Origin of the sequence: Burkholderia sp. 4NA327C6 (genome assembly GCF_005502655.1) — a bacterium.
GTDB lineage: Bacteria > Pseudomonadota > Gammaproteobacteria > Burkholderiales > Burkholderiaceae > Burkholderia > Burkholderia contaminans.
Genome location: NZ_SCNZ01000061.1, coordinates 1 through 43,466 on the forward strand (window position 1 = coordinate 1; position 43,466 = coordinate 43,466).

At 63.6% G+C, this 43,466-nt stretch carries 35 protein-coding genes and 1 pseudogene; 28 read left to right on the forward strand and 8 right to left on the reverse strand.

Features of this window, described 5'->3' with window-relative positions:
• Positions 1-384: 384 nt before the first annotated feature.
• Together groES and groL are read left to right on the forward strand one after the other, a co-directional pair.
• On the forward strand, positions 385-678 hold the full coding sequence (gene groES, locus FFS49_RS36830) for a co-chaperone GroES (RefSeq protein WP_039361157.1): 294 nt from the start codon (positions 385-387) through the stop codon (positions 676-678).
• A gap of 46 nt (positions 679-724) precedes the next feature.
• Positions 725-2,365 carry a chaperonin GroEL gene (groL, locus tag FFS49_RS36835; RefSeq protein WP_039361154.1) on the forward strand — a complete coding sequence of 547 codons (1,641 nt, stop codon included), beginning with the start codon at positions 725-727 and terminating at the stop codon, positions 2,363-2,365.
• A gap of 184 nt (positions 2,366-2,549) precedes the next feature.
• Here the strand turns inward: groL and FFS49_RS36840 are convergent, their stop codons facing one another.
• Positions 2,550-3,416 (reverse strand): hydroxymethylpyrimidine/phosphomethylpyrimidine kinase, encoded by an 867-nt coding sequence (locus FFS49_RS36840; RefSeq protein ID WP_039361143.1) that lies wholly within the window; start codon positions 3,414-3,416, stop codon positions 2,550-2,552.
• A 254-nt stretch (positions 3,417-3,670) separates the two neighbouring features.
• Between FFS49_RS36840 and FFS49_RS36845 the strand changes: the two genes are divergently transcribed.
• From FFS49_RS36845 to FFS49_RS36880, 8 genes are all read left to right on the forward strand, one after another.
• On the forward strand, positions 3,671-3,841 hold the full coding sequence (locus FFS49_RS36845; RefSeq protein WP_004186709.1) for a rubredoxin: 171 nt from the start codon (positions 3,671-3,673) through the stop codon (positions 3,839-3,841).
• Between the two features lie 104 nt (positions 3,842-3,945).
• Complete coding sequence (locus FFS49_RS36850) at positions 3,946-5,247, forward strand: hypothetical protein (protein ID WP_105816047.1); 1,302 nt, start codon at positions 3,946-3,948, stop codon at positions 5,245-5,247.
• Between the two features lie 182 nt (positions 5,248-5,429).
• A complete protein-coding gene (locus FFS49_RS36855; protein WP_011351143.1) occupies positions 5,430-6,008 on the forward strand; it encodes a YqgE/AlgH family protein in 579 nt (192 codons plus the stop codon).
• A complete protein-coding gene (gene ruvX / locus FFS49_RS36860; RefSeq protein WP_039361135.1) occupies positions 6,005-6,454 on the forward strand; it encodes a Holliday junction resolvase RuvX in 450 nt (149 codons plus the stop codon). The genes FFS49_RS36855 and ruvX overlap by 4 nt, the downstream gene beginning before the upstream one ends.
• Positions 6,441-6,953 carry a bifunctional pyr operon transcriptional regulator/uracil phosphoribosyltransferase PyrR gene (gene pyrR / locus FFS49_RS36865; RefSeq protein ID WP_039361132.1) on the forward strand — a complete coding sequence of 171 codons (513 nt, stop codon included), beginning with the start codon at positions 6,441-6,443 and terminating at the stop codon, positions 6,951-6,953. Before ruvX ends, pyrR begins: the two co-directional genes overlap by 14 nt.
• A gap of 73 nt (positions 6,954-7,026) precedes the next feature.
• Positions 7,027-8,058: an aspartate carbamoyltransferase catalytic subunit gene (locus tag FFS49_RS36870; protein WP_006476735.1), complete on the forward strand. Its 1,032-nt coding sequence runs from the start codon at positions 7,027-7,029 to the stop codon at positions 8,056-8,058.
• A 60-nt stretch (positions 8,059-8,118) separates the two neighbouring features.
• Positions 8,119-9,399 (forward strand): dihydroorotase, encoded by a 1,281-nt coding sequence (locus FFS49_RS36875; RefSeq protein ID WP_071334028.1) that lies wholly within the window; start codon positions 8,119-8,121, stop codon positions 9,397-9,399.
• Positions 9,400-9,418: 19 nt separating this feature from the next.
• Positions 9,419-10,276, forward strand: coding sequence for a lysophospholipid acyltransferase family protein (locus FFS49_RS36880; RefSeq protein ID WP_105816048.1), 858 nt, complete (start codon positions 9,419-9,421; stop codon positions 10,274-10,276).
• Positions 10,277-10,315: 39 nt separating this feature from the next.
• Here the strand turns inward: FFS49_RS36880 and FFS49_RS36885 are convergent, their stop codons facing one another.
• Positions 10,316-11,155 (reverse strand): symmetrical bis(5'-nucleosyl)-tetraphosphatase, encoded by an 840-nt coding sequence (locus FFS49_RS36885; protein ID WP_105816049.1) that lies wholly within the window; start codon positions 11,153-11,155, stop codon positions 10,316-10,318.
• 343 nt (positions 11,156-11,498) lie between these two features.
• Here FFS49_RS36885 and rfbB point away from each other — a divergent pair, with 343 nt between their 5' ends.
• The 5 genes from rfbB to FFS49_RS36910 are packed head-to-tail and all read left to right on the forward strand — an operon-like array spanning position 11,499 to position 15,824.
• The gene (gene rfbB / locus FFS49_RS36890) at positions 11,499-12,560 is read left to right on the forward strand and encodes a dTDP-glucose 4,6-dehydratase (protein ID WP_105816050.1); all 1,062 of its coding nucleotides are present in this window, start codon (positions 11,499-11,501) and stop codon (positions 12,558-12,560) included.
• Positions 12,561-12,571: 11 nt separating this feature from the next.
• Complete coding sequence (gene rfbA / locus FFS49_RS36895) at positions 12,572-13,465, forward strand: glucose-1-phosphate thymidylyltransferase RfbA (protein WP_105816051.1); 894 nt, start codon at positions 12,572-12,574, stop codon at positions 13,463-13,465.
• On the forward strand, positions 13,450-14,001 hold the full coding sequence (rfbC, locus tag FFS49_RS36900; RefSeq protein WP_105816052.1) for a dTDP-4-dehydrorhamnose 3,5-epimerase: 552 nt from the start codon (positions 13,450-13,452) through the stop codon (positions 13,999-14,001). Before rfbA ends, rfbC begins: the two co-directional genes overlap by 16 nt.
• A gap of 21 nt (positions 14,002-14,022) precedes the next feature.
• Positions 14,023-14,928 carry a dTDP-4-dehydrorhamnose reductase gene (gene rfbD / locus FFS49_RS36905; RefSeq protein WP_105816080.1) on the forward strand — a complete coding sequence of 302 codons (906 nt, stop codon included), beginning with the start codon at positions 14,023-14,025 and terminating at the stop codon, positions 14,926-14,928.
• A complete protein-coding gene (locus tag FFS49_RS36910; protein ID WP_105816053.1) occupies positions 14,922-15,824 on the forward strand; it encodes a glycosyltransferase family 2 protein in 903 nt (300 codons plus the stop codon). The genes rfbD and FFS49_RS36910 overlap by 7 nt, the downstream gene beginning before the upstream one ends.
• Before the next feature lie 35 nt (positions 15,825-15,859).
• On the opposite strand, the gene FFS49_RS36915 is transcribed toward FFS49_RS36910, so the two are convergent.
• Positions 15,860-18,025 carry a glycosyltransferase family 2 protein gene (locus FFS49_RS36915; protein ID WP_224755747.1) on the reverse strand — a complete coding sequence of 722 codons (2,166 nt, stop codon included), beginning with the start codon at positions 18,023-18,025 and terminating at the stop codon, positions 15,860-15,862.
• 440 nt (positions 18,026-18,465) lie between these two features.
• Between FFS49_RS36915 and FFS49_RS36920 the strand changes: the two genes are divergently transcribed.
• From FFS49_RS36920 to FFS49_RS36975, 12 genes are all read left to right on the forward strand, one after another.
• Positions 18,466-19,233 carry an ABC transporter permease gene (locus tag FFS49_RS36920; RefSeq protein WP_224755748.1) on the forward strand — a complete coding sequence of 256 codons (768 nt, stop codon included), beginning with the start codon at positions 18,466-18,468 and terminating at the stop codon, positions 19,231-19,233.
• Positions 19,234-19,236: 3 nt separating this feature from the next.
• Complete coding sequence (locus FFS49_RS36925; protein WP_105816056.1) at positions 19,237-19,950, forward strand: ABC transporter ATP-binding protein; 714 nt, start codon at positions 19,237-19,239, stop codon at positions 19,948-19,950.
• Positions 19,951-20,130: 180 nt separating this feature from the next.
• Positions 20,131-22,353 carry a glycosyltransferase gene (locus tag FFS49_RS36930; RefSeq protein WP_105816081.1) on the forward strand — a complete coding sequence of 741 codons (2,223 nt, stop codon included), beginning with the start codon at positions 20,131-20,133 and terminating at the stop codon, positions 22,351-22,353.
• Between the two features lie 12 nt (positions 22,354-22,365).
• Positions 22,366-24,420: a class I SAM-dependent methyltransferase gene (locus FFS49_RS36935; protein WP_105816057.1), complete on the forward strand. Its 2,055-nt coding sequence runs from the start codon at positions 22,366-22,368 to the stop codon at positions 24,418-24,420.
• 13 nt (positions 24,421-24,433) lie between these two features.
• Positions 24,434-26,608: a glycosyltransferase gene (locus tag FFS49_RS36940; protein WP_105816058.1), complete on the forward strand. Its 2,175-nt coding sequence runs from the start codon at positions 24,434-24,436 to the stop codon at positions 26,606-26,608.
• A 618-nt stretch (positions 26,609-27,226) separates the two neighbouring features.
• Positions 27,227-28,522 carry an NAD-dependent epimerase/dehydratase family protein gene (locus FFS49_RS43025; protein WP_105816059.1) on the forward strand — a complete coding sequence of 432 codons (1,296 nt, stop codon included), beginning with the start codon at positions 27,227-27,229 and terminating at the stop codon, positions 28,520-28,522.
• 18 nt (positions 28,523-28,540) lie between these two features.
• Positions 28,541-31,708 (forward strand): glycosyltransferase, encoded by a 3,168-nt coding sequence (locus FFS49_RS36950; RefSeq protein ID WP_105816060.1) that lies wholly within the window; start codon positions 28,541-28,543, stop codon positions 31,706-31,708.
• 2 nt (positions 31,709-31,710) lie between these two features.
• Positions 31,711-32,484 carry a glycosyltransferase family A protein gene (locus tag FFS49_RS36955; protein WP_105816061.1) on the forward strand — a complete coding sequence of 258 codons (774 nt, stop codon included), beginning with the start codon at positions 31,711-31,713 and terminating at the stop codon, positions 32,482-32,484.
• Between the two features lie 113 nt (positions 32,485-32,597).
• Positions 32,598-33,443: a glycosyltransferase gene (locus FFS49_RS36960; protein WP_137910217.1), complete on the forward strand. Its 846-nt coding sequence runs from the start codon at positions 32,598-32,600 to the stop codon at positions 33,441-33,443.
• On the forward strand, positions 33,440-34,405 hold the full coding sequence (locus tag FFS49_RS36965; RefSeq protein WP_105816063.1) for an SDR family oxidoreductase: 966 nt from the start codon (positions 33,440-33,442) through the stop codon (positions 34,403-34,405). Before FFS49_RS36960 ends, FFS49_RS36965 begins: the two co-directional genes overlap by 4 nt.
• A 5-nt stretch (positions 34,406-34,410) precedes the next feature.
• Complete coding sequence (locus FFS49_RS36970; protein WP_224755749.1) at positions 34,411-35,427, forward strand: glycosyltransferase family 4 protein; 1,017 nt, start codon at positions 34,411-34,413, stop codon at positions 35,425-35,427.
• A gap of 12 nt (positions 35,428-35,439) precedes the next feature.
• Complete coding sequence (locus FFS49_RS36975; protein ID WP_105816065.1) at positions 35,440-37,314, forward strand: nucleoside-diphosphate sugar epimerase/dehydratase; 1,875 nt, start codon at positions 35,440-35,442, stop codon at positions 37,312-37,314.
• 98 nt (positions 37,315-37,412) lie between these two features.
• Here the strand turns inward: FFS49_RS36975 and FFS49_RS36980 are convergent, their stop codons facing one another.
• The 5 genes from FFS49_RS36980 to FFS49_RS37000 are packed head-to-tail and all read right to left on the reverse strand — an operon-like array spanning position 37,413 to position 42,850.
• Positions 37,413-38,519, reverse strand: a complete 1,107-nt coding sequence (locus FFS49_RS36980) for a glycosyltransferase (RefSeq protein WP_105816066.1) — start codon at positions 38,517-38,519, stop codon at positions 37,413-37,415.
• Between the two features lie 27 nt (positions 38,520-38,546).
• Positions 38,547-39,569, reverse strand: coding sequence for a UDP-glucose 4-epimerase GalE (gene galE, locus FFS49_RS36985; protein WP_105816067.1), 1,023 nt, complete (start codon positions 39,567-39,569; stop codon positions 38,547-38,549).
• 15 nt (positions 39,570-39,584) lie between these two features.
• Positions 39,585-40,721 carry a glycosyltransferase family 4 protein gene (locus tag FFS49_RS36990; protein ID WP_105816068.1) on the reverse strand — a complete coding sequence of 379 codons (1,137 nt, stop codon included), beginning with the start codon at positions 40,719-40,721 and terminating at the stop codon, positions 39,585-39,587.
• Between the two features lie 51 nt (positions 40,722-40,772).
• The gene (locus FFS49_RS36995) at positions 40,773-41,597 is read right to left on the reverse strand and encodes a glycosyltransferase (protein ID WP_105816069.1); all 825 of its coding nucleotides are present in this window, start codon (positions 41,595-41,597) and stop codon (positions 40,773-40,775) included.
• On the reverse strand, positions 41,594-42,850 hold the full coding sequence (locus tag FFS49_RS37000) for an oligosaccharide flippase family protein (RefSeq protein WP_105816070.1): 1,257 nt from the start codon (positions 42,848-42,850) through the stop codon (positions 41,594-41,596). Before FFS49_RS37000 ends, FFS49_RS36995 begins: the two co-directional genes overlap by 4 nt.
• Positions 42,851-43,086: 236 nt before the next feature.
• On the opposite strand from FFS49_RS37000, the pseudogene FFS49_RS37010 reads away from it, so the two are divergent.
• A pseudogene (locus FFS49_RS37010) lies at positions 43,087-43,466 on the forward strand (phosphomannomutase/phosphoglucomutase); the annotation flags it as partial.

The window sequence follows — 43,466 nt, forward strand, 5'->3', positions numbered from 1 at the left end:
CCCGGCGGGCGTCGGATGGCGCGTGCCGGCAGACGGAATCGACGCCGCCACGGAATTTATCGGGATGACGCCGCCGATCGCGGGAACTCCGTGCTTTCCCGGTGTCCAAACGGGGCGCGATGAGATTCCGGGGCCGCGCGGGCCGGCCGGCAAGGCTGGGCGATTCTTTTAGGTATTTGTTTTTAATGGGTTTTTGTTGGATTCGTATGCTTTTTTCGTCCCGTCCTCGCCCCGAAAATTCCTCCGGTTTCCCTTCTTGAATTTGTCAAAACCCGTCCATATAATTAGCACTCGCTGCACGAGAGTGCTAACAATTCTCTGCCGGGCGATAAGCCGGGCAGATTCCCTAAGCGTTCTTCAATCTCAGTCAAGAGAGGAGTGAATATGAACCTTCGTCCTTTGCACGATCGCGTGATCGTCAAGCGCCTGGATCAGGAAACCAAGACCGCCTCGGGCATCGTGATCCCCGACGCCGCTGCTGAAAAGCCGGACCAGGGCGAAGTCCTGGCCGTCGGCCCGGGCAAGCGCGACGACAAGGGCGCTCCGATCGCGCTCGACGTGAAGGTCGGCGATCGCGTCCTGTTCGGCAAGTACGCAGGCCAGACCGTGAAGGTCGACGGCAGCGAACTGCTGGTCATGCGCGAAGAAGACATCATGGCCGTGGTCAACGCGAAGTAAGCGTCCACTGACGGTACATATTCCCAAGAATTCAAGGAGTTAGAAGATGGCAGCTAAAGACGTCGTATTCGGCGATTCCGCCCGTTCGAAGATGGTCGAAGGCGTGAACATTCTCGCCAACGCAGTCAAGGTCACGCTGGGTCCGAAGGGCCGCAACGTGGTGCTCGAGCGCAGCTTCGGCGGCCCGACGGTCACCAAGGACGGTGTGTCGGTCGCGAAGGAAATCGAGCTGAAGGACAAGCTCCAGAACATGGGCGCGCAAATGGTCAAGGAAGTTGCTTCCAAGACCAGCGACAACGCAGGCGACGGCACGACGACGGCAACCGTCCTCGCGCAATCGATCGTCCGCGAAGGCATGAAGTACGTCGCATCGGGCATGAACCCGATGGACCTGAAGCGCGGCATCGACAAGGCAGTCGCAGCGGCTGTCGAAGAGCTGAAGAAGATCAGCAAGCCGTGCACGACGAACAAGGAAATCGCACAGGTCGGCTCGATCTCGGCGAACAGCGACACGTCGATCGGCGATCGCATCGCTGAAGCGATGGACAAGGTCGGCAAGGAAGGCGTCATCACCGTCGAAGACGGCAAGTCGCTGGCAGACGAACTCGACGTCGTCGAAGGCATGCAATTCGACCGCGGCTACCTGTCGCCGTACTTCATCAACAATCCGGAAAAGCAAGTCGCTGTCCTCGACAACCCGTTCGTGCTGCTGCACGACAAGAAGGTGTCGAACATCCGTGATCTGCTGCCGGTACTCGAGCAAGTCGCGAAGGCTGGCCGTCCGCTGCTGATCATCGCTGAAGACATCGAAGGCGAAGCGCTCGCAACGCTGGTCGTCAACAACATCCGCGGCATCCTGAAGACCGTTGCGGTCAAGGCACCGGGCTTCGGCGATCGTCGCAAGGCGATGCTGGAAGACATCGCGATCCTGACCGGCGGCCAGGTGATCGCGGAAGAAACCGGCCTGACGCTCGAGAAGGCAACGCTGGCAGAACTGGGCCAGGCGAAGCGCATCGAAGTGGGCAAGGAAAACACGACGATCATCGACGGCGCAGGCGAAGCCGTGAACATCGAAGCACGCGTGAAGCAAGTGCGCGCGCAAATCGAAGAAGCGACGTCGGACTACGACCGTGAAAAGCTGCAAGAGCGCGTGGCCAAGCTGGCCGGCGGTGTTGCAGTGATCAAGGTCGGCGCTGCGACCGAAGTCGAAATGAAGGAAAAGAAGGCACGTGTCGAAGACGCACTGCACGCAACGCGCGCAGCTGTGGAAGAAGGCATCGTGGCAGGTGGCGGCGTTGCGCTGATCCGCGCTCGCACCGCGATCGCAGGCCTGACCGGCGCTAACGCCGATCAAAACGCCGGCATCAAGATCGTGCTGCGCGCAATGGAAGAGCCGCTGCGCCAGATCGTCACGAACGGCGGCGAAGAAGCCAGCGTCGTGGTGGCGGCAGTTGCTGCAGGCCAGGGCAACTACGGCTACAACGCAGCGACGGGCGAGTACGTCGACATGGTCGAAGCCGGTGTCGTCGACCCGACCAAGGTCACGCGTACCGCACTGCAGAACGCAGCTTCGGTTGCGGGCCTGCTGCTGACGACGGACGCAGCTGTTGCCGAACTGCCGAAGGAAGACGCACCGATGCCGGGCGGCATGCCGGGCGGCATGGGCGGCATGGGCATGGACATGTAATCGACTTCGGTCGATGGTGTCCGGAGCGCGCAGCGATGCGTGTTCCAGCCAAAGAAAAAGACCCGCAGCGATGCGGGTCTTTTTTTATGTGCGCGCGGATTTCGGTGCGTGTGCAGGACGGCCGGATATGTCGCGCCCAAAGGGCGCGGCATGTACGACGGCGGGGGATGGCCCCGCGTCCACCTCAATGCCGGTGCGACGTCCTCGGCGCCGGGTCGGCCTTGACGGCCGGCGGCGTATCCGAGTCTTCGTTGCTGCGCGCCCAGAAGAACCGGTCGGGCAGGTACGCACCCATGCCGGGCCGGAACGCGTCACGCACGGCCTGGTACAGGTATTCCTGCGCTTCGCGAACCGCTTCGGGCGGCTCCTGGCCGTTCGCGAGCAGCGCCGCGATGGCCGCGCCCAGCGTGTCGGTGATGCCCATCAGCCGGTGCGGCGAGCGATCCCACATGTCCTCGCGGAGCTGGCCTTCCTCGCCGTATAGCGTGTTGACGAGCCGGTGCGAGCCCGTCTCGGACGACAGGATGTACTCGCAGCCTTGCGACAGCAGGTGCGAGACGGCCGCGTCGAGATTCGGCGCCTCGGCGTCGCCGTCCGGCTGCGCGAGCGCGATCAGCGTCGCGTAGTCGGCGACCAGCAGCGTGGTTTGAGGCGCCAGCAGGTCGGCGATCGATTCGCGCAGGTCGTCGGCTGCGAGCACGTGCTCGTCGTCGAGCGTGAAGTCGGGCGCGAGCACGAGCGGCACGCCGTCGTAGTCGGCGACCACCTCGGCGATCGCGCTCACGACTTCCGCGCGCGTCGCCGCGCCGATCTTGAACGCCGCAACCGGCATGTCTTCGAGCAGCATGCGCGCCTGGGCGGCGACCACGTCGGGATCGAGGCCGGTCACTTCGTCGCAGGCGGCCGAGTCGCGCACGGTGTAGCCCGTCATGACGGACACGCCATGACAGCCCATGCTCGCCAGGGTCAACAGATCGGCTTGAATGCCAGAGCCGCCGGTGGGGTCGGACAGGCCAAAGGTGAGGACGATCGGAGGGGCGTTGCTGGACATGTAAAAATGGGGCAAGAGAAAAACGGGAAAGCGACGGGCATGCGGACGGCGAGGCGAAATGGGCGTTTTCGGCCCTGTGTTGCCCGGCAGGCCGCACTTTTCAGCCATTATGCGGCGGAATCCGGCCCGCACGACGGATTTTTTAGCGCAGCGCAACGTAGTCGCGTTACTCCAGCGCGATTGCTAGGCAGTCCGGCCCCGACACGGTACCATCATGGCTCCCGAATTTACCGACTTTCCCGACGCGGCTTAAGATGGAATACAAGAGCTGGATGTGCCTGATTTGTGGCTGGATTTACGACGAAGAAGCCGGGCTGCCGGAAGAGGGCATTGCCCCGGGCACGCGCTGGGAAGACGTCCCGATCAACTGGACGTGTCCTGAATGCGGCGCCCGCAAGGAAGACTTCGAGATGGTCCAGATCTGACCGGACCCTTGGCCCACGGACACACCGCTCAGGCCTCGCATCGGCCCGGCGCTCGCGCGCCGGGGCTTGCGCGAGCGAGTTGACGATGACAGGCGCGCGTGTCCATGAGGCCCGAACCGGCGAACGTTCCCCACCCTGACGCACTGCCCAACCCGCGCGGCGGAGCCGTGCGTGCGGCCGACGCATGGCTTGCGGCGGCCGCCGACGCTTTCGAGCATCGCGACGACGCGGCCGCACCGCTGTCCGCTGCGGCGGCCGTGCTGGCGGAAGCCGGCTGGCTGCCGGCCGCGCGTTTCGCGGGGCAGTTGTCGGCGGCCGTGCCGCTCGTCGCCACCGAGCCGACTTCGGCCGGCTGGCGTGCCGCGCTGCGCGATTTCCGCGCGGCAGTCGCACGCCACAACCTGCGCGAGCTTGCCTGCTCGCCCGTTCTCTTCGAACACTTCAGTGCCTTGCGTGCGCAAAGCGCTGCCGACCTGCGCGCGCATGCGCCGCTCGACGCTCTCGCGCTCGTTGGCCGCGCGGTGCCGCCAGCCGCGCTGCGCGTGCTGCCAGACGCGTTCGCGACCCGGATTCGTGCACGCTACGAACAGGCGTTGCTCGGCGTGCTGCGCGCGCAACACGGCGCGCCCGATGCGGCACTCGACGAACTCGATGCGATGCTGGCCGCGCTCGCCGGCGACGATCCATACGATTTCTGGCGGCTCGCGGCCGCATGCGTGCGTGCGCTGCGTGCCAGCGGCGCGCCCGAACTGAAGCGATTTCTCGCGCGGACGAACCTGCTGCTCGGCGAGCACGCGCAGGGCCGGCGCAATGCGCCGCCCGCACTCGTGCGCGAGACGGTGGCGCTGCTGTGGCGCGATTTCGCGCTGTTCGGCGCCGCGGCCGAGGATGTCGCGCTCGTCGACGTGCTGCACGACTACGGGCTGACGGTCGACTGGCACGTCGCGGGCACGCCCGCGTCCGAAGCGCTGTGGGAGGCCGATGCCGCCCGGGCCGAGCACGACGCGGTTGCCGCCGCGCCGACTCGCGCACTCGGCGTCGTGACGGTCAACGCGCATGCCTATGAGGATTTCCTGCAGACGGCCGACGCGTCGATGGCCGACCTTGCTACCGATCCGGCGAGAGCCGACGCGGGGGCCGCATGGCATGCGGCCGGCGCCGCCTACCGGGTCGGCACGGCCGCGTGCGCGCTCGGGCTCGGTCACGCGGCGCTCCTGGCCGACACGCTCGGCCTCGCGTGGCGGCGTGCGGCGCACGGCGTGCCGCTCGCCGACGGCGGCCTCGATGCGCACGGCCACGCGTCCGACATGCTGCGCGCGGCGCTGCTGAAGATTGCAGCAGGCGTTGCGCCGCCGGACCTCACGGCGGCGTCCGGCGCGCTCGGCGCGGCGCTCGGCCGGGCCTGACGAACAAGGGGACGAACACGTGCCGGCGGCCCTTGCCGCGCGGGCCCGCAACACGCTGCCGACAGCGCCCGCGCGCGTGTTAGAGTGCCGTGTGATCCGTGCGCGCCGTTGCCAGCGCGGTGCGGCGTTGCTTGTTGATCGCGGCCCGGTCAGGCCGCGGCGTCTTTGCTAAAATTCAAACCATGTCAAAGCCTTCCGATCGCATCAATCTCACCAACCAGTTCCTGATCGCCATGCCGAACATGGCCGATCCGACGTTCTCGGGAACGGTGGTCTATCTTTGCGATCACAGCGAGCGCGGTGCGCTCGGCCTCGTCATCAATCGTCCTACCGACATCGACCTCGAATCGCTGTTCAACCGCATCGACCTGAAGCTCGACATCGAGCCGCTGCTGCACATCCCTGTGTACTTCGGCGGCCCGGTGCAGACCGAGCGCGGTTTCGTGCTGCACGAGCCGGTGGAGGGCGCGAGCTACAACTCGTCGATGTCTGTCGAGGGCGGGCTGGAGATGACCACGTCGAAGGACGTGCTCGAGGCGGTCGCGACGGGCACCGGCCCGAAGCGCTTCCTGCTGACGCTCGGCCATGCCGGCTGGGGTGCCGGGCAGCTCGAGGAAGAAATTTCCCGCAACGGCTGGCTGACGGTCGCCGCCGATCCGCGCATCGTGTTCGACACGCCGGCCGAAGAGCGCTTCGAAGCCGCGCTCGGCCTGCTCGGCGTCAGCTCGTCGATGCTGTCCGGCGAAGCAGGGCACGCATGAGTGGCGCGAGCGCGCGCGATGCGACGCTCCTGGCGTTCGACTACGGCGAAAAACGTATCGGCGTCGCGGTCGGCAACGCGCTGACGCGCTCGGCCCGTGCGCTCGTCGTGATCCAGAACCTGAACCGCGAACACCGTTTCAAGGCGGTTGGCGACCTGCTGGCCGAATGGCGGCCGGACGCGCTCGTCGTCGGCCTGCCGATGCATCCGGACGGCACGCCGCACGACATGACGCAGCAGGCGAAGCGCTTCGGCAACCAGCTGAACGGCCGCTTCGGGCTGCCCGTCACGTGGGTCGACGAGCGCTATTCGTCGGTGGAGGCCGAGGCCGGGCTGCGCGAGCGCAACGTGCGCGGCCGCGCCCTGGCCGACATGCTCGATGCCGAGGCCGCGCGCGTCATCCTTCAACAGTATCTCGATCAATTGTCCGACCATGAGCACCATTGACGCCGAGGCGCTTTACCGCGTCCTGCTCGACCAGATCCGCGCCGCATACGGCACGGCTTTCGCCGAACCGGGCGGCCCGCGGCTCGCCGGCATTCACAGCGGCGGCGCATGGCTTGCCGAGCGCCTCGCGCGCGATCTCGGCGCGCCGGCGTTCGGTGTCGTGAACGTCGCGCTGCACCGCGACGATTACGCGAAGAAGGGGCTGCACAGCCAGGCCAGCCCGACGTCGCTGCCGTTCGAGATCGACGGCGCGCGCATCGTGCTCGTCGACGACGTGTTGTTTACCGGGCGCACCGTGCGCGCGGCACTCAACGAGCTGTTCGACTACGGCCGTCCGGCCGCGGTCGAGCTCGCGGTGCTCGCCGATCGCGGCGGCCGCGAGCTGCCGGTTGCCGCGCGCTTCGCGGGCGGCGCGCTCGACGTGCCGGCCGGCGCGACGCTCGTGCTCGCACGCGACGATGCGCAGTTCACGCTGCGCGTCGAGGCGCACGGCGCCTGAACGACACGCGAACCGTATCCCGGGCCGCTGGTTTTCACCGCGGCCCGTTTGCATAGTTGGAATCACGCACACCATGACCACCGACACCACTGGCCGCACCGGCAATCCCGCTGCGGCCGCGAGCCCCGACCGGTTCCGCTACGGCTTCCTGAAGGGCAACCCGCAGCTCACGAAAAACGGCGAGCTGAAGCACCTGCTGTCGATCGAGGGCCTGCCGCGCTCGATCGTCAACCACATTCTCGATACGGCCGAGCAGTTCGTCAGCGTGACGGACCGTGAAGTGAAGAAGGTGCCGCTGCTGCGCGGCAAGTCCGTGTTCAACCTGTTCTTCGAGAACTCGACGCGCACGCGCACGACCTTCGAGATCGCCGCGACGCGCCTGTCGGCCGACGTGCTGAACCTGAACATCAATGCATCGTCGACGAGCAAGGGCGAATCCCTGCTCGACACGATCAACAACCTGTCGGCGATGCATGCCGACCTGTTCGTCGTGCGCCACGCGTCGAGCGGCGCGCCGTACCTGATCGCCGAGCACTGCGCGCCGCACGTGCACGTGATCAACGCCGGCGACGGCCGCCATGCGCACCCGACGCAGGGCCTGCTCGACATGTACACGATCCGTCACTACAAGCGCGACTTCACGAAGCTGCGCGTGGCGATCGTCGGCGACATCCTGCATTCGCGCGTCGCGCGCTCCGACATCCATGCACTCACTACGCTCGGCGTGCCGGAAGTGCGCGCGATCGGCCCGCGCACGCTGCTGCCCGGCGGTCTCGAGCAGATGGGCGTGAAGGTGTTCCACAACCTCGACGAAGGGCTGAAGGGCGTCGACGTGATCATCATGCTGCGCCTGCAGAACGAGCGGATGAGCGGCGCGCTGCTGCCTTCCGCGCAGGAGTACTTCAAGACCTGGGGCCTGACGCCCGAGCGCCTCGCGCTCGCCGCGCCCGACGCGATCGTGATGCACCCGGGGCCGATGAACCGCGGCGTCGAGATCGATTCGCAGGTCGCCGATGGCCCGCAGTCGGTGATCCTCAACCAGGTCACCTTCGGCATCGCCGTGCGGATGGCGGTGATGGGCATCGTCGCCGGCAACAGCGACTGAGCCCGTTTCGCGCATCCTTCATCAGGCATTCAACGCATTCAACGTATTCACAGACAGCGCATGAAGATTCATATCAAAGGCGGCACGCTGGTCGACCCGGTCGCCGGCACCGAGCAGCAGGCCGACGTATTCGTCGCGGACGGCACGATCGCCGCGCTCGGCACGGCGGCGCCGGCCGGTTTCAACGCGGACAAGACGATCGACGCGGCGGGCCTGATCGTCGCGCCCGGCCTCGTCGACCTGTGCGCGCGGCTGCGCGAGCCCGGCTACGAGCACAAGGCGACGCTCGCGTCCGAGATGGCCGCGGCCGTCGCGGGCGGTGTCACGACCCTCGTGTGCCCGCCGGATACCGACCCCGTGCTCGACGAGCCGGGCCTCGTCGAGATGCTCAAGTTCCGCGCGCGCAACCTGCGCCAGGCGAACGTGCATCCGCTCGGCGCGCTGACGGTCGGCCTCAAGGGTGAGGTGATCACCGAGATGGTCGCGCTGACCGAGTCCGGTTGCGTCGGCTTCACGCATGCCAACGTGCCGGTGCGCGACACGCAGGTGCTGCTGCGCGCGCTGCAGTACGCGAGCACTTACGACTACACCACGTGGCTGCGCCCGCAAGACGCATTCATCGGCCGCGGCGGTGTCGCCGCGAGCGGTGCGCTGGCGTCGCGGCTCGGGCTGTCCGGCGTGCCGGTCGCGGCCGAGACGATCGCGTTGCACACGATTTTCGAACTGATGCGCGTGACGGGCGCGCGCGTGCATCTCGCGCGGTTGTCGTCCGCCGCCGGCCTCGCGCTCGTGCGCGAGGCGAAGGCCGAGGGGCTGCCCGTGACCTGTGACGTCGGTGTCAATCACGTGCACCTGATCGACGTCGACATCGGCTATTTCGATTCGCAGTTCCGGCTGGATCCGCCGCTGCGCAGCGAGCGCGATCGCGAAGCGATTCGCGTGGCGCTCGCCGACGGCACGATCGATGCGATCTGCTCCGACCACACGCCGGTCGACGACGACGAGAAGCTGCTGCCGTTCGGCGAAGCGACGCCGGGCGCGACGGGGCTCGAGCTGCTGCTGTCGCTGACGCTGAAGTGGGCCGACGAGACGCGCACACCGCTCGCGCAGGCGCTGCGCCGCATCACGTCCGCGCCGGCCGATGTGCTGAAGCTGCCGGCCGGCCGCCTCACCGAAGGCGGCGCGGCCGACCTGTGCGTGTTCGACCCGCGTGCACACTGGCGTGTCGAGCCGCGGGCGCTGAAGAGCCAGGGCCACAACTCGCCGTTCCTCGGCTACGAACTGCCGGCCACCGTGCGCGCGACGCTCGTGGCCGGGCAGGTCGCGTTCGAGCGCCACTGAACCACGCCGGACCCTCGCCATGATTGCCATTCGGAAGCTGCGTCTCGTCTTTCACCTGTTGCGCGGCATGGCGATCGTCGCGCTGCGTTTTTCGCACGTCACGCCCGCGCGCCGCGCCGAGCTGATACGCCGCTGGTCGCTCAAGCTGCTGCGGATCTGCGGGATGCGTCTCGTCGTCCATAACGACAGCGCGCGGCTCGACGCGAGCGCGCTCGTGGTCGGCAATCACGTGTCGTGGCTCGACATCTACACGGTCAACGCGTGGCGGCCGACGCCGTTCGTGTCGAAAGCCGAGGTGCGGCAGTGGCCGGTGGTCGGCTGGCTCGCCGAGAAGCTCGATACCGTGTTCCTGCAGCGCGAGAAGCGTACCGAGGCGATGCGTGTCATGCACGAGATGGCCGAGCGCCTGCGCAACGGCGGGCTGATGTGCGTGTTTCCGGAAGGGACGACGACCGACGGGCAGGAACTGCTGCCGTTCCACGCGAACCTGTTCCAGGCCGCGGTGTCGGCCGGCTGCGCGGTGCAGCCGATCTGCCTGATGTACGAGGATGCGCAGGGGCGGCAGTCGGTCGCGCCGGCCTATACGGGCGAACTGGCGCTGGGCACGTCGCTCGACATGGTGTTGCGCGGCGGCCCGCTCGTCGCGCACCTTTACGTGTGTGAACCGATCGCGCCGGGTGGCGACCGGCGGGCGACGTCCGCGGCGGCGCGTGATGCGATCGCGGCTGCGCTTGCAAAGCTGCAGGAGAAGGTTGGCAAGCCGACGGCCGAGTCGCTCGCGGAATTGCAGAAGCATGCGTATCCGGCGACCGAGCTCGGCGCCGGTGCGGCGGGCGATGCGGCGGCCGAGGAGCCGGTGCCTGGGCGCGAGGGGTGAGACGCGGCGCTTCCGGCGGCCGGGCGAATCAGTGTGCCGTCACTCGCCGCCCGGCGTGCGGCACGCTTCGCACTGCACCTGCGTGACCGTGCGCCGGGCCGGATCGGCCGTGAGCCGCACGGCCGACAGCTGGTTCCCCCACACACATCCCGAATCGAGCGCGACGACGTTGTCTCGCACCATCAGGCCGAGTGCGGCCCAGTGCCCGAACACGACCGTCACGTCCTCCGTGCGGCGCCCCGGCACGTCGAACCACGGCAGGTAGCCGGGTGGCGCGCTGTCTGGGCCGCCGTTCGCCTTGAATTCCATCACGCCGTCGGGCGTGCAGAAGCGCACGCGCGTGAATGCGTTGAATGCGACGCGCATCCGGTCGCGCTTTTTCAGGTTCGGACTCCATTGGTTCGGCTCGTTGCCGTACAGGCCTTGCAGCGTGTCGCGCCAGTCGGGGGCGCGCAACGCGCGCTGCAGATCGTCCGCGAGTTCGAGCGCGAGCGTGGTGTCCCATTGCGGCAGCACGCCGGCATGGACGAGCAGCATGTCGTTCTCGAAGTGCACAAACGGGCGGTGACGCACCCACTCCAGCAGCGCGTCGGCGTCGGGCGCGTCGAGGATCTCGCCGATGGTGTCGCCCGGGCGCTCGGTGCGCAGGCCGGCGGAGACCGCGAGCAGGTGCAGGTCGTGGTTGCCGAGCACGACGGTCGCGCGCGGGCCGAGGTCGACGACCGCGCGCAGCGAGGCGAGGGAGCCCGGGCCGCGGTTGACGACGTCGCCGGCGATCCACAGCGGCGTGTCGGCGGGGGCTGAAATCTTGTCGAGCAGCGACTGGAAAGCGGAATGACAGCCTTGGATGTCGCCGATGGCGATGGGGGTGTGCGTCATGAAAGGCGAATCCTGCGGGTTTCCCGGATAAAAGAAAAGTACTCGGCGTCAGACCACATTTTGCGATTAGGTTTCTCTGAAACGCCATTGATTCGACAGGAAAAATTCATTCCCGTCAAAGACGCGGAGCGCTGTATCAAGTTGTTAGCGGCATGGCCTTTGCACGGTGCGGCTCCCTATAATTGTGGTTTTCCCGAACAAAATTAGCATTTCGTGACTTTGGCGACCACGTCGACCGGTTAAAATTCCCGGTCTGATGTGGCGACACATCGCCAAGTGCTTCGAATTTTGACGCGGCGACCGCCTGAAGGCGCTCGCCGCGCATTACTACAGAGGGAGTCTCATGATTCTGGTTACGGGCGGCGCAGGGTTTATCGGTGCCAACTTTGTACTCGATTGGCTGCGCGATTCCGACGAAGCGGTGCTCAACGTCGACAAGCTGACCTACGCGGGCAACCTCCGTACACTGCAATCGCTGGACGGCAATCCGAAGCACGTATTCGCACGTGTCGACATCTGCGATCGTACCGCGCTCGACGCGCTGTTCGCTGAGCACAAACCGCGCGCGGTGCTGCATTTTGCCGCCGAAAGCCACGTCGACCGGTCGATCCACGGCCCGGCCGATTTCGTGCAGACCAACGTCGTGGGCACGTTCACGCTGCTGGAAGCCGCCCGACAATACTGGAATGGCCTGAACGACGCCGACAAGGCCGCGTTCCGTTTCCTGCACGTGTCGACCGACGAAGTGTTCGGCTCGCTGTCCGCGACCGACCCGCAATTCTCCGAGACGACGCCGTACGCGCCGAACAGCCCGTATTCCGCAACGAAGGCCGGCTCGGATCATCTGGTGCGTGCTTACCATCATACGTACGGTTTGCCGACGCTGACGACCAACTGTTCGAACAACTACGGTCCGTACCAGTTCCCCGAGAAGCTGATCCCGCTGATGATCGCGAACGCGCTCGCCGGCAAGCCCCTGCCTGTGTACGGCGATGGCCAGAACGTGCGTGACTGGCTGTATGTCGGCGATCACTGCAGCGCGATCCGTGAAGTGCTGGCGCGCGGCGTGCCGGGCGAGACGTATAACGTCGGCGGCTGGAACGAGAAGAAGAACCTCGAAGTCGTGCACACGCTGTGCGATCTGCTGGACAAGGCGCGCCCGAAGGTGGCCGGCTCGTATCGTGACCAGATCACCTACGTGACGGATCGCCCGGGCCACGACCGCCGCTATGCGATCGATGCGCGCAAGCTCGAGCGAGAACTTGGCTGGAAGCCTGCGGAGACCTTCGAGACCGGTTTGGCAAAGACCGTCGACTGGTACCTCGACAACCAGGTGTGGGCCGACGAGGTCGCATCGGGCGAATACCGCAAGTGGGTCGAGACCAACTACACGAAACGCGCCTGAGGAGAAACGCGATGGCACGTAAAGGCATCATTCTCGCGGGCGGTTCCGGCACGCGGCTGTATCCGATCACGCACGTCGTCTCGAAGCAATTGCTGCCGGTGTACGACAAGCCGATGATCTACTACCCGCTCTCGACGCTGATGGTCGCCGGCATCCGCGATGTCCTGATCATCTCGACCCCGCAGGATACGCCGCGCTTCGAGTCGATGCTCGGCGATGGCAGCCAGTGGGGGATGAACATCCAGTACGCGGTGCAGCCGTCGCCTGATGGGCTCGCGCAAGCGTTCATCATCGGCAAGGAGTTCGTCGGTAACGATCCTTCGGCACTGATTCTCGGCGACAACATCTTTTACGGGCACGATCTCGCGAAACAGCTCGACCGCGCGAACGAGAAAGAGGCGGGCGCAACGGTATTCGCCTATCACGTGCACGATCCCGAGCGTTACGGCGTGGTCGAATTCGATCGAAATTTTCGTGCACTGTCGATCGAGGAAAAGCCGGCCAAACCGCGCTCGAATTACGCGGTGACGGGCCTGTATTTCTACGACAACCGTGTGTGCGATATCGCCGCCGACATCAAGCCGTCCGATCGCGGCGAGCTCGAGATTACCGACGTGAACTCGCGCTATCTGGCTGACGGAGCACTCGATGTCGAGATCATGGGGCGCGGCTATGCGTGGCTCGACACCGGCACGCATGACTCACTGATCGACGCAGCGTTGTTCATCGCGACGCTGCAAAAGCGCCAGGGGCTCGTCGTCGCTTGCCCGGAAGAAATTGCATTCCGCAGGAAGTGGATCGACGCCGATCAACTGTGCAAGCTCGCCGCACCGCTCTCGAAAAATAGCTACGGGCGGTATCTCCAGAACATTCTTTCTGACCAAGTCGCATGGCCATCCAGGTAACGGCAACGGCATTGCCGGAAGTCAAAATCATCGAGCCGAAAGTGTTCGGCGACGCACGCGGATACTTCTACGAGAGTTTCAATGCGCGTGAGTTTGCCGAACTTGTCGCGCCCGGTGTCGAATTCGTGCAGGACAATCATTCGCGATCGGCGAAGGGCGTGCTGCGCGGGCTGCATTATCAGATTGAGCATGCGCAGGGCAAGCTTGTCCGCGTGGTCGAGGGCGAGGTGTTCGACGTCGTGGTTGACTTGCGCCGCAGCTCGCCGAATTTCGGCCGATGGGCCGGCGTGAATCTGTCCGCCGACAACTATCGGCAGCTTTGGATCCCGCCCGGATTCGCGCACGGCTTCGTTGTGCTGTCCGAGTCGGCGCAATTTCTCTACAAGACGACCGACTACTGGTTTCCGGAGCACGAGCGCAGCATCGTCTGGAATGACCCGGATATCGGGGTCGTGTGGCCGATCGATGGCGACCCGGTGCTGGCCGCGAAAGACGCGGCTGGCAAGCGCCTTGCCGATGCCGACGTATATGCGTGACCCGAAACAGAGGGGCGAATGATGGTTGCCGCAAACGGTAATCGCACGATTCTCGTCACGGGAGTCAACGGTCAGGTTGGTTTCGAACTGCTGCGCACGTTGCAGGGGCTCGGGCGCGTGATCGCTGTCGATCGTGATGCACTCGATCTACGGCGTCCCGATGCGATCCGGACGCTCGTGCGCGAAGCGCGTCCGTCAATCATCGTCAACCCGGCCGCGTACACCGCGGTCGACCAGGCGGAAACGGATGCCTTGACGGCGCGGCAGATCAATGCGGAAGCGCCCGCCGTCCTTGCCGAAGAGGCAAGGCGGCTGGGGGCGGTGTTGGTTCATTACTCGACCGACTACGTGTTCGACGGCAACAAGGCCCGCCCGTATGTTGAGAGTGATGCGACTGGGCCGCAGAGCGTATATGGCGCGACCAAGCTTGAAGGGGAGCAGGCGATTGCGGCTGCGGATTGCGCGCACTTCATTTTTCGCACGAGCTGGGTGTATGGGCGGCGAGGCAAAAATTTTCTTTTGACGATGCTGCGTCTCGCCGAGCAGCGGCCCGAGCTGCGTGTGGTTGCCGACCAGATCGGCGCGCCGACCTGGTCGGCGACCGTTGCTACCTTGACCGCGCACATACTGGCGCAGGGGGGGCGCTCATTGAGCGAGGTGCACGAATGGGCAGCGCCGCGAAGCGGCGTGTACCACCTGACAGCGACGGGCAGCACGTCGTGGGCCGGATTCGCCGAGGCTATCTTCCAGCGGGCGGGCCTGGTATCGGCGCCGCGTGTCGTGCCCATCCCGGCGGCCGAGTATCCGCTGCCGGCGAAGCGTCCTGCGAATTCGCGGTTGGATACGTCGAAGCTGACCGAGGTGTTCGGCATCACGCCTCCATACTGGCGTGATGCGCTTGACCTCTGTCTTGGTGGCGCATGTTGAGCAGTGTCGACCGAGACGAAGTCGGCGCCGTCGTCGTTTTCTACAACCCGGACCGCGCCTGTATCGAGCGTGCCAATCGGATCGCGAATCTGTGTCGCTGCATCGTCGTCGACAACACGCCGGCGGACGCGCATTCACCGGAAGTCGAGCGTGCACTCGATGCGCGTATCGGCTATCTGGCGAATGTGCGCAATGTCGGCATTGCGACCGCGCTGAATCAGGGGCTGGAGCGCCTGATTGCGGAGGGTCGCAAGTATGCGTTGCTGTTTGATCAGGACAGCGAGCCAACCGAAGCGCTGGTGCGCGAGTTGGTGCGCGTGATGAGCGAATGCGTTGCGCGGCGCGAGGCAGTTGCGGTGATTGGCCCGGCCTACGAAGATGCGCGGCTTCGAGGCGTGGCGCCGTTCGTGCGATTCGGCTATTTCCGGCTGAAGCGAATCGCGCCGCTGGGCGACGTGCCGATCGACGTGGACTTCCTCATTACATCGGGCTCGTGCGTGAATCTCGGATGCTGGCGTGACGTAGGGCGCATGGACGATTCCCTGTTCATCGATTTTGTCGATACCGAGTGGTGCATACGCGCGCGCTCACGCGGTTATCGCGTGGTCGGCATACCGTGGTTGAGAATGCAGCACGAGCTGGGCGAAGAGCCGATTCGTGCGTTCGGTCGGAGTTATCCGATGCACAGCCCGGTGCGTCACTACTATCTGTTTCGCAACGCCGTGGCATTGCTGAAGCGCAGGTATGTGCCGTGGACGTGGAAGTCGACTGAGTTGGTCAAGCTTCCCGTGCGGCTGGTCATCTACGCGCTGTATGCACCGAACGCACGTGCGCATCTGGCGATGGCGCTGCGTGGCATCCGGCACGGGCTGGCCGGCCGGATGGGGATGCTGTAACGAATTGTGAGAATGCCGAACGACGCAGACGCACGTCAATCGAATTGGCCAATGCGCGGCTCGTCGGCGAGTGCAAAGGCATGCTTCGACGCATCGAGCGTGAGGTTGGGATTGTAGGCCGGATCGTTGACTAGTGCCGCGCCCCAGCGTTGTTCCATGAAGAGGATTTCTCGCCGGAAACGTTGCGCCTTCTCCGGCGACAGATCGGAGCCACGCGTAGCGGATTCGTGATGGTACAGCTCGGCATGGGGTGTCCAGACATTGCGATAGCCGGCGTTGCGCACTCGAATGCAGAAATCGACGTCATTGAAGGCGACAGCGAGTTCCTCGTCGAGGCCGCGCACTTCGTCGTAGATCGACCGGCGGATCACCAGGCAGGCAGCCGTGACGGCGGACACGTTCTGCGTGGACACGGCTCTGCCGAAGTAACCGAATGCGCCGCGCGGCAGCCGGGCATGGATGTGGCCCGCCACACCGCCTACACCCAGCATCACGCCGCCATGCTGGAGCGTGTCGTTCGGGTACCAGAGGCAAGCGCCGATGGCGCCGTTGCCGGGCTGTGCGGCGAGGGACACCATCTCCTCGAGCCAGTCGGGCGTGATGACCTCGATGTCGTTGTTGAGCAGGCAGACATATTCGCCGTGCGACTGGCTGACGGCGACGTTGTTGAGCGTCGAGAAGTTGAATGGACGGTCGTCGCGCAACACGCGAACGTTCGGGCGCATGCGCAGTGAATCGAAGTACGCGAGCGTTTCCGGCTTCACGCTGCCGTTGTCGACGATGACGATCTCGAAGTTCGCGTATGTGCAGCGGTCGAAAATGCTTTCGACGCATTGCCGAAGCAGTTCGACGCCGTCTCGCGTGGGAATCACGATCGAGACGAGCGGCGCCGGTGCCGGCATTGCGTAGCGCACGCGAATGAGGCCGATGTCGCTCGCGGCTTGCGAGACGGTTGCTTCGACGCCGATGCGCTGCAAGTGTGCTTCGACGGCGCGAATGCCGGCAGTCAGCGCGTACGGCTTTTCCGCGCCGGAGGCTGCTGTACTGCCGGGAACGACGCGCCAGTGGTAGAGGATGTGAGGTATGTGGTGAACCGCATCGTGGCCGGCTTTTTCGATGCAGCGCATTGCAAGGTCGTGATCCTGGCTTCCTTCGAAGCCCTTTCGGAAACCACCGACTTCGCGAACGAGCGCCGTTTCGTAGACGCCGAGATGGGAGAACAGGTTTTGTGTGAGGAACAGCTCCGGGTTCCAGTCGCTCTTGAAGTACGGGGCAATCCGTTGGCCTTCCGGGGTCAGCTTGTCTTCGTCACTGTAGAAGAGGCGAGCGCGGGGATGTTCGTTGATCGCCTTGACGACCATGTAGAGCGCGTGTTCCGGAAGGATGTCGTCGTGATCGAGCAGCGCGACGTATTCCCCGGATGCGCAGGCGAGCGCGCTGTTGCTGGCTTCGGCGATATGGCCGTTCCGATCACGTAGCACGACCTTGATACGAGCGTCGCGCGCAGCGTAATCGGCCAGTGTGGTGCGTACCGCATCGATCTTGGACGCGTCATCGGCGATGCAGAGCTCCCAGTTCGGGTAGATCTGCGCGCGCACCGATTCGATCATCTCGCGCAGCAGTGTGATGTCGCTGTTGTAGGTGGGCACGACGATCGAGATGAGCGGGCGGTGCGCCAATTTCGCAACAGCTGCCTGCAGCGCGATGCGTTTGCCTTCATCGATGGTGTCGTACTGCGCGATCCAGCTCGCGTAAGCTTCGGGGCCGTCCTCGAACGTATCGCGAGCGAGAATCCGGTTGGCGCGACGGCGGATGCCCTGCACGCCCTCTTTACGCCAGATCGCGTAGTAGTGGCGCAAGGCGGTGGCGAGGCCGCCGCGCGCGCGTAGATGGGCGGCAACCGAGCGAGCCGATTGTCCGACGCGACGCGTCGCACCGACACCGGCGCGCAACGGCGCGGTGATGCGCCATGATGCCGACGCGTGAACGGCGGCAAGATCGGCCGAGAGCTGTTCGATGATGGATTGCTTGTTCGCGCTCGATTGCGCGCGCGTTTCCGCGGCGACGAGCTTTTGCTGCAGATCGGCGATGCTCGCCTCGAGCTCGGCGATGCGCGCATCGGCATGCTGGCTTCCCATGGTGACCGGGCCTGGGGATGCCGTCTCTCGGTCGGTGTTGGGCGAATCGCTGGGAATTTGCATGATCGTGAGAATTCGACGGGTAGTACGGACCGCGACCGTGCAGACGTGCGGTCACTGTGTGAGGCGATCGATTATAGCGGAGGCATGCGCTCGTACCGCGCCGGGCGGCACGCGCGACGGAGGCTGGATGTTGGTGCGAAACGAGAAAAAGGCCAATGAATTCAGCGATGTATGTGGCCCGACGGGCGGCGGAGGATGGAACTTCGAGGTTGGGGCCATTACAATACGGCCTCGAAACAGGGAGCGCAGGGGCGCCGCCGCGACACGGGGTGGCTACCTGCGACGCAGTCTGCTTTCGTGACGAGCGGTGAGGGCCGGTCATGCAAGGGCGACACGCGCGCCAGCGTAGTGGATTGTTATTTTTTTGAGATTAAAGGGTCACACGAAACATGCAACAGTTATCTGCAGTACGAGGCGGCGAAAGCAGAGCGACGCTTGCGATGCGGGACGTGATGGACGGGATCAAGGCGTACCCGATCTGGACGACACTCGCGTGGCAGGATATTCGCCAGCGCTATCGGCGTTCGGTGCTGGGGCCGTTCTGGATCACGCTGACGATGGTTGTCACGATCGCCGGCATGGGGCCGCTCTACGGTGCGTTGCTCAATATCAAGACGGAAGAGTTCGTTCCCTATCTCGCGCTCGGCATCATCACGTGGGGGCTGATCTCGACGCTGATCCTCGACGCGTGCAACGCGTTCATCGGCTCGGACAGCATCGTGCGGTCGGTACGACTTCCCCTCTCGTTGCATATATTTCGCTCGGTCTACCGGAATGTGCTGTTCTTCGCGCACAACATTCTCGCGTTCGTGCCGGTGATGCTGTACGCGAAGATCGTGCCGACGCTACAGTGGTTGATGGTCATCCCCGGACTGCTGATTATTGTGATCGCCGCCGTGCCGCTGTCGATTCTGCTTGGCATTTTCTGTGCGCGGTTCCGCGACATGCAGCCCATCGTCGGCAGCATCGTCCAGCTCGCGTTCTTTCTGACGCCGATTTTCTGGAAGCCCAGTGCGCTCGGCCATCGCGCTTACGTTGCACACTACAACCCGCTCTACATGTTTCTCGAACTCGTGCGCGGGCCGCTGTACGGGACGATGCCGGACGCGTCGGTTTACGCGGGTGCCGGTATCACGACGGTGATCCTGTTCGCGCTGGCGATTCCGTTGTTCACCCGTTTTCGTTCCCGTATCGCGTTCTGGATCTGAGTCATGGCATTTCTTAATCTCGACAACTGCAGCCTCAACTTGCCGGTGTATGGCGCAAGCAACCGCTCGCTGAAGCAAATGATGCTGTCGTCCGTGACCGGCGGGCGGATCGCCTCGGACAGCCACAAGTTGACCGTGGTCGAAGCGTTGCGTGGCGTGTCGCTCGACATTCGCGCTGGCGACCGTGTTGGATTGATCGGACACAACGGTGCGGGCAAGACGACGCTGCTGCGTCTGCTCGCCGGCATCTACGAACCGACGGCGGGTGTGTTCCGAAGCCAGGGCCGCGTGACCAGCCTGCTCGATCTGACGCTCGGCCTCGATTACGAGGCGACCGGCTACGAGAACATCGTGCTGCGCGGGCTGATTCTCGGCTCTTCCAAAACCGAGATGCAGCGTCTCACGCCCCAGATCGCGGAATTTTCGGAACTGGGCGATTACCTCAACATGCCGGTGCGAACCTACTCGAGCGGTATGGTTTTACGCTTGGCGTTCGCGATCGTAACGAGCGTGCATGCCGACGTGCTGCTGATGGACGAGTGGTTGAGTGTCGGCGATGCGGATTTCGTGAAGAAGGCCGAGAAGCACATGCTGGATTTCGTCGGCAAGGCCGACATTCTCGTGCTTGCGTCGCACAACTGGAACATCATCGACGATCTTTGCAACGTGATCGTCGAGATGGAGGCAGGCGCCGTCAAGGAAGTACGGCGGGTCTGAGTTCGCCGGCATGCATTCCGTGAATCTGGTTTACGCTGCCATTGCATTTCAGCAACGTGTTGTGTGCGGCGCGACGTCGCACGCGATCGTTTGCGGTCGTTCTGCTGTCAATAGGCGCGACGTGGCGGGCCTCGAGCGCTTGTCGGCAATCGCGCGGAAAACCGCTTGCGCGGGGAATACATGTCGCTGCTAAAGGTCTTCGTTACAAGTGAGCTGTTTCCATTTACGCATGGTGGAATCGGCCGCGTTATAGCCAATCTGCTCGATCTGCCGGAGTTTTCCAGTACTGGCGATTGCCGGGGCAAACCGGCGGTCGCTGTCGTCTTCACGGGCGAGTCGTTCGACGAGGCCCGATTCAACGCCCGTTTTCCAGGCGTGCTGTTTGTTGACGCGACGCCTCGAACGTATGTCGAACGCGACGGCGATACCGGTTTTCGCTACGTCCATCCGGATCTCTACACGACGCATCCGTTGCACGCCGTCTCCGTGAGGGCAATGCAAGCGCTCAGGCGGCTCGAAGGCGAGCAGGGTCCGCTCGACTACATCGAGTTCCCGGACTGGGGCGCGGCTGCGTTCGCGACGCTGCAGGAAAAGCGACTGGGTCTTGCTTTCCAGGAGGCCACGATCGCCGTGCGCCTGCACACGTCGGATAGCGTGCTGAACTCGATGGAGGCACGCTTCGTCGATCGGGCCGCACTTTCGCTTCTCGACCTGGAACGCAAGGCGCTGGCCGATTGCGATCTGATCATCGGGCAGGTGTCGGGAACGGCCACCGCCATGCAGCAGATCTTCGATTTCGACGATGCGCAATGGGTGCCGCGATTACATATCGATGCGCCGCCCGTCACGCTGGATCACGGCGCGCCGGCGCAGGCGTCGATCACGGTCACGTGGGACACGCCGATCGTCTTTTCATCGAAGATACAACGCATCAAACGTCCCGATATCTTCGTGCGCGGATGCTGTGACTTTCTCCGGCTCAATCCGCGCTATTGCGGGCAGATTCGTCTGATCGCGATGGCGACGGACGTGGACTATCTGGCGGAAGTGCGCCGCCTTATCCCGGGCGATTTGCTCGATCGATTCCACTTTGCGACCGATGCCGACGCGGCCGAGCGCCATCGCATCGTCAGCGAGTCGGTATGCGTGTTTCCGGGGACGTTCGAGTCGTTCTGTCTCGCGGCATACGAAGCGTCGCTCTCCGGCGCATTGTGCGTACTGGCGGACTTGAATCCGGCATTCGGGGATGCGTCACCGTGGCAGGACGGCATCAACTGCGTGAAGTTCAACGGATCGCCAGCTGGCTTGGCCCAAGCGTTGTCCAGGGTGTTTGCCGCGCCGCGAGCGCTGCGCTCCGTTGTCGTTCCAACGGGACCGAGGCCCTGGACATTGCCGAAGCACTCGCGCTCGGCCGAACGGGCATCGGGTGCGGCGCTTGTCAGCATTCTGATTCCACACCATAACCTCGGTGACTACGTCGAGGAGACGGTCGATAGCGTGCTCGAGTCCGCGTATCCGAATATCGAGCTGATTGTCGTCGACGATGCATCGACCGATCCCGAAAGCCGGGACGCGCTGCTTCGGCTGCAGGCCAGAAACGACGAGCGGATAAGGGTTGTCTGGTCGACACAGAATCGCGGACTGGCTGCTACGCGGAATTTGGCGCTTTCACATGCGCGCGGCGAGTTCGTGCTGACGCTTGACGCAGACGACCTCATTGATGGCCGGTTTGTGTCGATCGGGGTGGATGCGCTGACGATTAATGACGATGTGTCCTTCGTCGTGCCGCAAACGGCTTATTTCGACGATCGCCCCGACGCGAACCCGGCTGCAGACGCGTGGACCCAGTGCATCACTTTCGTGGGCGAGGCGAGATCGTCTGGGTTGTGTCAGAACCGCTTTTCGACGGCGACCATGATGGGCCGCACGGAAATGCTGCGCTCTCTTGGATATGACGAATCGCTGAGCGCATACGAAGACTGGGATCTGTACATGCGGGCGGTGATGGCGCGCAGCCGTTTCGTTGTCACGAACGCTGTTCATTTTTATTACCGTCGGCGCGCGCACTCGATGATACATTCGGAGGCCGCGACACGCAGGATCGGACTGTATTACCACGACATCCTGCGCAAGAAGCGCGTCACATTCGGAAGTATGACGCTGCCGATGTATGTGCTCGAGGGGATGAGCGGCACGACGCATGGGGAGTCCGTCGAGGCCATGCGCGCGAAGCTCGCGGCGTACGAAGGAAGCGCGGCCGTTGCGGCAGCGCTGGCACTGCAGGTTCGTCTGAATCGGCTTCCGCCCTGGATGCGGGCAGCGTTGAAACGGATGGCGCACTGGATGATGCATTTTAGAAGGGCAAGGCATGAGCGCATCATTGGCGCACGTGCCGACAGGTAGGTGAGGTCATCAATGGAAAAGGCAAATCAGAACTACTGGCTGCATCAGTCAGGGGCGGATTACGAGCGTCAGCAGATCTGGCGCGCGGAGCAAGGGCGCGCCGCATACCGAGCGCAGGAGACCTGGTTGATCGACCACCTGCGCGATCGCAGCGAACAACTCGGTCGACCAGTGCGTGTGCTCGACTTCGGTTGTGGTTTCGGGCGCATGGCGCGTGTTCTGTCGGCCTGCCCGTTCGTCGACTACCATGGCTACGATTTTTCTGAAACGATGATCCGGCAGTTGCTCGACGAGCCGCCTGCGACGTTGACGGATGCCGGTCGCCGTATTCGCGTCGCGCCAAGCGTGACGGAGGCGTTTGCAGGAGCCACGTTCGACGTCGTCTTCACGGTGTCGGTGCTGATTCACAACACGCGTGAGGATGCTGCCCGTCTGCTTGCGGAGATGAAGCGTCTGCTGGACGCAGAAGGTTATCTGTTGCTGATCGAGAATCAGCTCGTGCCGTTTGATCTTCGAGAGAACAATTGGCATGGCGGCTGCTGGGTGCATGATTACGTCGGTGATCTGGCCGCCGACAGCAACGTGCTGGTTTTTCACGATGTGATTCAAGATCACGACGTCTACAAGATCGAGCCGGCTGGTGCGAATGGTCGCCTGGTATCGATCATGCAATCCGATGGCCGGGTTCAGCCTCTCGACGAGAGCGAGCGAATGAGAATGAGCCTGCCCAGACTGAAGATCGCTCTTCAAGGACTCGCGGGCGAGTTGGAGCAAAGCGATGTTGCGGCGCTCGAAGGTCGACTTCACGACTTCGCTGAAACGACCGAAAACCAGCAGCGACTCATCGACAGGCAGGAGCGTGCGCTGGAAAGCCAGAAGATCGAGATCGAACGATTGCGCAAGGAGTGCGCCGACCTGCGCGAAGTGCAGGACTTGCGCAAACGTCTGCATCGTGTCCTGACCGACGCGCACCGCGAAATCGCGCCGATTCATGTGGTGCCGGTTGCGACGAGCGACGCCCCCCAGAGCAATTTCGCGAACGCATTCCCGGACGTGCGGATCGCGGAATGGCAGGCGTCGCGCGATACGATGTACGCGAACGCGGACACGCGATTCGACCGCGTATGCCATATCTTCCATAACGACTGGATGGGTATCCGCTCGGCTGTCGGCGCGCTGCCGGGCTACAAGCTTGCGATTCCGTCATCGACGGGCATTCCCGTGCACGAAATCGAGGCGATCATGCAACGACTGAACGATCACGCGATCGAAAAGATCGTTCTGCACGGCATTTCCGATTCCATGTACGCGTTGACGCGCGCGCTTGCAGACAACGGATTCCACGACCAGTACCTCGTCTGGCACGGCACGACGGCGCAATGGGTGTGGGAGGACGAGCGGCGCTACGCGCAGATGGCTATTCGCATGGCGCGCGAAGGCAGGGTCAAACGCTTCAGCGCGATTCGTCGCGGCCTTGGGCCGATCGTCGGGGAGCGCAATTTCGCGCCGCAGTTGGTCAACATGCCGCCGAGGGTCAACAGCAGTCAAGTGCGGCGGCGGCCGCCGCGCTCGGGGCGCTACAGCGCGCTCGCGCCGTCATGGAATGATTTGCGGAAGAACCTGGCAACGAACGTGCTCGCTGCGCAGACCGTGAATTCGGTAGATTCGATCTATGTGGTCGCGAAGGACTTCGAATTGCCGAAGTGGATTTCCACGAAAGTGAAGAAGGTGGGATATCGCGATCACGCAAGCATGCTCGAGCTGATGGCGACGATGGACATCGTATTGAACGTGACGACAATCGATTGCCATCCGATGGTGGACCTCGAAGCCATGTCGGTGGGCACGCCATGTGTACGCGGGCCGCTGTTTCTCGATGGTCTCGAAAATCACCCGTACGTCCGTCTCACTGCTGTCGACAATCCGATGAGTGTCGAAGACGTCGCGCATTGTATCGGGCAGGTGCTCGCTACGAACGAAGGCGAACTCATCGGCATGATGGATGACTACAAGCGTCAACTTCACGAGCTGTCGACGCAACGCTATGCCGAATTCCTGGCAATTTAAGGACAAGGGGCCAATGAAAGTTTTCGTAACCACCGAGCTGTTTCCGTTTACGCACGGGGGCATTGGTCGCGCTATCGCCAACATGTTGTCGTCGCTCGATCCCGCGCAGGCGGCTCAAACGGCCATTGTTTGGGTCGGTGACGATCTCGATTCGAATCGATTCGCGTCGGTATATCCGCAGATCAAGCTCGTCGTTGTATCGAAGCTCGATTACGAGCTAGTCGACGAGAACGGGGTCTGCTACCCGCCGGAATGGGCATTCACGGATACGGAATGGCACTGGCGGTCGGTGCGTGCGTTGCAGGGGCTGCGCAAGCTCGCACGCGAAGTCGGCAAGCTGGACTATATTGAATTTCCCGACTGGGGAGGGCTCGGTTTCGCCACGACGCAGGAAAAGCGCCTGGGGCGGGAGTTCGACGACAGTGTCGTCGCAGTTCGTTTGCATACGGTGGACAGCCTGCTTGCCGACGTCGATAGCCGGCTGGTCGACAAGCAGGCACTTGCGATCTATGACCTCGAGCGCAAGGCGCTGGCCGATTCTGATTCCGTCATCGCACAGATTCCGGAAGTCGGACACGCGATCAAAGCCTTCTTCGGCTTTTCAGACGAACAATGGCTGCCTCGCATCCACGTCCACGCGCCGCCCGTGACACTTGATTTCGGCGATGTTGCGCGAGAGCCGATCAGCGCTTGCGCAGATACGCCGATCGTATTCCCATCGAAAATCCAGTATCTGAAGCGGCCGGATCTCTTTCTCCGCGGTGCGTGCGGATTCGTGCGTGCGCATCCGGAATATCGCGGCAACATCGTATTTGCCGCACATTCGTCGCCGGATGCCATGGCGCGGCTGCGGCGGATGGTTCCACCCGATCTGGCGGGGCGCTTTGTCTTTCTCGACAATGCCAGCCCGATCGAGCGCGCGCATCTGCTGTCCCGGTCGATCAGCGTGACGACTTCGCAGTTCGAGTCATTCTGTTTGTCGGCGTACGAGGCTTCGCTCGCCGGTGCCATTTGCGTGCTGAATGGCAACAATCCGGCGTTCGGTGACAGTTCGCCATGGCGTGATGGTCTCAATTGTTGCAAGTTCGACGGTACCGCAGAAGGGCTTGCCGCCGCCCTTGCCGTTGCTTATGCGCATGGCGTGCGGGAAATTGTGAAAATGCCCTCCGACCCGACGCCGTGGGACATGTTGCAGGCGCCGCCTGCGCCGAAGTCGGTCGCGAGTCGCCCGCTCGTATCGGTAGTCGTACCGCATTTCAATCTGGGCGAGTATCTTCCGCGCACACTCGATTCGATCCTGGCGTCGACTTACGAGAACGTTGAAATCGTCGTCGTTGACGACTGTTCGACTGACGCGTTGAGTTGCCTCGCGATCGAACGCATTCAGACGTTGGGCGGGCGCATACGCATCGTTCGGAATCCCATGAATCTTGGGCTGGCGGCAACCAGGAATGTCGCGCTTCAGCACGTGTGCGGAGAGTTCATACTCACGCTCGATGCGGACGATCTCATTGGTCCCCAGTTCATCGAACTGGCGGTCGACGCATTGCAACGCAATCCTGAATTCGATTTCGTCGTGCCGCAAACCGGATTCTTCCTGGATCGAGAGGAAGGGCAGATCGGTCGACAGGCCGCATTCGCCGATTACGCGGTGTTCTATGGCGAAGCGCGGGCGCTCGGCATGTACGAAAACCGCTTTTCGACCGCAACCTGCATGGCGCGTACGGTAGTGTTGCGCGAGCTGAAGTATCGTGAAGAACTCGAAGCGTATGAGGATTGGGATCTCTATTCCCGCGCACTCGCCACGGGGAAGCGCTTCATTGCAACGAACGGCATTCATTTCTTCTATCGGCGTCGTGCGAATTCGATGTATCACACTCCGGAGCGTGTCGCGCGGCATCGTGAGTTGTACCACGCGTTGTTGACGGGCAAGATGGTCGAGGCGGGGGAGGTGAGGCTCCCACTGTATGTTCTTGAGGGCGGGCAGGCCGCCTCTGCAGCGCCCGGCGCGTTGGAGGAGGAACTCCACGCGTTACGCAGTCAGCTCGCCTTCTATCAGAACAGCAGGGCCATTTTTGCGACGCGGAAGATCGTGGAGTACCTCAAGGCCAAGGCGCCGTGGGCGATCAAGCTGACGCGGCACGGGTTGCAAACCGTATGGCGTGCGCGCAGACGGCTGCGCTCGTAATGGCCTTCAGTCGTCCAACACCCGGGTAGGAACTGCTCCATCGAGGAACAAGCGGAGCGCGGCTCGAATCCCGAAGGCGAAGCATTCGTCGCTGCGGGACCGATGGCCCGGCGCCTGATGTGTCTTTGCGTTCAATTGCTTTGTTTCTGGCCCCATAAAGGTAGCGGCCAGATTGCGCAAAGGCTCTCGTCTCGCCTACCGTATTCCGGAATGAGCATGGATGGGGGGCGGTTTTCTATCCGGGATGAGAGGTGTTCGAACACTTTTTGTTGCACTTCCAATGCGTTCCATTCTCGTCTGCGACGGGTATATGACTTTCGTTGAACCCCGATGCCAAACTCATCGGCTACAATGCTGTCGCTATAATTTTTCTTGTTTTACTTGTACTTGGCCGTCGTGTATGAGCCTCAGCATTCGGCTTATGCTTGACAAAACGACGACCAGCGCTCGGCCGATCATGCGGCGGCCCGACCGCCAATCTATGTGGCTGTCGATGCAGCCGCATGTCCTTCGCGACCGAGCATTGCCGAGGCTCGGGTTGTCCAAAGATCGTGCGCGCGTGGATGGGTGGAGCGCCTGCGCACGAGTGCGGGGAGGGCCGGCAGATGCTACGCTTGGATGCCTTCGAGAAGTCGCGCCGCGCACGCCCGGCCTGCCATCTCGCCGCGTTCGAAGCGAGACACAAGGCGTGGCCGTGAGCTGTACCGAACTCAAAGCATCGTTGCCCGGTTCTTCAATCGCATCAGACATTTTGATCGGGTCCGCACTCGATACGACAAGCTCGCGGGCGACTGGCTCGCCTTCGCTTGCCGGTACTTTGGGACGGCGGATGAGAACGCCTACGGATCGGAGCGAGCGTCAGGCAGGGTCGGGCGGTGCGATACATTCGTGTCACCAACAAGGAGCCCGGCCGCCTTGGCGGATCGGTTCGCCGTCGATGAGGCATCGATCGATGTGGGCAGGTATTGGACGGCGTTTGACAGCACTTGCGGGCACACCTACAGTTGCCGGCGCTTGGTAGGCGATTTGCTCGTCGAGCGACTACGTGCGAATGGCCACGTCGTGCGATGTGCGATGAGAAGGGTTATGGATTGCGCGAATGACGTCGAGTGCCCGCTTGGCGCGTCGATCGATACCTGGCTCAACGCCATTGACGGTGTCGATGGTGTCTTCCATCTTGCGTGGTCGACCGTGCCGCGAACGGCAAATGGTGCGCCGCTCGACGACGTCGCCACCAACGTCATAGGTACCGTTGCGCTGCTCGAGGCGATGCGGCGGCACCCGGGCGTTCCGTTCGTTTTTGCTTCGTCGGGCGGAACGGTCTATGGCGTACCGGAAGCCGATCGGGTCTCTGAGTCGCATCCGCTGCGGCCCCTCGGCGTGTATGGCGCGTCGAAAGCGGCGGTTGAAGGCTATGCGATGCTCTATCGCCGGCAGTTCAATGTGGACGCGCGCATCCTGCGTGTCAGCAATCCGTTCGGGCCTGGGCAGAACGTCGAGGGCCAGTTGGGCGCCGCGTCGATCTTCGCGTGGCGCGCGCTGGCCGGTCTCGACATTCAGATATGGGGCGATGGCTCGGTCGTTCGCGATTACCTGTATATCGACGATGCGGTGGACGCGTTCGTCGCGACAATGGACTCCCCGAGCGCCGCGTTCGGGCGCATGGACCCCGTCTTCAATATCGGCTCCGGTGAAGGCACGTCGCTCAGGCAGATTGTTGAGACGATCGGCGAGATTCTCGGTACGCCGGTTTGCGTCAAGTACGAGGCCGCGCGCTCATTTGACGTACCGGTCAGTATTCTCGACGTATCGCGTGCCAAACAGGTGCTCGGTTGGGTGCCGAAGACAACCTTCCGCGACGGCATGAGCGAGACGATTGCTCGCTTTTCAAAGAACACAGCCGTGCAACCGTGATCAGATTGAAGGACCTCGATGGCTACCGTTTCGGTTATTGTCCCCTTTTTCAATCAGCTGAAGTATCTCCGGCAATGCTTGGAGAGTGTACTGAAGCAGACATTTGATGATATCGAAGTTCTGCTCGTGAACGATGGCTCCGCGGAAGATCCGGCGGAACTCGTACGAGCATTGGGTGACCCTCGCATCAAATTGATCGTGCAAGCGAATGCGGGTGTTGCGATCGCGCGCAATAACGCAATTGCCGCCAGCAGTGGGGAGTTTCTGGTCTTCCTGGACGCTGACGATTGGCTTGCACCGACGATGATCGAAGAATTGTCACAGGCGCTTATCGGCGACAAGGATGCCGGTATGGCTTACTGCGACATCATCCGTGTCGATGAGCAAGGTGAAGTGGCAGATCTGCATAAAGTTGCGCATGCGCGAGCCGAACTGAACGGCAATATCTTGCCGTCGCTGATGCTCGGCGGATATTTCCCGCCGGTCTGCGTGATGGTGCGCGCGTCCGCCCTCGACAAGGTAGGGGGCTTTGATAAGTTGCTCGGAGGGTGCTGCGATTGGGACTTGTGGATCCGGATCGTCGCGTCCGGATTCACGGCACGGTTCGTGCCACGAGAACTCGGCTATTACCGCCTCCATGATCAGTCGATGAGCAAGGATTCAGCACACATGCGCTCGACGGCGGAGGCGACGCTCGCAAAGAACATGGCGGCGTTTCCCCGGCAACTGGCCAGCGCCATGCAACTGCTCATACAGACGTCGGCAGAGATCTACTCGAGCAATGTCACCCTCGAGCGGGAACGGCTGGGCCTGATCGGGTCGCAGCGGGAACACGAACGGGACATTGAGCGCCTCGAAGGTATTGTCAGCCAGCTCAAAGACGATATCGCATCCCTGGTGCGGGGCAAGGAATGGCTTGAAGTGCAGTGGAGCAACTATAAGACTGCCAACGTCGCCATGGAGCAGGACAAGCAACATCTGAGCGCAGCGCTTGCTGAGCACCGGTCGGAGATCGAACGGCTCGAAGCAATGACGCGCCAGCTCAAGAGCGATATCAATGAACTCACTACCGAGAAGCAATGGCTAGAGAAAAGGTTGGACGAATGCCACAAAATCAATGCCGCCAACGAGCTGGCCAATCAGAATCTGACGGAATTGCTCGCGCAACACAAGGCAGAGATCAGCCTCATTCCTCGTCCATCTCCAGAGTCCGGCCGCGGTACATCAACTATGCTAATTGATCGATTTGGGGCTGCGCGTCGGCGCGTGGGGAGGCTTGCAAGACGCTTCACTGAATCACCGGACGTATCGGTGGACGAAGCCGGGTTGCTGCGTACATCGCCGTTATTCGATCGCGCATATTATCTGGCGACCTATCCGGACGTAGCGGATGCGGCTATCGATCCCGTTGTTCATTACCTGCAATTCGGGTGGAGGGAAGCGCGGCAGCCGAGCATGTCGTTCGACGGTAACCGCTATCTCGACGATAACCCTGATGTTCGGGCCGCGGGGGTCAATCCGCTCGTCCATTACTTGGCATTCGGCAAGCAAGAGGGACGTCATTTCGCACCGGTGACCGTGCGCGCGACGGACCAGGAGAATTCCGATGCGGGGCCGGGCGATTCCATCGCGAGCGACGAGCAATCTTCCTCGCAGGAAATCCGGCGGATCATCGAGCAGTCCGGCTTGTTCGACCTCGAACTGTATTGCAGGCTCAATCCCGATCTGGCAAGTTTGCCCGACCCACTCGATCACTACGTTAGGCACGGGGGATTCGAGGGGCGGCGTGCTCATCGTTTCTTCGACGGGCGCTGGTACACGTGGGCCTACCCGGACGTCGCGACGAGCGGAATGCATCCGCTCGTCCATTACATGACGATTGGCCGGCCACAAGGGCGTCACGGCGGGCTGCCCGCCCACGTCCTGGGGACCATCGAAAAAATGGTCGCCGAAGCCGGTGAACTGGAGCCCACCATTCTTCTCGACTCCGCTTTTGCGGAGCCGGCATTGCTCGGCATCAGTTACGGCGGACAGTCGTGGTCCGGTATCGGTGCGTGGCAAAGGCTTTTCGATTCGTTGCCCTGCGCGTTCGAGCATATCGTGTTCGTGCCATGGCTAGTGCGCGGAGGTGCCGATCTCGCCGCGGCGAATGTCGTTCGTGCAAGCATCCAGGAAAACGGCATCGACTCGACACTGATCGTGCTGACCGACTACGACCGTACCGATGCCATCGACTGGCTGCCGGCTGGCACGCACGTGCGGGTGCTGTCCGAAATCGAGCCATCGCTGACACGTGCGGACCGAATCCAGTTGGTGGAGTCACTGATCTTGGCGTTGCGTCCGAAGTCGGTCATGAACGTCAATAGCGGTGCTTGCTGGGATGCCATCGCGAAGAAGGGCGCCGCGTTGAGCAAGTTGACCGAACTGTATGCGTGCCTGTTCTGCCGCGACTATACGCCGGACGGTCGCGCGGCCGGCTATGCCGATACACACTTTCGGGACAGCGTACCGTATCTGACGAAAGTCTATTTCGACAACGCCGGTTTCATGGCCGAACTGGCGGCGGATTATGGTGTGCCTGCGAGCATGCGATCGAGGCTCGTCACGCTTCACCAGCCTGTCGGCAATGTGGCTGTCGGGACATACAAGGGCGCCCCGAAAGCGGGCAATCGGGTGATGTGGGCCGGTCGTTTCTGCAAGCAGAAGAATGTCGATCTGCTGGTCGAAATCGCTCGGCGTGCGCCAGACTTCCACTTCGACGTTTACGGCTATGGGGACGATGCCTACGCGTCGAAGCTGGCGGACGCGCAGCGCGTGCTCGGTAACCTGACCGTCAAGGGCCCGTTCCCGTCGACGGCGAGTCTTCCGATCAACGATTACAATGCGTTTCTCTACACCTCGCTCTGGGATGGCTTGCCGCTGACGCTAGCCGATATCGCGTGCACGGGTATTCCCATGGTTGCATCCGCAGTGGGTGGGATTCCGGATCTCGTGACGGAGCGCACGGGGTGGTTGGTGCAGTCGTACAAGGATGCCGATCCATACGTTGCCGCGTTGCAAGACATTGTCCGCCGTCCCGATGAAGCCAGGCAGCGTGCGGAGCGCATGATCGACTGGGTGCAAAGCGAGCACTCGTGGGAGCAGTTCTGCGCAACCCTTCGCGTATCTCCGTCGTTTATCAACTGACCATGACGAAGTTCGATATTACAGCAGTCATCAATGGCCACGCCGAGGGGCTGCTTGCGCACGCCTCGCTCAACAGCTTGTCGCGCAGCGCGGATGCCGCGGCGGCGGCTGGATTACGTGTCGAAATGCTCGCCGTTCTCGACAAGCCGAACGCGCTGACGCTGCAGGTGTTTGAAGAATACGCGTCGCGGCGCGAGGATTTGCGAATCGTGACGGTCGAGCATGGCGACCTCGGCTATGCGCGCAATTCCGCCGCGGACGAAGCAAACGGGAAATGGATCGGGTTTCTCGATGCTGACGACATCTGGTGTACCGACTGGCTCGTCGCGGCGCACAAGGCCGCCGAAGCCGATCGTCGCAATGTCGCATGGCATCCCGAAGTGAACGTGTGTTTCGGCGCTACACCGAATATCTATCTGCACGTCGACATGGAAGATCCGAGTTTCCATGTCGCGCAGCTTGCATTTACCAATGCGTGGACGTCCCTCGTCTTCACATCCAGGGATTTTTTGAGGTCGGTGCCGTATTCGGGCACCGATTTCAAGAACAACATCGGATATGAAGATTGGGGATGGAATATCTCCGTCATCAACAGTGGCGGCATTCACAAGATCGTTCCTGGTACGTCGCATGCAATCCGGACCCGGCACACGTCGCTCGTGAAGCAGACGACGGCCGCGGGGTGTATCCCGAGGCCGTCCGATCTGTTTCGCAATGCGATCCGAAACCGGGCGGGCAAGGAGAGCGAGCGACTGCTTTCCGAGCAAGCCGATTAATTGCCCGATATGAACGCGGCCCGCTTGCAACTGCCTTCGTGTGTCCAGATGCATAGAATGGGCTGCCCTATACACCCGGCGCTTCGTCATGCGAGCGCGTTGCCGAACCACGGATGAATGTAACAAGCGCGCTGTCGCAAGATGCCGACGGCTTGTCGGTTTCCATCGTCGTATACCGTCCTGACGCTGTTCAACTCGAGCAGACACTCGTCAGCTTGGGCACGGCCTGCGCGCACTTGCGCGCGGCGTCGCCCACGTGTCCGGTCGACTTGTATCTGGTCGATAACGGCGGCCTCGGCGATGTCGGTGCAGTGACACGCCGGCTCGACGCGCAGGGCGTCAGATGTAGGGTTCTGACGGGACACGGAAACGTCGGCTATGGGCGAGGACACAATCTCGCGATCGACCTATCGACGCGCGCGCTTCATCTAATCCTGAATCCCGATATCGATCTGGACGCGCACGCCCTGGTTGCCGCTCGCACGTTCTTCGATTCGAATCTGGATGCAGGTGCGCTCGCTCCCCGTATCGGCGACGAATCCGGCGGGCCGCAATATCTCTGCCGCCGCTATCCGGCGCTGCTCGACCTGCTCGTGCGCGGCTTCCTGCCCGCGCGGTTCCAGCAGCCTTTCACGAATCGCCTTGCCCGCTACGAAATGCGCGATGTCATCAACGATTGCGACATCGTATGGGACCCCCCGATAATCAGCGGGTGCTTCATGCTGTTCCGGACCGAAGTCCTGAAAAAGCTGGGCGGGTTCGATCCCCGTTACTTCCTGTACTTCGAAGATTACGACTTGAGCCTGCGAACGCACCGTCTCGCCCGCGTCGCATATGTCCCGTCGGTTCGCGTGGTTCACCACGGCGGTGGAGCGTCCCGTAAGGGCTTCTCGCATATCCGGATGTTCGCGGCATCGGCTTTCAAGTTCTACAACCGCTTCGGCTGGAGGTGGTGGTGAGCCGCATCGTCGTGACCGGCGCGAATGGCTTCGTCGGCCGAGCGGTGTGCCGGCTCGCGCTCGCGGCGGGGCATGACGTCACCGGCCTGGTGCGCCGTCGGGACGGATGCATACCAGGCGTGCGCGAATGGGTGCACGATGCGCCCGATTTCGATGGTCTCGGTGACACGTGGCCCGACGACCTCGCGGTCGACGGCGTGATCCATCTGGCGGCGCGCGTCCACGTGATGCGCGATGAGTCACCAGATCCCGACGCCGCATTCGATGCGACCAACGTCGCCGGTACCTTGCGTCTCGCTAAAGCCGCGCGCCGGAACGGCGTGCGCCGCATCGTCTTCGCAAGCAGCATCAAGGCGGTTGGCGAGAGCGACGGCGGTGCGCCGGTGTCAGAAGCGGTGAGTCCACAGCCGCAGGATGCATATGGTCGCTCGAAGTTGCGAGCGGAGCGGCAGCTCGCGCAATTCGGTGCGTCGAACGGGCTCGACGTCGTGGTCGTTCGTCCACCGCTGGTCTACGGTCCGGGCGTGCGGGCCAACTTCCTGCGCATGATGGACGCGGTTGCACGCGGGCTGCCGCTGCCGCTCGGCTCCATCACGGCACGCCGCAGTATCGTCTACGTCGACAACCTGGCCGACGCACTGCTGCAATGCGCGATCGATCCGCGCGCGGCCGGAGAATGCTTCCACGTCGCCGATGACAATGCGCCGTCCGTCACGGGCCTGTTACGTCTGGTTGGCGAGGCACTCGGCAAGCCGGCCCGCCTGATCGCCGTCCCGTCTCCCTTGCTGCGTGCGCTGGGCACGCTTACCGGCCGCCGCGCGGCGATCGACCGACTGACTGGCAGCCTTGAGCTCGATACAGGCCGGATCACGCGCGTGCTCGGCTGGCATCCGCCTTATACGACAAGACAAGGCCTCGAAGCGACCGCCGCATGGTATCGTTCGCGCAATACACAACAATAGCCAACATGCCTTTCCCGTTATCCACGTGGCCCGGTGCGGCCGCGGTGGCGCTGGCCGCTGCCATCGCGTCGACGGTCATTCTGCGCGTACTGCTCGCGACCGGCCTTGCGTGGCGCCTTGCCACCGACATTCCGAACGACCGTTCGCTCCATACGCGGCCTACGCCACGCGTCGGCGGCTGGGGCATCGTACCGGTCTGCGTCATTGCGCTGTTCGCGCTCGCGCCGCACTTGTGGCTGATCGCCGTCGCTGCCGCCGGGCTTGCCGCGATGTCCCAGATCGACGACCGGCGGGGGCTGCCTGCGCGCGTGCGGTTCTCGGCGCACCTCGTGGCGGTCGTTGCGCTCATCATCGCGTTTCCGGCCCAGGCCCCGTGGTGGCTGGTGGTCGGCATTGGCTTCGTGATGGTCTGGCTGACGAACCTGTACAACTTCATGGACGGCGCCGACGGCCTCGCGGGCGGCATGGCGCTGTTCGGCTTCGGCGCGTACGCGGTCGCGGCGCTGACCGCCCCGACGCCGTCGCCGGATCTGGTCGTGGCCGGCTCGGCCGTCGCCGGCGCCGCGCTCGGCTTCCTGCTGCTGAATTTCCACCCGGCCCGGCTGTTTCTCGGCGATGCCGGCTCGATTCCGCTCGGATTCCTGGCGGGCGCCCTTGGCTACTGGGGCTGGCGCGGCGGCGTGTGGCCGATCTGGTTTCCTGCGCTGGTGTTCGCGCCCTTTATCGCCGACGCATCTGTAACACTTTTGAGACGGCTGTTACGAGGCGAAAAGTTCTGGCAGGCGCACCGGGAGCATTATTATCAAAGAATGGTCCGGGCCGGCGTAGGTCACCGCCGGACTGCTCTGTATTGGTACCTCATCATGCTCGCAGGCATAATCGTCGCCGTGTGGGCAAAGGACCGCCCTGAACTGCAGCAGTGGCTTTCGTTCTTCGCGTGGTACGGCGTCCTGGCATGTATCGGATTGGTGATCGACATGCGTTGGCGCCGGTTTCAGTCCGCCGCCGAAAATAACTCTTGAGGTTTCCTGCCGATGTTGCGATCCAAAGCATCATGGCTTTCGCTGAGCGCTTTCCTGTTTGACCTGACGGCGGTCACCGCCGCGTGGTTGTTCGCTTATCTCGTTCGTTTCAATGGCAGCGTTCCGCATGATTTCCTGAGCGGCGCGCTGATGGCACTCATGTGGGTGCTGCCCGTCTACGCGTTGATGTTTCACGGGTTCGGCCTGTATCGCGGGCTGTGGGTATTCGCGAGCCTGCCCGACCTGATGCGTATATCGAAGGCAGTAGTGGGCGGCGGCGTGATCGTGATGATCGGTGCCGTGATGTTCCAGCCGCAACCGATCATTCCGCGCTCGGTGCTGCTCGTGTCGCCGCTGATGCTGTTTCTGGCGATGGGCGGCGCACGTGCGCTGTATCGCGCCACGAAAGAGTACTACCTGTACGGCGGGCTCGTCGGGAAGGGCAAACCAGTGCTGGTGCTCGGCGCCGGCACGGCAGGCGCGAGCCTCGCACGCGAACTCTCACGCTCGGGCGAATGGCGCCTCGTCGGCCTGCTCGACGACGACGTCACGAAGCAGGGCCGCGAAATCTACGGCTACAAGGTGCTCGGCTCGTTCAACGATCTCAAGCACTGGACCGATGCAATGAAGGTGGAATACGCGATCATCGCAATTCCGTCGGCGTCGGTCGAGACCCAGCGTCGCGTCGCGACACTGTGTGTGCGGGCCGGCGTGAAGGCGATGGTGCTGCCGTCGCTGACCGCGCTGCTGCCGGGGCAGGGTTTCCTGTCGCAGGTGCGGAACATCGATCTCGAGGATCTGCTCGGCCGCGATGCCGTGACGATCGACACGCCGCACGTCGAGGCGCTGCTGCGCGGGCGCGTCGTGATGGTGACGGGCGCGGGCGGCTCGATCGGCTCCGAGCTGTGCCGGCAGATCCTGCGCTTCGCGCCGGCGCAGCTCGTCGCGTTCGATCTGTCCGAGTACGCGATGTACCGGCTGACCGAGGAACTGCGCGAGCGCTTCCCCGACCTGCCGGTCGTGCCGATCATCGGCGATGCGAAGGATTCGCTGCTGCTCGACCAGGTAATGTCGCGTCATGCGCCGCACATCGTGTTCCACGCAGCCGCCTACAAGCACGTGCCGCTGATGGAGGAGCACAACGCGTGGCAGGCGCTGCGCAACAACGTGCTCGGCACGTATCGGGTGGCCCGCGCGGCGATCCGCCACGACGTGCGTCATTTCGTGCTGATCTCGACCGACAAGGCAGTCAATCCGACCAACGTGATGGGCGCGAGCAAGCGCCTCGCCGAAATGGCCTGCCAGGCGTTGCAGCAGACGAGCGGGCGCACTCAGTTCGAGACGGTGCGCTTCGGTAACGTGCTCGGCAGCGCGGGCAGCGTGATTCCGAAGTTCCAGCAGCAGATCGCGAAGGGCGGCCCGGTCACGGTCACGCATCCGGAGATCACGCGCTTCTTCATGACCATCCCGGAAGCGTCGCAGCTCGTGCTGCAGGCATCGAGCATGGGGCATGGCGGCGAGATCTTCATTCTCGACATGGGCGAGCCGATGAAGATCGTCGATCTCGCATGCGACCTGATCCGACTGTACGGTTTCTCGGAAGAGCAGATCCGGATCGAGTTCACCGGGCTGCGGCCTGGCGAGAAGCTCTACGAGGAGTTGCTGGCGGACGACGAGGCGACGACGCGTACCCCGCATCCGAAGCTGCGGATCGCGCGGGCGCGGGAAGTGCCGGACAATTTCCTCGACGAGTTGCTGCCGTGGCTGATGCAGCATCGTGTGCTGCCCGACGACGAAGTGCGGCGCGATTTGCGCCGCTGGGTGCCCGAGTATCAGACGGCTGCCGTTCCGGCGCTGAAGAGCGTACAGTTCGCGTCGAACCGCTGAACGCCGAGGTCCGTGTGGTCGCCACGTAGCGGTCAGCCGGCCCGCCAAAAAGAAAAGCGCCCTTCGGGGCGCTTTGTTCATGCCGGGCCGAGAACGGCTCAGCGACTGGGTCTGTGCTTGCGTACCACCATCCACCGCGGCGCACGGAACCGCACGATGCTCAGATAGAGCCACACATAGGTCAGCGCAAACAGCACCACAAACGCGAACAGGTGCACCGTGTGCCGCCAGAACAGCGTCGCGGGTATCACCGCGACGAGGCACAGCAGCCACAGATACGGCGACGTCAGCGAATTCCGCCGTGTCAGATCATGTGCGTGCTTTGTGCCGACGGCCCAGCGCATCAGCCGCTTGTACACGAGCATGTGCAGGTGCACGCCATCCGGGATGCCGGGTGACATCCCGCGGATGAATTTCTTTCGGTAGATCGAGAAGCAAGTCTCGAAGATCGGGTACATGAACAGCAGCACCGGGTACCACGCGGACACCTCGCGGTTGCGCATCACGAGCATGATCGCGAGCTCCGCGAGCATGAAGCCGATGAAGTACGCGCCGCCGTCGCCGAGGAAGATCAGCCCGGCCGGAAAATTCCATAGGAAGAAGCCGAGCACGGCGCCCATCATGATGATCGACGCGGACATGACCACCGGGTCGCCGACCTGGAACGCCACGTACGCGAGCGACGCGAACATCATGAAGCTGACCATCGACGCGAGCCCGTTGAAGCCGTCGATGATGTTGACCGCGTTCGCGAGCGCCGCGACCGCGAGCACGGTGATGAACGCCGAAATGGCGACATAACCGAGCAGGAAGTCCAGCGGCGGCACGCTGATGCGCGTGACTGCAATGTTCATCAGCCAGAACGCCAGCGCGGCCGCGCCCATCGTGCAGAGCAGCCGCGCGCGCGGCGACACCCGCTTGGTCAGATCCTCGACGAGGCCCGACAGGAATGCCGGCAGCCCGCAGGCGGTGATGCCCAGGATGCTGCCGGCGATCGTCGGATAGCGCCGGGACAGGATCAGCGCCGCAACGACGACCCCCGCGAGGATCCCGATGCCCCCGACCCGCGGCACGGGCCGCACGTGGAATTTCTGCACGCCGGCCAGGTCGCTGTCGATCGAGAATTTCTCGTGAAGGTGCGCATAGCGCACGATGAACAGCGTGACGAGCAGGGAGACGATGAAGCCGGACGCGAAGCTGAGCATGGGATCGCTCGAAAAATGGACAGCGGATTATACAAAACCGCGCGGGTTCCCCTCCTGCCATCTCCAGTGGTCGGCACACATTTCTTCGATGCCGAGCGCGGCACGCCAGCCGATGATGTCGGCCGCGGCCTGCGGGTTCGCGTAGCACTCGCCGATATCGCCCGGGCGGCGTGCGACGAGCTCGTACGGCACCGGGCGGCCCGACGCCTTTTCGAACGCACGCACGACTTCCAGCACGCTGTAGCCCTGGCCCGTGCCGAGGTTCACAACGAAGCTCGCGTCGCGCTTCGCGAGCGCGTCGAGCGCGGCGATGTGCCCCTTCGCGAGATCGACGACGTGGATATAGTCGCGCACGCCGGTGCCGTCCGGTGTCGGGTAGTCGGAGCCGAACACGCGCAGCTTTTCCAGCTTGCCGACCGCGACCTGCGCGACGTACGGCATCAGGTTGTTCGGGATGCCGGCCGGATCCTCGCCGATCAGCCCGCTCGCGTGCGCGCCGACCGGGTTGAAGTAGCGCAGCGTGGCGATCCGCCACGTCGGGTCCGAGACTTCGAGATCGCGCAGGATCTGCTCGGCGATCAGCTTCGACTGGCCGTACGGGTTCGTCGCGGACAGCGGGAACGATTCGTCGATCGGCGAGCGCTCGGGCACGCCGTATACGGTCGCGGACGAGCTGAACACGAACTGCTTGACGTTGCGCTCGCGCATGACCTTGAGCACGGCAAGCAGGCCGCCGATGTTGTTCTGGTAGTACTCGAGCGGCTTCTCCACCGATTCGCCGACGGCCTTGAGCGCCGCGAAATGGATCGTGCCGGTGATCGGGTGCGCGTCGAACACCTTGGCGAGTGCGGCTTCGTCGCACACGTCGACCTGATGGAACGCGGGCGTCTTGCCCGTGATCCGCTCGATGCGGCGCACGGATTCGGCCTTGCTGTTGACGAGGTTGTCGACGATCACAACATCGTAGCCGTTGCCGAGCAGTTCGACGGTCGTGTGCGAGCCGATATAGCCCGCTCCGCCCGTGACGAGGATGGTGCCTTTAGCGGTCATTGCTGATGCGCTCCTTCAGAGGGTGATACCGGTTAACGAATGGATAGTACGCCGGTAGCGTTCGACGACCTGCTGTTCGTCGAATTCCGTCGTGACCTTCTGCCGGCCGCGCGCGCCCATCGCGTCGCGTCCGGCCGTTCCGAGTTCGATCATGCGGAGCAGCTGCTCCGCGAGGCTCGCGCTGTCGCGCACGCGGCACAGGAAGCCCGTGTCACCGTCGGCGACGACGTCGCGGCAGCCCGGCACGTCGGTCGCGACGATCGGGCGGCCCATCGCCGATGCTTCCATCAGCGTGCGCGGCACGCCTTCGCGGTACGACGGCAGCACGACGCAGTCGGCCGCCGCGATATGCGGGCGCACGTCGTGCGCTTCGCCGAGATATTCGATCACGCTTTCGGCGGCCCACGCATCGACATCCGCGCGGCCGATCGCGCTTGGATTGTCGACGCCGAGCGGCCCGAGCAGCTGGAAGCGCGCGTTCGGGAAGCGCGCGCGCACGATGCGAGCGGCTTCCACATATTCGCGCACACCCTTGTCCCACAGCAGCCGGCCGATCAGGATGAAGACGGGTGCGTCGCCGGCCGGCAGCGGCACCGGGGCAAACTGTTCGAGATCGACGCCTTCGCCGTGCAGCAGCCGCGCGCGATCGGGATGCGCGAGCAGCCGCTCATCGGTGAAGGTCGCGAGATCGTCGCGGTTCAGGAACCACACTTCACGCGGGAAGCGGAACGCGAACCGGTACAGGCGCTTCGCGACGCTTGCCGCGCGGCTCTTCTGGATGAAGACGTAGCCGAGCCCGGTCGTCACCGCGATCGACGGCACGCGCGCGAGCCACGCGGCGACCGAGCCGTAGATGTTCGGCTTGATCGTGTAGTGGAACACGAGATCGGGCTTCAGCGCACGGTAGTGACGCACCAGCGCGGCGAGCGTGCCGAGATCCTCGCGCGGGCTCGTGCCTTTCGATGCAACCGAGAGCGCCACGTAGCGGCAGCCCATCTGCTCGAGCAGCGGCACCGTGCGGTCGTGCGGCGCGATCACGATGACCTCGGCGCCGCGCGCGACGAGCGTACGGATCAGCCCGTGGCGATATGTGTAGATCGCCCAGGCCGTGTTGCAGACGAGCGCGATGCGCAGCGGGGAGGTGGAGGACATGAAAAAAAGAATAAATAAAGCGTCGTAAATGCCGGATACGCCGAATGGGCGTCACGCGGACGGCCGCGCGGCGAACAGCGTCTGCTTGATCCGCTGCAACGTCCGGTACGGCGTCACGAAATGCAGCAGGTTCTTGGCGAGGCCGGCCCAGTCGTACGGGTTCAGCGCGTTGAAATGGCTCAGCAGCAGCGTGAGCGTCGACACCAACTGGCGCCGGCGCTTGGTCGCACTGATCCCGCCCTCGTTCAGTTCGTAATAGAGGCCCAGTTCCGGCAGGTTCGCGCAATCGTAGCGTTCCATTAACCGCAAAAAAAGATCGAGATCCTCGGCCGCACGGTATTTCGCACGATAGTTCCCCACTTCACGCACGGCGTCGATGCGCAGCATCACCGACGGATGCACGAGCGGCGAGCGCAGGAAGCGCGTGCGGCGCAGCGTGCCCGGATCGGCGGGCGGGGTCAGCATGAAGCGCGGCTCGCCGGCGCGGGACACGACTTGAGTCCACATGCCGACACAGGCCACGCGCGGGTGGGCGCCGAGGTACGCGCGCTCTTTGGCGAGGCGCTGAGGCGCGGCGAGATCGCCCGCGTCGATGCGCGCCGCATAGCGGAAGCCGCGCGCGGCGAGCGCATCGATGCCGGCCGCGAGCGCACGCTCGATGCCGCCGTTCTGCGGCATGCGCAGCACGTCGATCGTGAGGCCGGGCAGGTCGGGTGCGACGATCGGCGGCGTGCTGCCGTCGTCGACGATCAGCACGTGCACGGGCGCATCCTCGCGAAACGACGCGAGGGTCCGAACGACGTCGTCGTGCCCGTTGTAGGCCGGCATCAGCACGGCCACGTCGTCGAGCGGGGGCGGGCAATCAGGGGACGTCATGGTCGCAGCTTGAAACGGATGTAATAAAAATTGACGGCGGCGGCGGCCAGGTAGCCGGCCGCCAGCCCGACGAGCGCGCCGTACAGGCCGAGCCGCGGGATCGCGAACAGGTTGACGAGCGCCGCGATCGCGAGCGCGAGCAGCCATTTCGACAGCAACACGAATTTTGCTTGATATTTGAGAACGATAAGATTGCCTATCGCCTCGATGCCGGCCGGCACGGACAGCCAGACCGCCCAGCGGAAGATGTCGACCGACGCCTCGTAGCCGTGGCCGAACACCTTGCCGACGATCAGCGGGGCGGCGGCGTCGAGCACGAGCGCGCCGGCCGTCATCAGGCACGCCGTCATCGCGATCAGCCGGACGATGTTGCGGCGCAGCCGCGCGACGTCCTGCACGCGGTAGACGAAGGCGGGCGCGATCGTCTGCGCGAGCATCAGCGCGAGCGTGATCCAGTTCTCGTTGAGCTGCTGCGCGGCCGAGTAGCGGCCGAGATCGGCGAACGACACGTGACGCTCGAGCATCAGGCGGTCGAGCTTCAGGAACAGGTACATGCAGATGAGGCCGAGCCAGAACACCGTGCCGGCCGTTGCAAAGTGCCTGAACAGCGGTTTGTCGAACGTCCAGCCGAGCGCGCCGCCGTTACGATGCCGGTAGTACAGCAGCAGCGCGAAGCCGATTGCGGCGGCCTCGAGCGCCCACAGCCACGCGAAGCGGGCGGGGCCCGCGGCCGCGCGGACCAGCAGCCAGACGAGCAGCGCCTTCACCAGCGCGGTGACCATGCTGGTGATGAGCTGCGGCTTGCTGTAGGTCATGCTCTGCAGCCACGCGTTGATGACGCCGACGAACGGCTCGCGGAACACCATCGTGACCGCGAGGCCCGCGAGCATCGCGCCGACCAGCGGATCGAAGGCGCCCGCGGCGATCGCGATCCAGGTCGCGACGAGCGCGGCGACGGAGACGGCGATGCGCAGCGCGAATGCGCTGCCGAGCACCGCGCCGAGCTGGGCGGGCGGGCGCTGGACGATGGTCGGGACGAGGATTTCCGCGCCGCACACCCAGGTGAGCGGCGCCAGTACCAGGAGGAGCGTATTCGCATACTGCCATTTGCCGAACACATCTGGCCCGAAATAACGGGCCAGCAGGCCGCTGATCGCGATCGCGACGCCGATCTGCGTGAGCCGTTCGAGCCCCAGCCAGACGAGATTCGCGACGGCCTTCGCGACGTCCGGGTTGCCGAAGCGCTTCAGCATGCGCGGCAGCGGCGTGCGCGCGAGGCGGCCGGCAGGGCGCCCGGGGGCTGCAGGTTGGCGGCGACGGGACGGCTAGGCATTAAAATGGGCGGCATGCGCGTCATCAAAACCCGCGATTATAAGTGGGATCGGGGTCGCTCCCGCCGTTCGGCGCCAGCGGTTTCACGCCGTGCCGGGCCCGCATGTATCATGCGCGGCACCGGCGAGCGGCGGCCAGGCAAGCCAGACAATTTTCCATGCACGCAACCGAGAGAAGAGAATCGATGATCTCCCAATCCATCTTCAAGGCATATGACATTCGTGGCGTGGTCGGCAAGACGCTCGACACCGACACCGCGCGCGCGATCGGCCGGGCATTCGGCAGTGAAGTGCGTGCGCAGGGCGGCGATGCGGTCGTCGTCGCGCGCGACGGCCGCCTGTCCGGGCCGGACCTCGTCGGCGCACTGGCCGACGGCCTGCGTGCGGCAGGCGTCGACGTGGTCGACGTCGGCATGGTGCCGACGCCGGTCGGCTATTTCGCGGCGAACGTCCCGCTCGCGCTGAAGGGCGGCGAACGCCGCGTCGATTCGTGCATCGTCGTCACGGGCAGCCACAACCCGCCCGACTACAACGGCTT

What these genes read in the sequence shown, in the direction of transcription:
- FFS49_RS36845 (WP_004186709.1), top strand. Translation starts at nt 3,671, where the DNA reads ATGGAATACAAGAGCTGGATGTGCCTGATTTGTGGCTGGATTTACGAC.
- FFS49_RS36995 (WP_105816069.1), bottom strand. Translation starts at nt 41,597, where the DNA reads ATGACGTCCCCTGATTGCCCGCCCCCGCTCGACGACGTGGCCGTGCTG.
- FFS49_RS36980 (WP_105816066.1), bottom strand. Translation starts at nt 38,519, where the DNA reads ATGCTCAGCTTCGCGTCCGGCTTCATCGTCTCCCTGCTCGTCACGCTG.
- groL (WP_039361154.1), top strand. Translation starts at nt 725, where the DNA reads ATGGCAGCTAAAGACGTCGTATTCGGCGATTCCGCCCGTTCGAAGATG.
- FFS49_RS36855 (WP_011351143.1), top strand. Translation starts at nt 5,430, where the DNA reads ATGTCAAAGCCTTCCGATCGCATCAATCTCACCAACCAGTTCCTGATC.
- FFS49_RS36975 (WP_105816065.1), top strand. Translation starts at nt 35,440, where the DNA reads ATGTTGCGATCCAAAGCATCATGGCTTTCGCTGAGCGCTTTCCTGTTT.
- rfbC (WP_105816052.1), top strand. Translation starts at nt 13,450, where the DNA reads ATGGCCATCCAGGTAACGGCAACGGCATTGCCGGAAGTCAAAATCATC.
- rfbA (WP_105816051.1), top strand. Translation starts at nt 12,572, where the DNA reads ATGGCACGTAAAGGCATCATTCTCGCGGGCGGTTCCGGCACGCGGCTG.
- FFS49_RS36870 (WP_006476735.1), top strand. Translation starts at nt 7,027, where the DNA reads ATGACCACCGACACCACTGGCCGCACCGGCAATCCCGCTGCGGCCGCG.
- groES (WP_039361157.1), top strand. Translation starts at nt 385, where the DNA reads ATGAACCTTCGTCCTTTGCACGATCGCGTGATCGTCAAGCGCCTGGAT.
- FFS49_RS36880 (WP_105816048.1), top strand. Translation starts at nt 9,419, where the DNA reads ATGATTGCCATTCGGAAGCTGCGTCTCGTCTTTCACCTGTTGCGCGGC.
- pyrR (WP_039361132.1), top strand. Translation starts at nt 6,441, where the DNA reads ATGAGCACCATTGACGCCGAGGCGCTTTACCGCGTCCTGCTCGACCAG.
- FFS49_RS36925 (WP_105816056.1), top strand. Translation starts at nt 19,237, where the DNA reads ATGGCATTTCTTAATCTCGACAACTGCAGCCTCAACTTGCCGGTGTAT.
- FFS49_RS36875 (WP_071334028.1), top strand. Translation starts at nt 8,119, where the DNA reads ATGAAGATTCATATCAAAGGCGGCACGCTGGTCGACCCGGTCGCCGGC.
- FFS49_RS36935 (WP_105816057.1), top strand. Translation starts at nt 22,366, where the DNA reads ATGGAAAAGGCAAATCAGAACTACTGGCTGCATCAGTCAGGGGCGGAT.
- FFS49_RS36850 (WP_105816047.1), top strand. Translation starts at nt 3,946, where the DNA reads ATGAGGCCCGAACCGGCGAACGTTCCCCACCCTGACGCACTGCCCAAC.
- FFS49_RS36950 (WP_105816060.1), top strand. Translation starts at nt 28,541, where the DNA reads ATGGCTACCGTTTCGGTTATTGTCCCCTTTTTCAATCAGCTGAAGTAT.
- FFS49_RS36920 (WP_224755748.1), top strand. Translation starts at nt 18,466, where the DNA reads ATGCGGGACGTGATGGACGGGATCAAGGCGTACCCGATCTGGACGACA.
- FFS49_RS36990 (WP_105816068.1), bottom strand. Translation starts at nt 40,721, where the DNA reads ATGTCCTCCACCTCCCCGCTGCGCATCGCGCTCGTCTGCAACACGGCC.
- rfbB (WP_105816050.1), top strand. Translation starts at nt 11,499, where the DNA reads ATGATTCTGGTTACGGGCGGCGCAGGGTTTATCGGTGCCAACTTTGTA.
- FFS49_RS37000 (WP_105816070.1), bottom strand. Translation starts at nt 42,850, where the DNA reads ATGCTGAAGCGCTTCGGCAACCCGGACGTCGCGAAGGCCGTCGCGAAT.
- FFS49_RS36885 (WP_105816049.1), bottom strand. Translation starts at nt 11,155, where the DNA reads ATGACGCACACCCCCATCGCCATCGGCGACATCCAAGGCTGTCATTCC.
- FFS49_RS36915 (WP_224755747.1), bottom strand. Translation starts at nt 18,025, where the DNA reads ATGCAAATTCCCAGCGATTCGCCCAACACCGACCGAGAGACGGCATCC.
- FFS49_RS36910 (WP_105816053.1), top strand. Translation starts at nt 14,922, where the DNA reads ATGTTGAGCAGTGTCGACCGAGACGAAGTCGGCGCCGTCGTCGTTTTC.
- FFS49_RS43025 (WP_105816059.1), top strand. Translation starts at nt 27,227, where the DNA reads ATGCCTTCGAGAAGTCGCGCCGCGCACGCCCGGCCTGCCATCTCGCCG.
- FFS49_RS36960 (WP_137910217.1), top strand. Translation starts at nt 32,598, where the DNA reads ATGAATGTAACAAGCGCGCTGTCGCAAGATGCCGACGGCTTGTCGGTT.
- rfbD (WP_105816080.1), top strand. Translation starts at nt 14,023, where the DNA reads ATGGTTGCCGCAAACGGTAATCGCACGATTCTCGTCACGGGAGTCAAC.
- FFS49_RS36955 (WP_105816061.1), top strand. Translation starts at nt 31,711, where the DNA reads ATGACGAAGTTCGATATTACAGCAGTCATCAATGGCCACGCCGAGGGG.
- FFS49_RS36970 (WP_224755749.1), top strand. Translation starts at nt 34,411, where the DNA reads ATGCCTTTCCCGTTATCCACGTGGCCCGGTGCGGCCGCGGTGGCGCTG.
- FFS49_RS36940 (WP_105816058.1), top strand. Translation starts at nt 24,434, where the DNA reads ATGAAAGTTTTCGTAACCACCGAGCTGTTTCCGTTTACGCACGGGGGC.
- FFS49_RS36840 (WP_039361143.1), bottom strand. Translation starts at nt 3,416, where the DNA reads ATGTCCAGCAACGCCCCTCCGATCGTCCTCACCTTTGGCCTGTCCGAC.
- galE (WP_105816067.1), bottom strand. Translation starts at nt 39,569, where the DNA reads ATGACCGCTAAAGGCACCATCCTCGTCACGGGCGGAGCGGGCTATATC.
- FFS49_RS36930 (WP_105816081.1), top strand. Translation starts at nt 20,131, where the DNA reads ATGTCGCTGCTAAAGGTCTTCGTTACAAGTGAGCTGTTTCCATTTACG.
- ruvX (WP_039361135.1), top strand. Translation starts at nt 6,005, where the DNA reads ATGAGTGGCGCGAGCGCGCGCGATGCGACGCTCCTGGCGTTCGACTAC.